This window comes from Candidatus Aeolococcus gillhamiae (genome assembly GCF_016464765.1).
In the GTDB taxonomy this organism is placed as follows: domain Bacteria; phylum Chloroflexota; class Dormibacteria; order Aeolococcales; family Aeolococcaceae; genus Aeolococcus; species Aeolococcus gillhamiae.
Genome location: NZ_JAEKNS010000053.1, coordinates 1 through 43,296 on the forward strand (window position 1 = coordinate 1; position 43,296 = coordinate 43,296).

The 43,296-nt window shown below is 68.8% G+C and carries 46 protein-coding genes and 1 pseudogene; 13 read left to right on the forward strand and 34 right to left on the reverse strand.

The features are described 5' to 3' along the window. Positions 1 to 169: 169 nt before the first annotated feature. Positions 170 to 652, reverse strand: coding sequence for a hypothetical protein (locus JF886_RS04545; protein ID WP_337310037.1), 483 nt, complete (start codon positions 650 to 652; stop codon positions 170 to 172). A gap of 93 nt (positions 653 to 745) precedes the next feature. On the opposite strand from JF886_RS04545, the gene JF886_RS04550 reads away from it, so the two are divergent. Genes JF886_RS04550 through galK form a run of 4 tightly spaced genes read left to right on the forward strand, consistent with a single transcriptional unit; the run spans position 746 to position 4,438 of the window. After that, on the forward strand, positions 746 to 1,774 hold the full coding sequence (locus tag JF886_RS04550; protein ID WP_337310039.1) for an ATP-binding cassette domain-containing protein: 1,029 nt from the start codon (positions 746 to 748) through the stop codon (positions 1,772 to 1,774). Then, complete coding sequence (locus JF886_RS04555; RefSeq protein WP_337310041.1) at positions 1,771 to 2,595, forward strand: ABC transporter permease; 825 nt, start codon at positions 1,771 to 1,773, stop codon at positions 2,593 to 2,595. Before JF886_RS04550 ends, JF886_RS04555 begins: the two co-directional genes overlap by 4 nt. Before the next feature lie 27 nt (positions 2,596 to 2,622). After that, complete coding sequence (locus tag JF886_RS04560; RefSeq protein WP_337310043.1) at positions 2,623 to 3,429, forward strand: hypothetical protein; 807 nt, start codon at positions 2,623 to 2,625, stop codon at positions 3,427 to 3,429. Then, the gene (gene galK, locus JF886_RS04565; protein WP_337310045.1) at positions 3,419 to 4,438 is read left to right on the forward strand and encodes a galactokinase; all 1,020 of its coding nucleotides are present in this window, start codon (positions 3,419 to 3,421) and stop codon (positions 4,436 to 4,438) included. The genes JF886_RS04560 and galK overlap by 11 nt, the downstream gene beginning before the upstream one ends. On the opposite strand, the gene JF886_RS04570 is transcribed toward galK, so the two are convergent. The 6 genes from JF886_RS04570 to JF886_RS04595 form a co-directional block, all read right to left on the reverse strand. Beyond that, a complete protein-coding gene (locus JF886_RS04570; RefSeq protein ID WP_337310047.1) occupies positions 4,435 to 4,842 on the reverse strand; it encodes an OsmC family protein in 408 nt (135 codons plus the stop codon). The two genes, galK and JF886_RS04570, sit on opposite strands and share 4 nt — an antisense overlap. 44 nt (positions 4,843 to 4,886) lie before the next feature. Next, positions 4,887 to 5,234: a TfoX/Sxy family protein gene (locus JF886_RS04575; protein WP_337310049.1), complete on the reverse strand. Its 348-nt coding sequence runs from the start codon at positions 5,232 to 5,234 to the stop codon at positions 4,887 to 4,889. Then, positions 5,234 to 5,623 carry a nuclear transport factor 2 family protein gene (locus JF886_RS04580; RefSeq protein ID WP_337310051.1) on the reverse strand — a complete coding sequence of 130 codons (390 nt, stop codon included), beginning with the start codon at positions 5,621 to 5,623 and terminating at the stop codon, positions 5,234 to 5,236. Before JF886_RS04580 ends, JF886_RS04575 begins: the two co-directional genes overlap by 1 nt. Before the next feature lie 16 nt (positions 5,624 to 5,639). Next, on the reverse strand, positions 5,640 to 7,637 hold the full coding sequence (gene ftsH / locus JF886_RS04585) for an ATP-dependent zinc metalloprotease FtsH (protein ID WP_337310054.1): 1,998 nt from the start codon (positions 7,635 to 7,637) through the stop codon (positions 5,640 to 5,642). A 121-nt stretch (positions 7,638 to 7,758) separates the two neighbouring features. Next, the gene (locus JF886_RS04590; protein ID WP_337310056.1) at positions 7,759 to 8,769 is read right to left on the reverse strand and encodes a pirin family protein; all 1,011 of its coding nucleotides are present in this window, start codon (positions 8,767 to 8,769) and stop codon (positions 7,759 to 7,761) included. A 56-nt stretch (positions 8,770 to 8,825) separates the two neighbouring features. Beyond that, positions 8,826 to 9,209, reverse strand: a complete 384-nt coding sequence (locus JF886_RS04595; RefSeq protein ID WP_337310058.1) for a hypothetical protein — start codon at positions 9,207 to 9,209, stop codon at positions 8,826 to 8,828. Between the two features lie 293 nt (positions 9,210 to 9,502). On the opposite strand from JF886_RS04595, the gene lon reads away from it, so the two are divergent. Continuing rightward, entirely contained in the window at positions 9,503 to 11,836 is a 2,334-nt protein-coding gene (lon, locus tag JF886_RS04600; RefSeq protein ID WP_337310060.1) for an endopeptidase La, read from the forward strand. Positions 11,837 to 11,857: 21 nt separating this feature from the next. Here lon and JF886_RS04605 read toward each other — a convergent pair whose 3' ends face one another. Further along, on the reverse strand, positions 11,858 to 12,067 hold the full coding sequence (locus JF886_RS04605) for a hypothetical protein (protein WP_337310062.1): 210 nt from the start codon (positions 12,065 to 12,067) through the stop codon (positions 11,858 to 11,860). A gap of 80 nt (positions 12,068 to 12,147) precedes the next feature. On the opposite strand from JF886_RS04605, the gene JF886_RS04610 reads away from it, so the two are divergent. Both JF886_RS04610 and JF886_RS04615 read left to right on the forward strand, forming a co-directional pair. Further along, positions 12,148 to 12,657, forward strand: coding sequence for a hemerythrin domain-containing protein (locus tag JF886_RS04610; RefSeq protein WP_337310064.1), 510 nt, complete (start codon positions 12,148 to 12,150; stop codon positions 12,655 to 12,657). Between the two features lie 278 nt (positions 12,658 to 12,935). Next, the gene (locus JF886_RS04615; protein ID WP_337310065.1) at positions 12,936 to 15,179 is read left to right on the forward strand and encodes an alkaline phosphatase family protein; all 2,244 of its coding nucleotides are present in this window, start codon (positions 12,936 to 12,938) and stop codon (positions 15,177 to 15,179) included. Positions 15,180 to 15,241: 62 nt separating this feature from the next. Here JF886_RS04615 and JF886_RS04620 read toward each other — a convergent pair whose 3' ends face one another. After that, positions 15,242 to 16,177 carry an SdiA-regulated domain-containing protein gene (locus JF886_RS04620; protein WP_337310067.1) on the reverse strand — a complete coding sequence of 312 codons (936 nt, stop codon included), beginning with the start codon at positions 16,175 to 16,177 and terminating at the stop codon, positions 15,242 to 15,244. Positions 16,178 to 16,346: 169 nt separating this feature from the next. Between JF886_RS04620 and JF886_RS04625 the strand changes: the two genes are divergently transcribed. Further along, positions 16,347 to 16,718, forward strand: a complete 372-nt coding sequence (locus JF886_RS04625) for a metallopeptidase family protein (RefSeq protein WP_337310069.1) — start codon at positions 16,347 to 16,349, stop codon at positions 16,716 to 16,718. A 30-nt stretch (positions 16,719 to 16,748) separates the two neighbouring features. Here JF886_RS04625 and JF886_RS04630 read toward each other — a convergent pair whose 3' ends face one another. Beyond that, positions 16,749 to 17,783 carry a zinc-dependent alcohol dehydrogenase family protein gene (locus JF886_RS04630; protein WP_337310071.1) on the reverse strand — a complete coding sequence of 345 codons (1,035 nt, stop codon included), beginning with the start codon at positions 17,781 to 17,783 and terminating at the stop codon, positions 16,749 to 16,751. A gap of 29 nt (positions 17,784 to 17,812) precedes the next feature. After that, on the reverse strand, positions 17,813 to 18,067 hold the full coding sequence (locus tag JF886_RS04635; RefSeq protein WP_337310073.1) for a response regulator transcription factor: 255 nt from the start codon (positions 18,065 to 18,067) through the stop codon (positions 17,813 to 17,815). 580 nt (positions 18,068 to 18,647) lie between these two features. Here JF886_RS04635 and JF886_RS16765 point away from each other — a divergent pair. The 3 genes and pseudogenes from JF886_RS16765 to JF886_RS04650 all read left to right on the forward strand — a co-directional run. Next, positions 18,648 to 18,866: pseudogene (locus JF886_RS16765) on the forward strand (diguanylate cyclase); the annotation flags it as partial. After that, the gene (locus tag JF886_RS04645) at positions 18,823 to 20,007 is read left to right on the forward strand and encodes a putative bifunctional diguanylate cyclase/phosphodiesterase (RefSeq protein ID WP_337310117.1); all 1,185 of its coding nucleotides are present in this window, start codon (positions 18,823 to 18,825) and stop codon (positions 20,005 to 20,007) included. The pseudogene JF886_RS16765 and the gene JF886_RS04645, both read left to right, overlap by 44 nt. Positions 20,008 to 20,101: 94 nt before the next feature. Continuing rightward, positions 20,102 to 20,347 carry a nickel-binding protein gene (locus JF886_RS04650; protein ID WP_337310077.1) on the forward strand — a complete coding sequence of 82 codons (246 nt, stop codon included), beginning with the start codon at positions 20,102 to 20,104 and terminating at the stop codon, positions 20,345 to 20,347. Here JF886_RS04650 and JF886_RS04655 read toward each other — a convergent pair. Then, on the reverse strand, positions 20,340 to 21,842 hold the full coding sequence (locus JF886_RS04655) for an amidohydrolase (RefSeq protein ID WP_337310079.1): 1,503 nt from the start codon (positions 21,840 to 21,842) through the stop codon (positions 20,340 to 20,342). The two genes, JF886_RS04650 and JF886_RS04655, sit on opposite strands and share 8 nt — an antisense overlap. Positions 21,843 to 21,933: 91 nt before the next feature. After that, positions 21,934 to 22,302, reverse strand: coding sequence for a hypothetical protein (locus JF886_RS04660; RefSeq protein WP_337310081.1), 369 nt, complete (start codon positions 22,300 to 22,302; stop codon positions 21,934 to 21,936). A gap of 420 nt (positions 22,303 to 22,722) precedes the next feature. Here JF886_RS04660 and JF886_RS04665 point away from each other — a divergent pair, with 420 nt between their 5' ends. Then, positions 22,723 to 23,433 carry a phosphoadenylyl-sulfate reductase gene (locus tag JF886_RS04665; RefSeq protein WP_337310084.1) on the forward strand — a complete coding sequence of 237 codons (711 nt, stop codon included), beginning with the start codon at positions 22,723 to 22,725 and terminating at the stop codon, positions 23,431 to 23,433. Between the two features lie 153 nt (positions 23,434 to 23,586). Here the strand turns inward: JF886_RS04665 and JF886_RS04670 are convergent, their stop codons facing one another. The 4 genes from JF886_RS04670 to JF886_RS04685 form a co-directional block, all read right to left on the reverse strand. Further along, entirely contained in the window at positions 23,587 to 23,955 is a 369-nt protein-coding gene (locus JF886_RS04670; protein ID WP_337310086.1) for a cupin domain-containing protein, read from the reverse strand. A 93-nt stretch (positions 23,956 to 24,048) separates the two neighbouring features. Further along, positions 24,049 to 25,950 (reverse strand): hypothetical protein, encoded by a 1,902-nt coding sequence (locus JF886_RS04675; RefSeq protein ID WP_337310088.1) that lies wholly within the window; start codon positions 25,948 to 25,950, stop codon positions 24,049 to 24,051. Positions 25,951 to 25,954: 4 nt separating this feature from the next. After that, a complete protein-coding gene (locus tag JF886_RS04680; protein WP_337310090.1) occupies positions 25,955 to 27,319 on the reverse strand; it encodes a glycosyltransferase family 39 protein in 1,365 nt (454 codons plus the stop codon). Between the two features lie 561 nt (positions 27,320 to 27,880). Beyond that, positions 27,881 to 28,537, reverse strand: coding sequence for a hypothetical protein (locus JF886_RS04685; protein ID WP_337310092.1), 657 nt, complete (start codon positions 28,535 to 28,537; stop codon positions 27,881 to 27,883). A gap of 322 nt (positions 28,538 to 28,859) precedes the next feature. Here JF886_RS04685 and JF886_RS04690 point away from each other — a divergent pair, with 322 nt between their 5' ends. Next, positions 28,860 to 29,507, forward strand: coding sequence for a Crp/Fnr family transcriptional regulator (locus tag JF886_RS04690; protein WP_337310094.1), 648 nt, complete (start codon positions 28,860 to 28,862; stop codon positions 29,505 to 29,507). Between the two features lie 340 nt (positions 29,508 to 29,847). Here the strand turns inward: JF886_RS04690 and hypE are convergent, their stop codons facing one another. From hypE to JF886_RS04770, 17 genes are all read right to left on the reverse strand, one after another. Continuing rightward, complete coding sequence (gene hypE, locus JF886_RS04695; protein ID WP_337310096.1) at positions 29,848 to 30,996, reverse strand: hydrogenase expression/formation protein HypE; 1,149 nt, start codon at positions 30,994 to 30,996, stop codon at positions 29,848 to 29,850. Beyond that, positions 30,993 to 32,159, reverse strand: a complete 1,167-nt coding sequence (hypD, locus tag JF886_RS04700; RefSeq protein WP_337310097.1) for a hydrogenase formation protein HypD — start codon at positions 32,157 to 32,159, stop codon at positions 30,993 to 30,995. Before hypD ends, hypE begins: the two co-directional genes overlap by 4 nt. Continuing rightward, positions 32,156 to 32,479: a HypC/HybG/HupF family hydrogenase formation chaperone gene (locus JF886_RS04705; RefSeq protein WP_337310098.1), complete on the reverse strand. Its 324-nt coding sequence runs from the start codon at positions 32,477 to 32,479 to the stop codon at positions 32,156 to 32,158. The genes hypD and JF886_RS04705 overlap by 4 nt, the downstream gene beginning before the upstream one ends. Further along, complete coding sequence (locus tag JF886_RS04710) at positions 32,470 to 33,144, reverse strand: D-sedoheptulose-7-phosphate isomerase (protein ID WP_337310099.1); 675 nt, start codon at positions 33,142 to 33,144, stop codon at positions 32,470 to 32,472. Before JF886_RS04710 ends, JF886_RS04705 begins: the two co-directional genes overlap by 10 nt. Beyond that, positions 33,141 to 33,368, reverse strand: a complete 228-nt coding sequence (locus tag JF886_RS04715) for a HypC/HybG/HupF family hydrogenase formation chaperone (RefSeq protein ID WP_337310100.1) — start codon at positions 33,366 to 33,368, stop codon at positions 33,141 to 33,143. Before JF886_RS04715 ends, JF886_RS04710 begins: the two co-directional genes overlap by 4 nt. Further along, positions 33,365 to 33,988, reverse strand: coding sequence for a D-sedoheptulose-7-phosphate isomerase (locus tag JF886_RS04720; RefSeq protein WP_337310101.1), 624 nt, complete (start codon positions 33,986 to 33,988; stop codon positions 33,365 to 33,367). Before JF886_RS04720 ends, JF886_RS04715 begins: the two co-directional genes overlap by 4 nt. Before the next feature lie 8 nt (positions 33,989 to 33,996). After that, positions 33,997 to 36,375 carry a carbamoyltransferase HypF gene (hypF, locus tag JF886_RS04725; protein ID WP_337310102.1) on the reverse strand — a complete coding sequence of 793 codons (2,379 nt, stop codon included), beginning with the start codon at positions 36,373 to 36,375 and terminating at the stop codon, positions 33,997 to 33,999. A gap of 158 nt (positions 36,376 to 36,533) precedes the next feature. Then, complete coding sequence (locus JF886_RS04730) at positions 36,534 to 36,872, reverse strand: hydrogenase maturation nickel metallochaperone HypA/HybF (protein WP_337310104.1); 339 nt, start codon at positions 36,870 to 36,872, stop codon at positions 36,534 to 36,536. Between the two features lie 6 nt (positions 36,873 to 36,878). After that, complete coding sequence (locus JF886_RS16910; RefSeq protein WP_502711396.1) at positions 36,879 to 36,986, reverse strand: DUF6893 family small protein; 108 nt, start codon at positions 36,984 to 36,986, stop codon at positions 36,879 to 36,881. Beyond that, positions 36,983 to 37,555, reverse strand: coding sequence for a hydrogenase maturation protease (locus JF886_RS04735; RefSeq protein ID WP_337310106.1), 573 nt, complete (start codon positions 37,553 to 37,555; stop codon positions 36,983 to 36,985). Before JF886_RS04735 ends, JF886_RS16910 begins: the two co-directional genes overlap by 4 nt. Next, positions 37,552 to 37,884: a hypothetical protein gene (locus JF886_RS04740; RefSeq protein ID WP_337310107.1), complete on the reverse strand. Its 333-nt coding sequence runs from the start codon at positions 37,882 to 37,884 to the stop codon at positions 37,552 to 37,554. The genes JF886_RS04735 and JF886_RS04740 overlap by 4 nt, the downstream gene beginning before the upstream one ends. Continuing rightward, on the reverse strand, positions 37,881 to 38,942 hold the full coding sequence (locus JF886_RS04745) for a hypothetical protein (protein WP_337310108.1): 1,062 nt from the start codon (positions 38,940 to 38,942) through the stop codon (positions 37,881 to 37,883). The genes JF886_RS04740 and JF886_RS04745 overlap by 4 nt, the downstream gene beginning before the upstream one ends. Continuing rightward, the gene (locus JF886_RS04750) at positions 38,939 to 39,586 is read right to left on the reverse strand and encodes a DUF6084 family protein (protein WP_337310110.1); all 648 of its coding nucleotides are present in this window, start codon (positions 39,584 to 39,586) and stop codon (positions 38,939 to 38,941) included. The genes JF886_RS04745 and JF886_RS04750 overlap by 4 nt, the downstream gene beginning before the upstream one ends. Further along, on the reverse strand, positions 39,579 to 40,223 hold the full coding sequence (locus JF886_RS04755; protein ID WP_337310112.1) for a DUF5947 family protein: 645 nt from the start codon (positions 40,221 to 40,223) through the stop codon (positions 39,579 to 39,581). The genes JF886_RS04750 and JF886_RS04755 overlap by 8 nt, the downstream gene beginning before the upstream one ends. Positions 40,224 to 40,229: 6 nt before the next feature. Next, entirely contained in the window at positions 40,230 to 40,778 is a 549-nt protein-coding gene (locus JF886_RS04760) for a NifU family protein (RefSeq protein ID WP_337310114.1), read from the reverse strand. A 56-nt stretch (positions 40,779 to 40,834) separates the two neighbouring features. Beyond that, positions 40,835 to 42,619, reverse strand: coding sequence for a nickel-dependent hydrogenase large subunit (locus tag JF886_RS04765; RefSeq protein WP_337310116.1), 1,785 nt, complete (start codon positions 42,617 to 42,619; stop codon positions 40,835 to 40,837). A gap of 20 nt (positions 42,620 to 42,639) precedes the next feature. Next, positions 42,640 to 43,296, reverse strand: a 657-nt coding sequence (locus JF886_RS04770) for an NADH-quinone oxidoreductase subunit B family protein (protein ID WP_502711397.1), incomplete at its 5' end; no start/stop codon positions are given.

Consider the following 43,296-nt stretch of genomic DNA (forward strand, 5'->3'; position numbering starts at 1 on the left):
TCCTGGCCCACAACCTGGACCGGTTGGTGGCACTCAGCTGAGATGGCAGATACGAGTCTCGGGAATACCCGGAAACCTCAGCATTCCCAGCGAGGTTCGCGCCTACTCAGCTCCCAAAACCGGGTTTTTCGGGACGAAGTAACTAAGACGCCCCAACTGACGGGGCGGGTCAGCCTGCATGCAGTTCCCAGCTGGCCGCTGTGATGGCGCGACGAAGCTCGTCGCGCGCTTCTTTCTGGCGCCGTGTGTGGAGTCGCTGCGCCTCCTTGAGATTGCGCTGCGTCTGCGCCATCTCGTCGCGCAGCCGGCTTCGCTCGATCTGCCACTGCTCTTCGAGCTGACGGATCCGGGCGATGCCCGCGTCCTTGATCGCGCTGATGCGTTCACGGCGACTTGGCTGTGCCATCCGGAGCTGTCCTCCTTCATCCAGGGCGCGGTGAAACCGCGCCCACGCGGCCTGTCTGGTCGTACCCAATGCTTCGCCGATGTCCTCCCAGCTGGCGCCGTCCGCGAGCGCCTCGCGCACCAGGTCGAGCTGCCACTGCGCCAGACCCTGGTGCAGAGATCGGCTGGAGGCCACGGCGGCCAGCGCAGATGCGTCGATGGTCTGCTGCCAGGCCGCCGCCACGTCATCAGGGACTGAACGGCTCATGTCAAGGGAACTATGACAGCGGTTCATACCGTGGTCAAGGCATGTCAACCACGACTTGACGGCAGCCAAGTCCCGCGGGCACAATGTCGCTGGATGAACGCCCTCGCCTCCGACAACCACGCGATCCGCGTTGAAGGCCTCCACAAGGCGTTCGGCAAGGTCCAGGCGTTGCGCGGCATCGATTTCGCTGTGCCGCGCGGATCGGTCCTCGGGGTGCTCGGTCCCAACGGCGCCGGCAAGACCACCGCGGTCCGGATCCTGTCGACACTCCTCCGTCCCGACTCCGGAACCGCGTCCATCGAGGGCCACGACGTGGTGCGTGATGCGGCCGCGGTGCGCCGCGTCATCGCGCTGGCCGGCCAGGCGACCGCCATCCAGGTCGAGCTCACCGGCAGAGAGAACCTCGACATCATGGGGCGGCTGCGTCACCTGGAGCGGAATGACGTCCGCGCCCGCACCGCGGACCTGCTCGAGAGGTTCGACCTCGTCGACGCCGCCGACCGTCCTGCCAAGACGTACTCGGGCGGCATGAAGCGCCGCCTCGACCTGGCCGCCAGCCTCATGGGCGACCCAGCTGTTCTGTTCCTCGACGAGCCGACGACCGGTCTCGATCCGTACGGGCGGCTCGGCATGTGGGACGTGATCCGCCAGCTTGCAGCGCAGGGAACCACGATCCTGCTCACCACGCAGTACCTCGACGAGGCCGATGAGCTCGCTGACGACATCATCGTCATCGAGCGGGGCCAGGTGATCGCGCAGGGCACCTCCGATCAGCTGAAGGACCGCGTCGGCGGAGACGTGCTCGAGTTCACCGTGGTCGACCGAGACCTCGTGGCGCGGGCGGTGGAGGCGGTCGCAGGGCTGACCGATACCGAGCCGCGCGTCAACGCGGAGTCGCGCCGCGTCGCTTTGCAAGTGGGGAGCCGTGGTTCGCACGCCATCGTCGACGCGGTGCGCCGTCTCGATGCCGCCGGAGTCGAGACCGATGGACTGGCGCTGCATCGGCCGTCGCTCGACGACGTATTCCTCGCCGTCACCGGCCACGCGGCCGAGAGCGAGGACGGTGCCGTTCGAGGACGTGGTCGCCGCCCCGCGGCGCAAAAGGAGGCGGCTGAGCGATGACAACGGCCACAACGACAGCACCGCCATCGCGTCCCAGCGTGGCGCAGCTGGCGCGCTGGGCGGTCAGCGACTCGCTGGTGATGACTCGGCGCAACCTTCTCGTGTGGCTGCGGGTGCCGGCGTACATCGTGTTCACCGTGGTCCAGCCGGTGATCTTCGTGCTCCTCTTCCGCTACGTGTTCGGCGGCGCCATTCCGGTGAACAACGCCGGCGGCTACGTCAATTTCCTGATGCCGGGGATCATCGGCCAGACGGCGGCGTTCGCCACCTTCGCAACCGCGATCGCGCTGGCCCAGGAAGCGAAGGCGGGCATCATCGACCGCTTGCGCTCGCTGCCCATGGCGCGATCGGCCGTTCTGGCCGGACGGTTGATGGCAGACGCCATCCGCATGCTGGTCACCATCCTCGTCATCGTCGGCGTGGGGTACGCGGTGGGATTCCGATTCCAGAATGGCGCGCTCAATGCGGTGGCGATGATCCTGCTCGCCGAGCTGTTCGGGGTCACCATCTGCTGCGTGTCGGCCTTCATCGGCCTGGCGATCAAGGACGAGGAGTCGGTGCAGGCCTTCGGCCTGATCTGGCTGTTCCCCCTGACGTTCGTCAGCTCGGCATTCGTCCCCATCGCCACCATGCCGGGATGGATGCAGGCGTTCGCCAACCATCAACCGGTGACGCTGGTCATCAACTCGATGCGGTCGCTCGCCCTCGGCGGCCCGCAGTTTCCGCTCTTTCCGTCACTCTGGGAGGCGCTGGCCTGGCTGGCAGGGATTCTCGTGGTGTTTGCGCCGCTCGCCGTACGCGCCTATCGCCGCGCGTCCTGACACCCGGCGCGCGACTACGCTCGGTCTGTGGACGCCGCAGTGACTGAGCTCTATCACGGGCCGCTGGAGGACTTCATTGGCCAGCGCGCCGCCATCGCCAGATCGCTCCGCACGCATGATGCTGTGGCGTCCGTCGCCGTCGGCAAGCTCCGCAAGCCGTCAGTGACCGCATGGGCGATCGACCAGGTCGCCTTCGACGAGCCGACGCTGATCACCGGGCTCCTGGCCGCGGGTGCCGACGCGCGCGACATGCAGCAGGCGGCCGGCGACGGTGAGGTGAGCGGCGAGCTGCTCCGCGCAGCGTCGGAGCGCGTGCGCCGATCGGTCGACGCCGTGGCAGCCGCTGCGGGGTCGGTGCTCGAACGCGCCGATCATCCCACCGGTGCGGAGGCACTGCGACGAATCCGGACGACGCTGCAGGCTGCGGCGACAGGCGGTGCCAGCGAGCGGGTCGCGCTCTGGCGGGGAACCCTCGACAGGGACCTCGAACCAGCGGGGTTCCTCGGCACTGACGATGTCGGTGACGATCCACCCGAGCTGGTGGAGGCCCTGGCGTCTCTCAGGAGCGAGCGAGCGCCGGTTGGCGTCAAGCGGAAGGCGTCGCCGCCGCAGGAGATCCGCCAGGCTGCCGGCGACCGCGCGGCCAAGCGAAGGGCTGCCGAGCTGGGCGAGGCCTCCCGCCGCGCCCGCGCTCTTGCGGAGGCCAAGCGGGATCGCGCCGATCACCTCGCCGAGGCCGCCCGGCTCGCCGAGGAGGAGGCGATCAGCGCGGCTGGGGCGGCCGAGGCCGCAGAAGAGGCGGCGAGGGCTTTCCAGTGGTCGAATGATCATTGAGGCCTACTCCCCGGGGCGGGTCAATCTGATCGGCGACCACACCGACTACAGCGGCGGTCTCGTCCTTCCCATGGCTCTCGACACGGGCACGACCGTCCGGTTCTCGCCCCTGCCGACCACGACGGTGACACTTCGCTCGGACGCTGATCCCGCACCGGCCGCCATCGAGACGGATGTCGTCGATCCCACGACGATTCAGCCGGCGTGGGCGCGATACGTCGCCGGTGTTGTCGTCGAGCTGCGGTCGGCCGGCTACGACATCAGCGGTGGCACGGGATCCATCACCACAACGCTCCCACTCGGAGCCGGACTCTCGTCGAGTGCCGCGCTGGAAGTGGCCACCGCCCTCGCCCTTGGGGCCCTGGGTAGCGCGCTGGAAGTGGCACAGCTGTGTCGCCGCGCGGAGCAGCTCGCCAGCGGCGTGCCCTGCGGGATCATGGATCAGCTGGCCGCTACCGCAGGCGTCCAGGGTTGCGCGCTGCTGATCGACTGTCGGTTGCTGACCGTGGATCCGGTCCGCATCCCCGACGGGCTCGAGGTGGTCGTCATCGACTCCGGCGAGCACCGCGCACTCGTGGGCTCACCGTATGTAGAGCGGCGCGCCGACTGCGAGCGCGCGGCGGACGTGATCGGGCCGCTGCGCGACGCGGCTCGAGGCGATGTCGAGCGCATCCCGGATGATCGTCTGCGCCGCCGGGCGCGCCACGTCGTCAGCGAGAATGAGCGCGTGGCCGAGGCCGCTGACGCGCTGCGCACCGCTGATCTCCAGCGTTTCGGGCGGCTGCTGCGCGAGAGCCACCGTAGTCTGCGCGACGACTTCGAGGTGTCGACGCCGGCCCTCGACGCACTGGTCGACGAGCTCAACTGCACCACGGGGGTGTTCGGGGCACGGCTGACCGGCGCGGGCTTCGGCGGCTGTGCAGTCGCCGTGGTGGAACGGGGGACGGTGATCGCCGGCCGGCGCGTCCACGCTTCAGCGGGCGCGCGTGTGCGGGAGCTGAAGGGCTAATGCACCTTGGCGCTGCGCAGCTTGACCGCAGTGCCACGGCGTAGGGAGTTGGGGATCTCGGCGATCTCATCAACGTGGCGCACGAGAGCGTCGAGGTCCTCGGTCGACGCGTCGCCCTCGACATCCACCTGATAGGTGATGCCTGTCGAGACCGGCGGGTCGCCCTCGAAGTCACCATCCACGATGACCACCACGCGAGACAGCGTTATCCCAGAACGCGCGGCCTCGCGGAACAGGTCATTGGAGACGCAGCCCGCAACCGCCAGATGGAGCAGCTGGCCGCCGTTGAACCCTCGCCCGCCGCCACCTGCCTCGATGGGACGGTCCACGATCACGGAGTGAGGACCGGCTCCGCCGACCGCCGTCGTCTGACCGTCGAGCGTGCGCGTCTCCACCCGGAACATCAGGGCAAGGATACGTCGGTCAAGCGTTCAGGACCGCGGCGGACTCAGTGAGCTGACTGCTTCTTCGGCGGCAGGGTGCGAGCGTACGCCACGCCTGTGCTCACCCATTTTCCCAGCTGAGGTTTGGTCCGCACGCCGTCGGCATCGACACGCAACCAGCCATCCATCTCGCGTCCACGCATCACCGCGACCTCCGCGTGCGGCCTGCTGCTGAGAGCGCGCGTCTGGCCTGGATCGACACGGAGCAGCAATCCGCCCTGACCGCTGGCGCTGACCGCCATGTTGCCGTTGATCAGAAACGCCAGCCCACCGAACATGCGCTTCTCGGTCACCCCGACCTCGGTTCGCACAAGCTCGCGCACGCGCGCGGCGAGATGCTCGTCAACGCTCATCAGGCTGACGGCGGCGCGACGGGGCGCTGCAGGTGCTGCATGACCTCCGGCCAGCGTCCCTTGTCGAAGAGAAGGTAGGACGACGCCACCTTGCCGTCCTCAATGGTCAGCCATTCGGCGGAGAGGACGCCTCCGACCGGGGTTCGCGTGACGAAGTCGTAGAGGACGACGGCGCGATCGCCGTCGGTGATGACGCTGCGGATCTCGTTGCGCTCGATGATCGGCTTGAGAGCGTCGAACGCGGCCAGGAAGGCGGTGGCGCCTTCGTGGCGTCCCCCACCGGCGATCTCGAAGGTTGCATCGGGCGTCAGCAGCGCCGCGACCTCGTCCCACCGCCCGGCTCCGACGGCATCGATGTACGCGGTGGCGACGGCGGCGGTGTCGGTCATGGCATCTCCTGTCTGGTTACGCGGTCGCCGCCACCACGGGTTGGCGTATGTCGGCGACACGCAGGATCTCCGCGGCGTACAGCGTGTCGTGCTCCAACAGCGCGCGGGCAAGCGCATCGAGCCTGCCACGATTGGCCTTGAGCAGCGCGACTGCCTGCGCAAGGCATTCATCCGAGATGCGCTTGACCTCGCTGTCGATCAGCTCCGCGGTGGCGTCACTGTACGGGCGCTGCGTGCCGAAGGCGATGGCAGCGCTCCCCTCTTCTGAGTAGTTCAGCGCCCCGACCTTCGGGCTCATCCCCCATCGCACGACCATCTCGCGCGCGATGCCGGTCACCATCCTCAGGTCCGCCTCGGCCCCCGTGCTGACCACCCCGTAGATGAGCTCCTCGGCCGCCCTCCCGCCGAGGGCGCCGGTGATCCGGCCGCGCAGGTAATCCTCTCCATAGTTGAACCGGTCGTCGACCGGCGTCTGTGTCGTCGCTCCCAGCGACTGGCCGCGCGGGATGATCGAGACGCGGCTGACCGGATCGGCACCGGGGAGCAGGAGGCCGAGCAGCGCGTGGCCGGACTCGTGATAGGCGATGCGCTCGCGATCCTCAGGGGTGAGCATCAGCTTGCGCTCGGAGCCCAACTCCACCTTCTCGATGGCGACGGTGAAGTCCTCGAGGGTTACCAGCGCGGCGCCGCGTCGCGCCGCCGACAACGCTGCCTCGTTGGCGAGGCTGCGCAGATCCGCGCCCACCATGCCGGCAGTCTGCGAGGCGATCTCGTTGAGGTCGACATCAGGAGCGAGCGGGATGTTGCGGGTGTGAATGCGCAGGATCGCTGAGCGGCCGGCGCGGTCGGGAGCATGGACCTGGACGCGGCGGTCGAAGCGGCCGGGACGGAGCAACGCCGGGTCGAGCACGTCGCCGCGATTGGTGGCCGCCAGCACGATGACACCTTCATGCGGGTCGAACCCGTCCATCTCGGTGAGGATCTGGTTGAGCGTCTGCTCCTGCTCGTCGTTGCCACCGATGCGCAGGGCGGCGCTGCGCGACCGCCCCACCGCGTCCATCTCGTCGATGAAAATGATCGCGGGCGCCGCAGCCCGCGCCTTCTCGAAGAGGTCACGCACACGTGACGCGCCAACGCCCACGATCGCCTCGATGAACTCCGACGCGGAGATCGAGAAGAAGGGGACACCTGCCTCCCCGGCAACCGCGCGAGCCAGCAGAGTCTTGCCGGTGCCGGGCGCGCCGATGAGCAGCACTCCCTTCGGCACCGTCCCTCCCAGGCGCTCATATTTGGCCGGCTCCTTGAGGAAATCGACGATCTCGAGCAGCTCCGCCTTGACCTCGTCGATGCCGGCGACGTCGGCGAACGTGGTCGGCGGGTGCTCCGCGTTGTACAGTCGCGCACCGCTCTGGCCGAACCGCCCCAGGATGCCTCCCGCGCCACTGCGCAGCGACGCCATCCGCCGGCTGACATAGACGAACAACAGGACCAGCAGCAACACCGGGCCGAAGCTGAGCAGCAGCGTCTGCCACAGCGGCGTTGGCGGGTTCGGGTTGAGAGCATCGATGGTGACCTTGTGCTGTTGCAGCACGCCGAGCAGGTCATCGGTGGCGAACGACGGCCGCTGCGTGGAGAAGTTGGTGGCGCTGCCCTGCCCGGATCCCGCGGTCACCGGCTTCTTGGTGCTGCCGACGATCGCCTCCGACGTGCTGGTGACACTGGTGACATTGTCCGACTTCACCTGCTGCACGAAGACGTCGTACGGGATGACCACCGTCTTGGGCTGCGCGGGGGCAAAGAAGACGTTCGTGAACAGGATATTGATGGCGAACAGCACGGCCAGAGTGGTCCAGAAGGTGCGCGAGCGGAATCCGGTCGGCGCCCGCGCTGGCGGTCGCGGGGTCCCCGGCCGCGGGAGGTTGGAGCCGCCGGGCCGAGGCGGCGGCGCCGGCCGCCAGCGCCCCAGCGACAAACGCGGCGGCCTGGGCTGCCTTTTGGTCGGCTGGTCAGGCATGGATCTAGCCTAGCGCCGAACCGGCAGGGCCGGCCGTGGGGCGATCCGGTTGCCGTCCGACTACTTCGTCAGCCGGGGGCTCCGGCGGCGCGGATAGCGCTGCCGCGGCGGCGTTGACCGCTCAGATGCCGGTGTGCTCGGCGCGGACGGGGTTCGGGTCCGGCACGTGGGGCATCAGCGCGTTGGCCGGGATGGTCCCGAGACGGCCCGCCTGGAAATCCTCCAGCGCCTGCGCGATCTCGTCGCGCGTATTCATGACGAACGGGCCGTAGTGCTCGACGTGCTCGCGGATGGGCTGGCCGCCCAGCAGCAGAACCTCGAGCGTGGCGCTGCGTGAATCCTGGCGATCGTCGGCGCGCACGGTGAGCCAGTCACCAGCGCCGAAGACAGCCAGCTGCCCGCTCTGCACCGGCCGAGCCTCTGCCCCGGCGCGGCCGGACCCGGCAAGGACGTAGAGCAGGGCGTTGTACGACGGGTTCCAGGGCAGCTGCAGCTGCGAGCCCGGGGCCACGGTCGCGTGGACCAGCGCCATCGGCGTATGCGTCGACCCCGGACCGCTATGGCCGGCGAACTCGCCGGCGATCACCCGCACCAGGGACCCGCCGTCCGCGGAGGCGACCAGGGTCACGTCACCCGCCTCGATCCCCTGGTACGCCGGCGGGATCATCTTGTCCCGGGCGGGCAGGTTGACCCAGAGCTGAATGCCGTGGAAGAGACCGCCGGACATCACCAGTGCCTCGGGTGGTGTCTCGATGTGCAGGATCCCGCCTCCCGCGGTCATCCACTGAGTCGCACCGTTGGTGATGAGGCCACCACCACCGTGCGAGTCCTGGTGCTCGAAGGTGCCGTCGATCATGTAGGTGACCGTCTCGAAGCCGCGGTGCGGATGCCACGGGGTGCCCTTCGGCTCGCCGGGCGCGTACTCCACCTCGCCCATCTGGTCCATGTGGACGAACGGATCGAGGTCGGCCAGCTGCACGCCCGCGAACGCCCGGCGCACCGGGAAGCCCTCGCCCTCGAAACCCTTCGGGGCAGTGGTGACCGACGTCACCGGACGTTCCATCGCAGTGGCGACGCGGGCGTTGGGGACGCGAGGAAGGGTCAGAAGGTTGTCGACGGTCACTGCGGGCATGACGACTCTCCGGTGGCTGGCTGCGAAGGATCGGGGTTCATGTGTGGCATCCGCGGCTACGCGCGACCCTCACTGCTGATGTGCATCGCAGCTCCCTCAGCCGGCTCGATGTCGGCTGCTTCGAGCTCGCCCTGGTCTGGCTCGGCGCGCTCGGCGACGAGGTCGTCGCTGCCCGCCTCGGGCGCGACCAAGTCGCCGACCTCGTCGGCCTGGGCGTGGAGGGGGCGGTCCGGTTCTTCCTCCGCCAACCGCTCCTCGAGCGTGTCGCGGTGCTCAGGGTCGCTGACGCCGCGGTGGGAGATGTCGACCTCCTCCCCTGCATCACCGACGACCTCGGCGGGATCAGGCTCAGCGCTGCCGATCACGACGTCGCTGTCGGCGGGTTCGTCGTTCCAGGGCAGGTCCTCGGGGTGAGGAGTCTGCGGATCACGGTTGGCCATCGATGGGTCTCCTTTCGCGGCGGGTGCCGCTCAGCGCATTGAACATCAAGCCCGTCAGCCGGCAGCGTGCCGGCCGGCGCTCGGCGAGAGGGTTCGAGCATCTTCGAGGAGGCGGTCGACGTCGGTCTGGTCGGCGCGAGGTCCGGGGCCCTCGATGTCCTGGCTCATGTCACGTCCTCATCCGGTGCAGACGGAGGTCGCGCCTCCGTGGCCTGGGGCTAGCTTGTCACAGGCCGCGTGACGTCCCTCGGTGCGGTTCGAAACCGGCTGGCACGGGTACATCAGATCTTGAAATGGCTGAACTGACCTCCGAACTGCTGCCGATCCTGCAACTCGACGACGTCGTCGTCCTTCCCGGCATGACCGTGACCCTCGCCATCGAGGGCGACACCCAGCGGGCCGCGGTGGCCGCCGCCCAGAAGGGCAACCGGCTCCTCCTGCTGGTGCCGCACGTCGGCGGGGCCTTCTCGTCCATCGGCACCGTCGCCCAGGTGGTCGAGTCCGGCCAGCTGCCCACCGGCGCCGACGTCTCTATCTTCAAGGGCCTCCATCGCGCACGCCTCGGTGGCGGTCAGTCCGACATCGGCGGCGCACTGTGGGTGCAGGTCGAGCCCCTCGCCGACGGCGAGCCGACCGATGCCGCTCGCGAGCTGGCGCGCGAGTATCGCGCGCTGATCGAGAACCTCCTCGAGTCGCGTGGCGCCGGCCGGGTCATCGAGGCGGTGCGTTCCGTCCGCCATCCCGGCCATCTCGCCGACCTGGCGGGCTACTCGCCCGACCTCAGCGTCGAGCAGCGCGTCGAGGTGCTCGAGACGATCGACATCGAGGCCCGCCTCACCCGGCTCATCGCGTGGACCAAGGACATCCTGGCCGACGCGTCGGTGCGCGAGAAGATCCGCACCGAGGTCAACGAGGGCATGGAGAAGACGCAGCGCGATTACCTGCTGCGCCAGCAGCTTGAGGCGATCAAGAAGCAGCTCGGCGAGGGCGGTGACGACGTCGCCGCCGGCTACCGCGAACGGCTCGAGAACGCGGGCATGCCTGACGACGTGCGCAAGGAGGTCGAACGCGAGGTGGACCGCTTCGAGCGGACCAGCGAGCAGAACCCCGAGCACGGCTGGATCCGGACGTACCTCGACTGGATGTTCGAGATTCCCTGGAACGTGCGCTCGGAGGACAACTTCGACCTAGCCGAGGCGCGTCGCATCCTCGATGCCGACCATACCGGCCTCGACGACGTGAAGCAGCGCATCATCGAGTTCCTTGCCGTCCGCAAGCTGCGTCATGAGCGCGGCCTCACCGTGCTCGGCGGTCGTGGTTCGGGCGCGATCATCACCCTAGTCGGGCCGCCCGGCGTCGGCAAGACGTCGCTCGGCGAGTCGGTCGCCCGTGCGCTGGGACGGAAGTTCGCGCGCGTGTCGCTGGGCGGCATCCATGACGAAGCCGACATCCGCGGCCACCGTCGCACCTACGTCGGCGCGCTTCCCGGTCGCATCGTGCGCGCCCTCAAAGAGGCCGGCACCAAGAACCCGGTGATCATGCTCGACGAGATCGACAAGGTCGGCAGCGACTGGCGCGGCGACCCGTCGTCGGCGCTGCTCGAGGTGCTCGATCCTGCTCAGAACAACACCTTCCGTGATCACTACCTCGAGGTCGACCTCGACCTCTCCGAGGTTCTCTTCATCCCGACCGCCAACGTCTGGGAGACCATCCCCGCGCCGCTGCTCGACCGCATGGAGCTGATCCGCCTGGACGGCTATACCGAGAACGAGAAGGTGGCCATCGCGCGCGACCACCTGCTGCGCCGCCAGGTCACCCAGGCGGGCCTCGAGCCGGAGGAGGTCAGCGTCACCGACCCGGCGATCCTCGCGGTGATCACCGACCACACGCGCGAGGCGGGCGTCCGCAACCTCGAACGCGAGCTGGGCAAGATGACCCGCAAGGTGGCGACGAAGATCGCGACCGGCGAGCTCACGCCGCCATTCGCGATCACGCCCGCAGAGGTCCGTGAGCTGCTCGGCAAGCCGAAGTTCGACAACGAGGTCGTCGAGCGCACGTCGGTCGCCGGCGTGGCCACCGGGCTGGCCGTCACCGGGACCGGTGGCGATGTGCTCTTCATCGAGGCGGCCACCAGCGAGGGCGACGGCAAGCTGACGCTGACCGGCCAGCTCGGTGACGTGATGAAGGAGTCCGCGCAGATCGCTCTGTCGTACGTCCGCGCCCACGCCGTCGAGCTCGGCATCGACCCGGACGCGGCGCAGAAGAGCGTCCACGTCCACGTGCCGGCGGGCGCTGTGCCCAAGGACGGCCCGTCAGCCGGGGTGGCGATGACCACCGCGCTGGTGAGTCTGCTCACCGGCCGGCCGATGCGCAACACCGTGGCCATGACCGGCGAGGTGACCCTGCAGGGACTGGTGCTGCCCATCGGGGGCGTCAAGCAGAAGGTGCTGGCCGCCCACCGCATGGGGCTCACCGAGGTGATCCTGCCGCGCCGCAACGAGAAGGACATCGACGACGTGCCCGAGAGTGTCCGTGAGGCGATGACCTTTCACCTGGCGAGCCGGGTGGAGGAGGCGATCGCTGTCGCGCTGGCGCCCCGCGCCACGGAAGCGGCGGCTGCAGCGTAGCCGCCGCCCTCGCAGAGCAGCTCAGGCGACGTCGAGGTGCTGCAGCAGCTCCACGACGGCGTGGCCAACGCGCGTGGCGCGGGCGTCGTCGACGGGACCGAGACCAGGCGCGAATCGCGCAACTCCGGCCGGGTCTTCATCCGTGAGCCAGCGGATCAGCGCGTGGCCAACCTCAGCTGCCGTGGTGTCGTCGACCTCCTCGGGCATGGCATCCTCACCTGCATCTGTCATTTGATCGCCGTAGGGTACGCGGTCGTCAACGCGGCAGGCATAGACTGGCCCCAGCAGGCAACCGCTTCCTCCGAGGTGCCATGGACATCACCGAACTCATCCTGCACGACCACCACGAGCAGCGGCGGATGTTCGCGTTCCTCGAGGACATCGGCGGCTCCAACACCGAGGGGCTGGGCGCCGTCTGGACGCGCCTGCGCATCCTCCTCGAGGTGCACGCCGAGGCTGAGGAGCAGCTGTTCTATCCCCATCTGCTCAAGATCGGAACCGGGGTCGGAGGCGAGAGCGTCGTCGAAGAGGTGACCGACGTCATCAAGGATCACAACGACATCCGTGACGCCACCAGGGAGGCCGGTGAGCACGAGGTTGGCAGCGACGATTGGTGGAAGGCCGTGACCGCCGCGAACAAGGCGAACAGCGACCACATGGCCGAGGAAGAACGCGAGGACCTCACCGACTTCCGCCACCACGCCTCGTTGCAGCTGCGCCACGACATCGCCGTGGCATTCGCCATGTTCGAGGCCGAACATGCAGCGGGCATCGAGGCGAAGGACAAGGACCCCAAGCGCTACATCGAACAGAACAGCTGACTACGGAGCGTCCGCAAAACCCCGCAAGACAACGTCGACGACGCGCTCGGCGAAGTCATAGTCGAGGACTCCCCCGAACATCAGGCGGAGTTCACCGGGCCGGCATCGTTGGCGTCCCTGCGAAGCGGAGCATCCGGCGGCAATTGCGCCAACCGGGTCGTGAAAAGAGCTCTGTCGAGGTGGTCCTGAAACAACAGTGGGCGCTCGCATCTCGATCGGCGTAGCATTTGGCTGGCACTGGGCTGCCACAACGAAGCCTGGGCCACAGAGGTTCGAGGATGCGGCGGAGGCGGCTCGGGCTGGTCTCGCGAGCGCAGGCTGTCGGCGCGCTGGCCCGTGGGTCTGGCGGTGCCCGCGCCTTCCGACTCCGGGTGGCGGCGCTGGTCGTTGCCGTCGCCGCCATCTCTGTGGGCGGCACCGTCGCGCTCACCCTGCACCCGACGTCCGCGCCGCTCGGCGTGGTGCGGAGCTTCAGCGCAGCCCTCACCACACAGGGATCACAGCTCAGCGCCACACCGGGCGCTGACACTACCAGAGGCGATCTGCTCGCCGCGGTCGTGAAGGTGCGCAACGTCAGCGGCACCGCCGCGGTCACCGTCGTCAGCGACAGTGCCGGGAATACGTGGGCGCGGGCCACGGCCGTCGCGGCGGGGAAGCAGTCCGACCAGGAGATGTGGTACGCGGCCAACGCCACGACCGTCGCTGCCACCGGGAGCGTCACGGTGACGACGACTGCGGCGTCGGCGGTCGCCATGACCGTCATCGAGCTGTCGGGCGTCGCCACCATCGCCCCGCTCGATGTCACCGCGGCGAAGTCGGGGACGGGCCCTGCAGCGTCCACCGGACCCACGCCGACTTCCAAGCCCAATGAGATTGCCGTTGCCAGCGTCGGCTGGAACTCCGCGGTCACCCCGAGCAAGCAGACTACCGGTTATGCGTTCGTCGCGCCGGTGCAGTCGCGGGTGAGTGGGGCCAACACCGGGGAGCAGTTAGCCACGCAAGTGCTGAGCGCAGCCGGACCGCAGAGTTATGCGTCCACCCTGTCGTCGTCCGTGTCGTGGACGGCGGTAATCGCGACCTTCCAGGCTGCCTCGAGTTCGCCGACACCGACCCCGACGGACACATCGACGCCCACTCCGTCCGTCACCGCCACCCCGACAGCGACCCCCACCGCCACAGCAACTCCAACGACAAGTCCGTCACCGTCGCCCTCCGGCCGCCCGATCAAGCACGTCGTCGTCCTCTACCAGGAGAACCACAGCTTCGACAACGTGCTCGGCTCCTGGTGCGCGCACAACGCTCACTGTCTCGGGCTGCCACCTACGGTGACGCTGAAGGGCGGCGTGGTGGTCACGCCGACACAGGCGACCGACCTGGTTCCGTCCATGGGCCACTCGGTCGCTGATCAGGTGGCTGCGATCGACGGTGGCAACATGGACGGCTGGGCAGGCGTTGGGTCGTGCGCGGCCAAGAGCTCCCCGCCATACCCGTGCGTCTCCTACTACAGCGCCGCCCAGGTGCCGAACATCACGTCACTGGCCGGTGCGTTCGCCATGGACGACCACACCTTCAGCATGGCGGACAGTCCATCGTTCGGCGGACACCTCTACGCCGCTGCTGCCAGCATCGATGGGTTCAACGGCAACAACCCGCAACCTCACGCCGGCGTGACCCCGGGGCAGGGATGGGGATGCGACAGCAACCTCGACGCCCAATGGAGCCCCTCCCTTGGTGGGGCTCTCCAGCAGGTGCCGAGCTGCGTCCCGGATCCGAGCCTCAGTCCCAGCATCTACCCGTTTGGGGGCGCCTATCGCGCCACCCCGGTCCAGTACGTGCCGACGATCATGGGACGCCTCGACGCGGCCGGCCTTCCGTGGCGCCTCTACACGAGCGGTGTGACGACTGCGGGAGGGGCCGGTTCCGGCGGCCAGTACAGCTGGGCCGTGTGCCCTTCCTTCGCGGAGTGCCTGGACAGCAGCGAGCGGAAGAACATGGTCCCTGTGACCAACTTCGTCAACGACGCCAACAACGGCACGCTCCCCAGCTTTTCGATCGTCCTCCCCCAGGGCAGCGGCACGGGGCCGACGTCGCAGCACAACGGGACGTCGATGGCCACGGGTGACAACTGGATCGGCCAGGTGGCCACAGCTCTCGAGCACGGACCGGAGTGGCAGTCGACCGCGCTCTTCATCACCTACGACGATTGCGGCTGCTTCTATGACCAGGTGGCACCGGGGGTGAATCCGGACGGCACCCCGCAAGGGATCAGGGTGCCACTTGTGATCGTCTCGCCCTATGCGAAAGCCGGCTTCAACGACACGACGCCTGCGACCTTTGCATCCATTCTCGCCTTCACCGAGCAAACATTCGGGCTACCTGCCCTCGGCGTCAATGACGCCGGCGCCTACGCATTCGCAAACAGCTTCGACTACACCCAGGCGCCGCTGCCCGGAGCGGCGATGGTCCAGCAACCCGTCGCCCCGGCAGCGGCTGTCGTCCAGGATCCGAACGACCCGACGTGAGGTCTGCTCGCCTCAGCCGGCGAGCATGCGGCCCGTGCCTGTGCCCCGCGCGGTCGTCGGCCTCATCGACATGGCCTGAGGGTCGTGATGGTGCGGGCTGCCTCGTCGACGAGCAGCAGTGTCCCGGCGGCGGTGGCGGCAAGGCCCTGCGGCTCGGGAGCTGCTGTCACCAATGTTGTCGTTCGTCCGCTTGCTGGGTCGACAGCGGCCACTGTACCGGCGAGGTCGGCGACGTAGAGAAGCCCGTTGAGGTACACGACCTCGTCCACCTGTCTGAATGAGCTCAGCGACCGCGTGGCTCCGTTCGGCGCGACCATGAGCACTCCGGGAGCATTCTCCATCCCGATGTACGTGTTGCCCGCGGGGTCGGTGGTGGCGGCGACGGGACGGCCCAGCCCGTGCACGAGCGCCGTCGTGGCACCGCCGACCGCGTACGCCAGGAGCGTGCCGTTGGGACTGTCCGGTACCAGCAATCGCTGCGCAACGGTGTCGTAGTAGATGCCGTCAACGCCGAGGTTGGACGAGTGGTTGGACAGCGTGAGCAGCCGAGTGGGTGCCCTGACGCCGGCCGCGAAGGTGCTCAGCGCATTGGTCTCCTGGTCGGCGACGACAAAGCGGCCATCCGGGAGCTCGACGATCCCCTCCGGACCACCGGGATCGCTGAGCGTGGCGATCACGGTGCCGCTCGCGGTGAGCTCGGTGATGCGGTGCGCGGCGAGCGCGGTGACCCAGATATGACCGGCGCGATCAACGGTGAGGTCATCGGGTGATCCGGCAAGGTGGGCAAGGACCGGCAGCGCGGCCTCCGGCTGCGCGGGCGGGCACCCACTCAGGCTGGCGGGCGTGGCTGCAGTGCCGCTCGCCGGTCCGGAGCCCGTCGACACCTCCGCCGGACTGACGCTGGACGACGCCACCGACGCGCAGCCGGCCATGGCCAACGCCATCGACGCTGCCAGCGCGCCTGCGCGATGCCTCCTGACCACATTGCTTGATACCACGCGCTCCTCTGCGGGTGGCGTGGACGATCGGCACGGAACGGCGCAGAATCCGTTTCGCGCATCGGAGGGTGGTGGCGGTGGCTGCATCGCTGGCCCTGTTCGCACTCGGCGCCTGCGGGAGCGCCGCGGGCCGGGTCGCGTGGGCTGCCGGTTGATGCATGCTCGAGCGGTGCCGTACCACGTGTCCGCCGACGACTTCGAGCGCATCGCCGTTGCGGCCCTCGACAGCATCCCGGCAGACCTTCGGGCCCGGCTGGATGCCGACAACCTGATGATCACCATCCAGAGCGGTTCGAGCGAGGACGACCGCGACCACGACATCGATGAGCACGTGCTCGGCTTCTATGAGGGCGACGCCGACTCGGCGTTCAGCATCTCGCCGTACCCCAAGCGGATCGTGCTGCTGCAACGGCACATCGAGGCGTACTGCACGAGCCACAGGGAGCTGGTCGACCAGGTCACCGACACAGTGCTCCATGAGGTCGCCCACTACTTCGGCCTCGACCACGCCGACATCCGCGACACCCGGCTGGATCACTGATGCACGGCGTCCACCGCCGGTCCGCGGGTCCTACATCGCGACGACGGTGATCCCATCTGCGCCGGGCGCATCCATCGCCATCAGGGCATCGGGAGTGCCGTTGAGGTCGATGACCGACCCGACCAGGCGCCGCGGCTGCAGCGCACCGGACTCGACGAGCTCGAGCATCGCCGGGTAGTCCCGCGCGGCCATGCCGTGCGACCCGTACAGCTCCAGCTCGAAAGCGATCACCCGGTCCATGGCCAGGGCGGGTGTGGCGTCGGCGCCGTGCAGCAGTCCGACCTGCACGTGGCGGCCGCGGCGGCGCAACGAGCGCACCGACGCGATGGCGGTTGCCGCGCTGCCGGCGGCGTCCATCGACACGTGCGCTCCGCCGTCGGTCGCGGCGATCACCGCGCCGGCGGTGTCGGGCTCCCTACCCGCCTCCACGGTCGCCACCGCGCCGATGGCGGTGGCACGCTCCAGCGCCCCCGCGAACGCGTCCACTGCCACCACCTGCGCGCCCAACGCCGTCGCGATCATCACTGCTGACAGACCGACGCCGCCGCACCCGAAGACTGCCACCCATTGTCCGGTTCCGACCCTCGCGTGCGCCGTCAGCGCCCGGAACGCCGTGGCAAAGCGGCACCCCAGCGATGCCGCGGTGACAAAGTCGAGCCCCGCAGGGAGCGCGACCAGGTTGAAGTCGGCGCGCTCGACGGCAACCCGTTCGGCGAACGAGCCAGGCCCGCTGAAGCCAGGTTGTCGTTGGTCTGTACAGACCTGCGCGGCACCCGCCCGGCACTGCTCGCAGATTCCGCACCCGAGGACGAACGGTGCCGTGACGCGCTCCCCCACCGTCCACGAACGCACCCGCTCACCAACGGCTGCGATCACCCCGGCGAACTCGTGTCCCGGGATGTGCGGCAGCGCCACCGTCTCGTGGCCGCGCCAGGCGTGCCAGTCCGACCGGCACAGACCAGTCGCGCCGACCTCGATCACCACGCCGTCCGGCGGGCAGCGCGGCTCGGCCACGTCGACCACCCTCGGCGGGCTGCCGTAGGCCTCGAACTGGACCGCCTTCACGGCAGGCGATCTTCGCTCACCGGCTCAGGTCAGGGACGCTGCTTCGGCGCCCACCGGCTGCGGAAGGCGAGCGACGTGGCCTCTCGCTGCGAATGGACCCCGAGCTTGGCCAGCACTCCCCGTATCTGGGTGCGCACGGTCGCCACCGTCGTGCCGAGAGTCTCGGCAATCTCATCCGCGCCGAGCCCGGCCATCATCCAGGTCAACACCTGCTGCTCGCGACTCGAGAGCGAGTCCCAGGCAGGCGGTGGCGGGTTGCCCGTTTTCTCGGAAGGGTCACTCACACGGCAAAGGGATTTCCTCATACTTCTTATACGCGCTCGTACCCAAAAACGCCCTCTTCCCTGTACAGGAGCGCTTCCGTCAGCGCGGTCCGCACGTCGGGACCTGCGTCACATCGATTTCGCAAGGTTGACGACGGCTCATCGATCGTGATGGTCCGAGCGCCAAACAACAATGTTCGCCGCGCCTTCGAGCGCTCATCAATTGTGATGAACCACGCGCACATCAACGGTTTCGTTGTGGTGTGGGGGTCACGAATCGGTGCCGATAAATGGAAGTCGTACGGCTGCGTACAGACCGTTTTGTGCCGTCCCAGAAATCATTGCGCCCTCCGGTGGGTCATGCACCGACCGCACACCGGCGGTTCTCACCCTGGACGGTGCAGCAGCAGGTCATCCAATGGCCGTCAGATCAGCTCCCAAGACGCCGGGAGCCACTGTGGCCTCCGGCGTCGACAGCGAGCTGGTCGGTCACCCAACCTCGCGCGCGATTCGCAAGAACCCGGGGTACGCCAAGCTCGAGAACAAGAGCAAGGCGATCCATGATTCGCTGAGCGGCGTCGTGGCTGAAACCCAGGCGTTGATGCGTGAGATCGGTCAGCTCAAAGACGCCCAGGCAACCATCGAGCGCCTTGCGCTGACGGACTCGCTGACCGGGCTCGCCAACCGCACCCTCCTCACCGACCGCATGAACCAGGCGCTGCGGGGCCTCCGCCGCAGCCAGGGGTTCATCGGGGTGCTCATGCTCGATCTCGACCATTTCAAGGTCATCAACGACACGCTCGGCCACCAGGTCGGCGACGCGGTGCTCATCGAAGCGGCGCGACGGCTGCAACACCTGGGCCGCCCGGACGACACGGTCGCGGCGCTTCGGTGGCGACGAGTTCGTCCTCCTCGTTCAGGGGCTCGCCAACGCCGGCGACCTGACGGCGTTCGCCGACCGCATCGTGACCGGCCTGCGCGTGCCGTACTCGGTCGGCACCGAAGAGGTCGTCGCCACAGTGAGCGTGGGCGTGGCCCTCACCTCCGAATCCGACTCCGTCCCGACCGATCTCCTCCGCGAGGCGGACATGGCCATGTACCGCGCCAAGGACCGCGGGCGCAACCGTCACGAGGTGTACGGCGCCACGCTCCAGGTCCGAGCCATCGAGCGCCTGGGCACCGAACGCGTCCTACGCCGCGCGCTGGCGGATGACCGCCTTGTCGTCGAGTACCAGCCGATCGTGGACCTCGCCACCGGCCTCACGGTGCAGGCCGAGGCGCTGCTGCGCATTGATGACGCGGAGCACGGCCAGCTGGTTCCGGAGCACTTCCTCGCGGTGGCCGCCGAGACCGGCCTTCTCCCGGTCATGGACGATTGGGTGCGCGCCAGCGCGATGCGTGACCTGTTGCGCTGGCGCGATGCTTCCAGGTCCGCCGGCGTCCAGCGCATGTGCGTCAACCTCACCGCGCGAGAGCTGGCCAGCCCGGACTTTACCTCGCGACTCGTCGGAGGCCTGCAGGCCGCCGGGCTGGAGGGCGGCGACCTCAGCATCGAGGTCACCGAGCATGTGCTGATGCAGACCTCGCACTCGGCGGTGTCATCGCTCGGCGAGCTGCGGGCGCTCGGCATCCACGTCGGGCTCGACGACTTCGGCACGGGGTTCTCAGCCCTCTCCTACCTCAAGGACTTCCCGCTCGACTTCCTGAAGATCGACCGCTCGTTCGTGGAGAGGATCGACATCGACGAAAGAAGCTCCTCGATCGTGGCCGCGATCATCGGCCTGGCCCACGCCCTGGGCCTGTCGGTTGTCGCCGAGGGCGTGGAAACCGCCCAGCAGCTGGCCCGGTTGCGCCACTTCAGTTGCGACCTGGCGCAGGGATTTCTCTTCGCGCCGTCCATCTCCTCATGTGACTTCATGCGCCTGCTCGCAGCGGAGGAGGCGACGCCGCAGGCCTGCTGAGCATCGGGGTCGAGCTTCCCTGCCGCGCTCCCCACAACGGCTGTCGCCGCGCCGTAGGATCGCTCCCTCGACCGTCCATCAAAGGAGAGAGTGGATGCCTCAGTTCATGGATTTCCACGACGACATGAAGCTGCCCGAGGACGCGGTGAGGCAGATCACGGACGAAGCCAAGGCGGGCAAGTCCGACCAGTTCGGAGTCCGCCAGGTCGAGCTGTTCCACAACCCCGAGGGCAAGGTCTACTGCCTGCTCGACGCCCCCGACGAGGAGGCGGTGCGCCAGCACCACGCCGCCCTGGGCGTGCCGTGCGGCGATGTCCATCCCGTCACCGGCATCATGTAGAGAGGCTGCTCCAGGCGACGTGCCCGTCCACGATCGTGGCCGTGACAGCGTTGTCCTCGATCAAGGTGAGGTCGCAGAGCATCCCGGCGCGCAGCGCGCCAAGATCCGCCTCCATGCCGGCCGCGTAGGCCACTCCGCGGGAGTAGGCGCGGAGTGCCGAGGCGCGGGTCAGCGCCAGTTCGGGGTGCCAGTCGGCACGGGAGCGCCAGGTGGTGGCGGCCTCGATGCCGAGCAGCGGCGACGGATCCTCGACCGGGGCGTCCGAACCGAACGCGAGCCTGGCGCCTGACCGCTCCAGGGCGCCCCAGGCGTAGGCGGAGGTGGTGCGGCCCGGCCATTCGACGTCCGCGACGGCCCGGTCGGCGATTGCATGGGCGGGCTGCATCGAGGCGATGACACCGATGGAAGCGAACCGCGGGATGTCGGCCGGGTCGACGCATTGCGCATGCTCCACCCGCGGGCGCCAGAGCCTCCACGCGCCGCGCAAGGGTTCGAGGGCGTCCAGCGCGCGCCGCACGGCTCCATCGCCGATGGCGTGAAGGCAGACGTTGAGGTGTCCCGCGGCGCAACGTCGCACGATGTCGACGAGGTCCTCCTGGGGGGTCACGACGACCCCGCTGCCGTCCAGCATCTCGGCGGTCCTGCTCCCCAGGGAACCGTCGAGGAACGCCTTGACGCCCCAGACCCGCAGCCAGTCGTCGCCCAGCCCCGAAGTCACGCCGAGGGCTTCGGCCGCGGCCAGCTCCGCAACGGGAAGGTTCCAGACCACGCGAAGCGGGAGGCCGCGCGCCTGGTGCAGGCGCTGCAGGCTGCGGAAGAGCCCGGGCTGGTCCATGGCATGCACCGCGGTGAGCCCTGCCTGTGTCAGCCGCTGCAATACCGTCAGCAGCGCGGTGTCGAGGTCGGCGTCGCCGGGCGGCGGAACCGCACGCTGGGCCAGGTTGCACGCCTCCTCGCGCACCATCCCGGTGGGCTCGCCCGCGCTATCGCGGTCGACCACCCCGCCGGGCAGGTCGGGCGTCTCGCGCGTGATCGGGACCGCGGCCAGAGCCGCGGAGCTCAAGCATGCGGAGTGACCGTCCTTGCGCGTGAGCAGCACCGGTCGGCCGCCGGCCATTCCGTCGAGCTCGCCGCGGGTCAGGGCGCCCGCGTCGTCGCTCCAGTCGTCGTTGCACCAGCCACTGCCGGTGATCCATGGCGCCTGGGGCCGCCGGCGGCCGAAGTCGCTGACGCGCGCCAGCGCCTCACGGCGGGTGCCGGCGCCGGTGAGGTCCGCGCCCAGGGCTGAGCGCGCCAGCCATTCCAGGTGGAGATGCGCGTCGCCGAGCCCCGGGTGCGCGCGGCCCCGCAGGGTGAGCACATCCGCGTCACGGCCGGCCGCTGCGCGCGCCGCCGGGCCGGTTGCAGCGATCCTGCCGTCAGCGCCGACCGCCACCTCGGGCACGCACCCCGCGAACAGGGTCGGGCGCCGCGCATCCTCTCGTCGTGGGGTCACCGTGCCCCCATTCTGAGCTGGCGGGCACGACGGCACCAGCCAGCGCTGAGGCGACCGCGCGGAGGCCCTGCACGAGCGGGGCCTCCGCTGCTCATTCGGGTTCCAGGTCCGGGAAGCGACGGCGTTCGGGGATGAGCTGGTCGACGACCGTCTCCATCCAGTCCAGAACGGCGCCATGCAGCCGCGCCGTGTTGCGCGCACGGAGCACCTGGCGCGGCAGCGGCACGTCGATCTCGGCCTCGAGCCGGCGCACCAGCTTCCGAACCCCGCGGTCGATCCTCCGTTCGCCCTCGAGGTTGCGCTCCTCCAGCACCTCGATCACCTCGTCGATGACGGCGATCTTCTGGCGGGTTCGCATGGTCGCGTAGTGCCGCCGCATCGCGGCCAGGCGGTTGTTGCAAAGCTGCACGTTCGGCTCGGCGTATCGGTACGGGAGCGTGGCGTCGGGATGGTTGAGCACGGTGCGGTCCTGGCCTCCTGAGCCTGCCGCGGTGTGCCCGCCGACAGCTTGTTGACCAGTACTACGCAGCCGAGCCGGCCCTGGATCATGGCGGGCCGCAGACGCGGCCCGCCCTCTGGGCGCGCTTGTATCACGCTGGTGCTGATCGTGGCATCGCCCTGCACCGGACCTGCTAAGGCGGTTCGGATTTGACGCCACGCCCGAAGCTCCCCTAGGATCGGCGCGATGAACCGGGAGGGCGATTCGCTGACACGCAGGCTGTGGCTCGACCACGGCCACTGCGTCACGGAGCTCTGTCGAGCGCACTGAGCGCAGTCGACCGGCTTTCCCGCATGACCGGGGTCGTGCCGTCGGCGTAGCCACCAGCATCGCGGTGCTGCGTGATTCCCTCCCCAAGCCGAAGGAGCGCGCGTCTGCGTCGTGCGGGCAGGTCGGGAGGAGCTGCTCCTCGAACGCGCGCGCCTCGACACCGCCTCGCCGAACGACGTCATCGAATGGGCGTTCTCGCGTTTCCCATCCGACCGCCGCGTCGTAGTCACGGGGCTGCAGGCGGACGGGGTCGCAGTGGCCGACATGGCGATCGCCGCGGATCCGTCGGTGCGCGTGCTCACGATCGACACCGGCCGCCTTCCCGAGGCCACCCACCGGTACCTCGACGCGCTGCGCGCGCATTGGGGGCGTGGCATCGAGGTGGTGCTCCCGGAGAGCGCCGAGGTGGAGAGCTTCGTTGGCGGGCATGGCAGCAACCCGTTCCGGCGTTCGGTGGCGCTACGGCTCGACTGCTGCCGCATCCGCAAGGTGGCGCCGCTCGAGCGGGTGCTCGCCGGCGTCGACTGCTGGATGACCGGCCTGCGCCGCGGTCAGTCGGAACGACGCGCCACGACCTCGGTCATCGACATCGACGAGCGCCATGGCGGCGTGGTCAAGGTGAACCCGGTGGCCACCTGGAGAGAGGACGCGGTGACCGAGTACCTCACCCAGCGGTCGGTGCCTTTGCATCCTCTCTACGACGCAGGCTACCGGAGCATCGGCTGCGCGCCGTGCACACGCGCCGTCGCTCCGATGAGGACGCCCGCGCGGGCCGCTGGTGGTGGGAGGACGGAGTCGACAAGGAGTGTGGGATGCACATGACCCCCGAGCGGACAGAGATGGTGACGGCGTCATGACCGACCGGCCCCGGCCACGCTGGTGATCGGGCACGCGGTCAACGTGTTCGCGCAGCCAGGGTCCTCAAGCGCCGTCCTCGCCGAGCAGCAGGCGTCGCCGGCCCGCTAGACGACGGGGCTAGGCGGGCGCCTTGGCGTAGCTGGCCGCACCCTGGAAGTCGACCTGGACGCAAGGCTCATCGCCGACCACCCAGGCGTCGTGGCCAGGCGCCGCCACGAACACGTCGCCGGGGCCGACGTTCGTCTCGGTGCCGTCGTCACTGCGGACGGTCATCCGTCCCGACGCCACGTAGGCGAGGTGGGCGACCTGGCAGCTGTCGGTACCCGCGATCGGCTTAACGTGCTCCGACCAGCGCCACCCGGGCTGGAACGTCGCCTTGCCGATCGGTCCGGCCTCGCTCTTGACGACCTCGAGCTTGCCCTTGCCGTCGGCGAACTGCCGGGTCTCGTCCGGCGAACCGAAGTCGAGCGTCTGTACTCCTGCCATGCCCATCTCCTCGTGCGTCTGCGTGCGCGTACCGGGTGCAGCGGAACGGATGGTAGCCCTCGGCCGGCGGCGTCAACAAGGGGGCCACGCGATCTACGCCCGTGCGTGGATTGTGAATTCATCGGCGTGGGTGACAGTCGCATAGACAGTGTGACCGTCCGCCGACGTCACGCTGACGTCGAGCGTGTACTTCCCCGCTGGGACGCCCTGCGTCCCCCACTCCACCGGCAGCATCTTGCGCTCGTGACTGCCGAAGCTGACGTGGTCGTAGAACACGCCCAGCACCGACCGTCCGCTGGCGTCGAAGATGGTGAACAGCACCCGGGTGGCCACCGCGCCGAGGTCACGGCCCTCGACCTGAGCCCACGGCCGCACCGAGGTGTGCCGGTCCGCCGTGACAACGCCGCTCACCCCGGTGTCGATGATGGTCACCCCGGCGCCGGCGTCGCCGAACCCGATAAAGCGACCGGCCGTGGTCAGGCCGACCTCCGACGGCACGTCGAGCGGGGTGCCGAGGCTCGCCACCAGGATGCCGAGCACCACACCCGCACCGGCGCCGACGCGGCGCGCGGTCCTGGCGGTGGTGGTCGTCGCCCACACCCCAACTCCTGTGCACACTCCCCCAAACCCCAGCACGAGCAGTGGCTGCGCGCCGTGAAGTCCCCAGCGCACCCACCCGGTCGTCTCGGTGAGCAGGCGCCCACGCAACATCGGCAGCCAGAGGTCGGTCAGCGGGTTGGCCACCCCCTCGAACGCGTTGGGCATGGTCACCGTCGCCACCGACGTCAGCGCGACCGACGGCACCATGAGCACAGCGGCCGCGTAGCGGAGGACCCGCGGGGCCAATCCCACCAGGACCGCGGCGAAGGGAAGCATGGGCATCAGGAAGCGGGGGCCCGGCGTGGCTCCACCGAACGGAAGGAAGTAGCCGCCGTTAAGCAGTAGGTACGCGCCGACCAGCGTCGCGCAGACCCCAACCTCCCAGCGCAGGCCACGGCCTCGGGCCGCCCAGAGCCCGGCGGGGGCGAGGGCGAGCCACGGCGAGTAGCGGAGCAACCCGCGGGTGCCGAAGAGGAGGTCCGCGATGGCGCCAGGACGTGGCAGCGTCACCCCGAGAATGCCCTTGCTCTGGCCGGCAGCGAAGCCGCCGTTGGCGAGGTGGGCGTAGCCGATGCTGAACGGGCCGCCGAACGAGACCCAGTTGTAGAGGAGCAGCAGCACGGCAAGAGGCGCCACCCCGGCGGCGAACAGCAACGGAGTGCGAAGTGCGGGCAGCAGCGGGCGCCGCAAATTGTTGAGGAGGGGACGCCGGAAGTTTGCCAGCACCGGTGGCCGGAAGAGCGGACGCACTGCGTAGGCCGCCATAGCCATGAGGCCGATGGCGGTCGAGACGTCGACGAGGACTGCCCAGCCGGCGCAAAAGCCTGCCAGCGCCGGCAACCAGCGACGCCCGGGGCTCTCGACGTGCCGCAAGAGGTAGAAGGCGGCGAACAGGAAGAAGGCAGCCGCCGCGTGGCCAAAGAACATCGTCGCGAACGGGAAGGCCATCGTGCCGAGCGCGTACGCGAGAGCCACGACAATAGCCCACCACTCCCCGACAAGAGGTCCGAGGAACCTGATCAGCAGGATCGCCAGCAGGGCCGTCGGGATGCCGCAGATGACGAACGCCAACACCTGGATGGTCACGCCCTCATCCGCCGCCGGCTGGTGGGTGACCAGTCGGATCAGCCGCATCACCCCGTACACCGGCGCCCCGAGGAACGCAGTGCCCGGCTCCTTGTCGGAGTAGTAGTGGCCCTTGTACACAGACTTGTCGCCAGTGTTGGCCTGGTTGCGGTCGATCTGGGTGGTGTGGTCGTCGACCAGCGCGACCACGAGGTCGTAGCGGCTGGGTTCGTTCCAGATCGGCGCCTGGTGAAAGTAGCCGAAGCAGAACACCAGGAACAGCCCGATGAGCAGCTGGCGGATGACCGCCGGCGTCAGGCGCGAAAGCATCGCGTCAGCTACCACTCCATGTCTGGAATGGGTACAGCGTCACGAACCAGTAGCCGAGGATGGCGACGTAGCCGAGCAGCGCCGCCCGCGGCAACCAGCGGCGTGAGAACAGCTCGGCCACCGCCAGGTACACCGCCGGCATGACGATGACCATGTAATAGAGGTACGAGGTGCGGTTCCCGTAGCTGCCGATCGGCGCGGCGGCGACGACGAAGGGAAGGAAGGTCGCCACGAACCAGGCCACGCAGAGGATCGAGAAGGAATCGCGGCGGCGCCACGCCTGCTCGGCGGCCAGGCACAGCGCGGGCACAGCGAGGAAGATGATCGCCGGGTTGATTTCCCCCCGGAACCACACCACCGGGTTGGTGGCGATCACCTTGCCGCCGGCCTCGACGTTGCTCACAACCTTGAAGTAGTCGATGGGCTGCAGGTCGAGCAGCCACTGCCATGGGTAGCTGGCGATCCCGGTGGGACCGCCGGGGTTGGTGAGCTTGCTCGCATAACAGAGCATGAAGCTGGTGTGCTGGACCGGGTTGTGAAAGCCGCTCGGCACCGTCGCGCAGCTCCCGGCGCCACCGATCGGGGAGACGAACAGGTCGAGCCCGAAGAGCACGGCCACGTACGTCACCAACCCGACGCCGGCGGTGGCGAGCGCTGGTAGAGCCCGTTCCCTGGCCACCTCGATGCGGCTGTGGCCGGCCTCCCCGAACAGGATGCGACCTGCCTCGAGCAGGACGATGATGAACACCGCGTCGCCCGCGACCAGCTTGGTGCACAGGCCGACGCCGACCACGATCCCGGCGAGCGCGGGGTTCCCGCGCAGGTAGAGCGCGAGAGCCACCAGCATGAACGTCACCACGAAGATGTCGAGGGTGGCGATCCGCCCGTGGACCAGCAGCAGGTTGTCGACCGCCATGAGGCTGGCGGCGCCCAGCGCGAGCCAGGAACCCCCACCGGCCTTTCTCACCAACCAGTACGTGGCCAGGATGGCGGCGCTGCCGAACAGGATCGGGAAGAGCCGCCAGCCCCAGGCGTTGTCGCCGAAGACCTTCATCGAGAGCGCGATGAGCAGTTTGGCCAGGGGCGGGTGCTCGGCATTGGGGTCGTGGCCGAGCAGCGCAGTCGCGTACGACGCGCCGGCCGGCGGGTGGATCCCGAGGATCACCCGGGCCGCGTTGACGTAGTAGGCCTCGTCGAAGATGAGCGAAGAGGTGTTGGTACTCGAGTCGACCGGGTTGGGCAGCTCCCAGAGCCGGCCGCCGAGTGAGAGGAGGCTGACCACGCCGAGCAGCCAGCGCGGCGCCACCGGGTGGCGGCGGTGGGCCAAGAACCAGCGCGCCGGGATCGTCGCCCTGCGGAAGGTGGTCACGACGCCTCGCTCTGACTGGGCTGACACTTGCCTGGGCCGCCCGCCGAGCCCGGGAGATCGTAAGCCCAATCGAGACGCTTGCGGTGTTCGGGTCGGAGTGTATAATGCGACTGGTTCACAAGACGGTTACAAATCGTCTGAAGCGTTTGCTACACTTGGGGGAATTCTGGTAGGGGCGCCAGCCGCGTTCGGTGCGAACGGGGCTGTGTTCTTGCCAGGAGTGTTTGATTGCCAATCCCGCCGCAGCGCGGGCAGGGTGCACGGGTAGAGGGACCGACTGATGCAGGTAGGGAATCTCCTCAAAAGAGGAGCAGGTAGAAGGGCTGTTGGCGCGACGATCGGCGCCGCCGGCCTGGTTTTCATCGGGCTCGGCACCGCTGGTGTCGGGACATTCAAGAGCACCTTGGCGACGGTGGTCGTCGCCGATCCCGGTTGCACACCCAGCACTGCCGGTCCGGGCACTGTCACCGTCTGCCTCAAGGAAGCGCACGAGGGCTTCACTGCCAGCTCGTTCACCGGCCACAGCTGCGACAACATCGACAATCGCGACCCGGCGCTCGACTACTTCGTCTTCGTGCTCCCCGCGGCCGGCGACCCGGGCAGGATCTTCACTGGCACTCCGAGCGTGACCTTCGACACCGGCGCGACCAGCGGCACGATCAACAGCAGCAACGCCAAGTTCTTCTTCGCCTCGGCTCCGCCGAGCGCGACGCTTCTCGAGGCTTCGTCCAGCGCCAACAATGGCACCGGAACCCCGACGGGCGGTGAGGCGCAGGTGTTCAACCTGACCCACACCTGCCCCGCCACAGCGACAACAACCACCACCACCAGCAGCACCACCACCAGCAGCCGCACGACCACGACCACGTCCAAAACAACCACGACCACCACGACGACCTCGCCGACAACCACCACCACTACCTCGAAGACCACCACCACGACGACGACGACGTCGCCGACCACAACCACAACCACGACCACGACCTCGCCGACGACCACCACCACGACCTCGAAGACCACCACTAGGACGACGACAACGTCGCCGACCACCACCACGAGGACGTCGCGGACTACCACCAGGACCACCAGGACCTCGCCGACGACCACCACGACATCGGGTGCCAGTGGGAACCTTTCCGCGACCACCACCAGCACCACCTCGTCCTCAGGCGCCGGTGGCGTCCTGGCGACCACCACACCGTCGACCGGTGCGGACACCGAGTTCGGAGCCGGTCTCGCCCTGCTCATCCTCGGTGGCGGCCTTGCCTTCAGCAGCACTCGCCTGCAGCGCAGGAAGCGGCAGTAAACCAACCTCAGATCCAGGCAGCCCGGGGGACGCGCTGAGCGTCCCCGGGCTTCTTTTTTGGCCGGATTTTGGTTGATCGAGCGTATACTTTCTGTTCGGAATCTCCCGCGTGGTGCCGGCCCCGATGGTCGGGATCCGTTCCTCGGGTTTCGGATGGTAGACAGACGACACGACGCAACTGACAACCGGCTTTTGGCGGCGTTGTCCGCCAGCAATCGCGATCGGGTCCTGGCCGTGGCCAAGCCCATCGACCTCGAGGTCAAGACGGTGCTGTTCGAGCCGGGGAAGCCCGTCGAGAACGTGTACTTCCCGCTGGACGGCGTGGTCTCGTTGGTCACTCCGCTCGAGGACGGCTCGATCGTCGAGGTGGCGACGGTCGGCAACGAGGGTGCGGTGGGCGTTCCACTCATCACCGGCGGCACGCTGGGCGTGCGAGCCATCTGCCAGGTGCGGGGAGATGGGCTGCTGCTCTCTGCGAGGGGTTTCCTGACCGAGCTGACTTCCAACGGCGGACTTCGTGAAGTGGTCGACAGGTATGTGCCGGCGCTGTTCGGACAGATCGCCCAGGCGGCGGCGTGCAACCGGCTACACACCAACGAGGAGCGCCTGAGCCGCTGGCTCCTCATGAGCCACGACAGGGTGGGCGTCGACGAGTTCTCCATCACCCACGAGTTCCTCGGACAGATGCTCGGCTCGCGCCGCGCCACCGTCACGCTGTCGGCTGGGATCCTCCAGGCAGCTGGGCTGATCCGCTACCACCGCGGGCGTCTCACCATCGTCGACCGCGAAGGTCTCGAGGAGGTGTCGTGCGAGTGCTACGCCGCCATCAAGCTCGAGCTCGACGGCGCGCTGACGGGCGCGGTGTTCACCAGCCCCAACTGAGGCTAGGCGACCAGCTGCGCGGGTCCCTACGCGACACGGTCCTGCGCGGCACATGCTTCCGCCGCCGCTCGGCGGCACCGCGTGACCTGAAAGGAACGACGATAAGGATGAGCACGAGGCTCGCGATCGGCACGAGCATTGCCGCGGTGGCGGCCCTGGCAGCCCACGGCGCGGACCAGGCCGTAGCCTCGAGCAGCGGCTGGGTATCCCGGTGGCTCGCGGACGGTGATCGCACACCCGGCTCGCGGTTCCGGTCAAGAGATTGGTGTTAGCGCGTCACCACCCTCAGCGCAGCGTGAACCTCAATCCACGGGTTACGGTTATCCGGAGCGTGCAACCGTCAGCAGATGCGCGGCAGCGGGTCCCCAATGAGCATGTCGACTACGCGGGTGCCGCCGAAGCCGGTGCGGATGAAAACCATGCCGTCCGGTTCGGCGCGGACTTCGCCGATGAGCGCCGCCTCCTGACCCTCGGGCCGCGAGCGCATCAGTGCCAGCGCACGCTGCGCGTCCTCGGCGGCCACCATCGCCACGAGCTTGCCCTCATTGGCGATGTACAGCGGGTCGATGCCGAGGATCTCGGCGACGCCGCGCACCACGTCGTGCACCGGCAGCGCGTCCTCGTCGATTGCCACGGCAAGTCCGGCCTGCTGGGCGATCTCGTTGAGCACCGTCGCCACTCCCCCACGGGTGGCGTCGCGCATGAAGTGCACGTCGATGCCGGCGTCGAGCAGCGCGCTGGTGAGTCCGTTGAGCGCCATGGTGTCGCTGGCCAGGGTGTCGGCCTCGAGGTCGACGTCGCCGCGGGCCAGCATGACCGTGGCACCGTGGTTGCCCATCGCTCCGCTGAGTAGCACCGCGTCACCGGCCTTCACGCGGTCGATGCCGAGACGGTCCGGCTCGGCGACGAGGCCGACCCCGGTGGTGGTGATGAACAGCTGGTCCGCCTTGCCACGAGGCACCACCTTGGTGTCGCCGGTGACCACGCTGACGCCCGCAGCGTCCGCGGCGCGGCGCATCGACTCCACGACGCGCCGAAGGACGGCGATGTCGAGGCCCTCCTCGAGTATGAATGCAGCGGACACGGCCAGCGGGATTGCTCCGCCGACGGCGAGGTCGTTGACCGTCCCGTTGATGGCCAGCTCGCCGATGTCACCACCCGGGAAGAAAAGCGGGCTCACCACGAAGCTGTCGGTGGTCATGGCCAGCCGCGCACCGTCGAGGCCGGGGACGCGGAGGATCGCCTGGTCGCCGAGCTGGGCAAGCACTGGGTTGTCGAGGATGTCCGCGAACACCGCGGCGGTGAGGGTGTGGCTCGCCTTGCCGCCGGCGCCGTGGCTCATGGTGATCGCGGTTTCGCGAAGCAACGGTCGGCGCTTGCGGATCTCCGCGATGCGCTCGAGGACGCGCTGCTCAGGGTCGGCGATGCGCGCGGCAGCCGCGCGAATGGCGGCTCCGCTGCCGGGGGCGGGCGCGGAGGTCTCGGTCATCCGGCTGCTCGCACCGGGATCGGGGTGAGCTCCTCGGCGTCGGCGAGCACGCGCTCACGGTCGCGGGCGCGCGAGTACCGGCCGAAGTTGTAGTAGGCGGCGCAGGCGCCCTCGGACGACACCATGCACGTGCCGATCGGCGTCTCCGGGGTGCACGCGGTGCCGAACACCTTGCATTCCCACGGCTTCAGCACGCCCTTGAGCACCTCACCGCACTGGCAGGACTTGGGGTCGGCGACGCGCAGGCCGGGGACGGTGAAGACGCGCTCGGCGTCGAACTCGGCGAAGTCGTCGTTGAGCTCGAGCGCGCTCTGGCTGATGAAGCCCAGCCCGCGCCATTCGAAGTGCGGGCGCAGCTTGAACACCCGGCCGAGCACCTCGAGTGCCTTGGGGTTGCCGTCGTCGTGGACGACGCGCTTGTACTGGTTCTCCACCTCGCAGCGGCCCTCGAGCACCTGGCGGATCACCATGTGCACGCCCTGGAGGATGTCGAGAGGCTCGAAGCCCACCACCACCACCGGCTTGCCGTACGTCGCGGTGACGAACTCGAAGGGTCGGATGCCCACCACCGTCGACACGTGGCCCGGGCCAAGGAAGCCGTCCAGGCGCAGGTCCGGCGAATCGAGGATCGCCTTCATCGGCGGGATGATCGTAACGTGGTTGCAGAACACGAAGAAGTTGCTGATCCCCTCGGCCTTGGCCCGGAGCAAGGTGAGGGCTGTCGAGGGTGCGGTGGTCTCGAACCCGATGGCGTAGAACACAACCTGCTTGTCCGGGTTCTCGCGCGCGATCTTCAGCGAGTCGAGCGGCGAGTACACCATGCGCACGTCGGCGCCGGCCGCCTTGGCGTCGAGCAGGCTGCCATCGCTGCCGGGGACGCGCATCAGGTCACCGAAGCACGTGAAGATGATGTCGTTGTCTCGCGCCAGGGCGATGCCGTCATCCAGCCGTCCCATCGGGATGACACAGACCGGACAGCCAGGGCCGTGCACCAGCTCCACGTTGCTGGGCAGCAGGTCCTCGATGCCGTACTTGAAGATGGTGTGAGTGTGCCCGCCGCACACCTCCATGATCTTCCAGTGCTTGTCGCCCGCCTCGTCGGCGATGCGCGCCGCCAGCGAGCGCGCCAGGTCGGCGTCGCGGAACTCGTCGGCGAACTTCATATCTCGGTCACCTGCTTGCGGTAGTCAGGCCCGACGAGCTCGAGCTCCATCGCCTCCGATTGGCGGATCTGCTGCAGCTCGTCGTCGTATGCGGGCCCCATCTCCTCCAGGATGCGCAGCGTCTCGTTGGCCTCGGCCTCGCTGATGGCGCTGAGCGCGAAGCCGACGTGGACGAGCACGTAGTCGCCGGGCTCGGCGGCGTCCTCACCGACCAGCAGCGAGGTGTTGACCTGGCGGCGAACCCCGCCCAGCTCGACCTTGCCGTAGTTGCGATCGGCGTCGACGTACTCCACCAGCTTGGCGGGAATCGCTAGGCACATGACGGGACCTCCGTGAGATGTCGCTGCACCAACTCGAAGAGGAGGTGGTACAGCGTCGTCTGCACCTCCTGGATGCGGTGGACGCTTGACGAGGGGACGGTGAAGAGGTGGTCGAGCGCGCCCTCGGCGCGCATGCGCCCGCCGTCATGGCCGGCGATGCCGACGGTGAGCATGCCCAGGCGCCTGCCCTCGCGGGCGGCGCGGACGAGGTTCTCGGAGTTGCCGCTGGTGGAGATCGCCAGGAGCACGTCGCCGGGCCGGCCGAGGGCGAGCAGCTGGCGCACGAACACGTCGTCAAAGCTGACGTCGTTGCCGATGGCGGTGACCACGGCGATGTCGGCGGTGAGGCAGAGCGCGCCGATGGGCGGGCGCGTCCCCGCGGGATGGAGGAGCTCAGCCACCATGTCGGCGGCGGACGTGGCGCTGCCGCCGTTCCCGCAGGCCAGCACCCGGCCCCCGGCCGCAACCGCGCTCGAGATGGCGCGCGCGCAGAGCGCGATGTCCTCGAGCGACGTGTCGAGCAGCCGGCGGCGCAACGCGTTGCTCTCCGCCGATTTCTGCAGCGGGGCACGGGCCAGCTCGGCGACCACCGCGGCGTCCACGGACGGCTGTTCGCTCAGCATCGGGTAGAGCAACTGCGAGAACGGGTCGTTTCGCTGCGTCACCGTGCCACCTCGAGCGTGCCCCGCTGCAGCGCGACCCCACCGTGCGCGAGGAGGTGGTCGCCCGGCATCACCCCGTCGAGCAGGTCGACGGCGACTTCGCAGGCGACGCCGTCATAGGTGGCCTGGGCGACGCTCGCGTCCGGGCTGACCGCCGTCACGACCACCTCGAGAAGCTGGTCGGAGCAGGTGATGCACACCTCGTCGTGGCACACGTTCTCACTCATCGGCGAACCTCCGCGATGCCGCGGTGGTTGAGCACGATGTGGGTCAGCTCCCAGAGCATGTGGTAGGTGGCGAGGTGAAGCTCCTGGGCCACCAGCGGATCCTCGCTGTCGACATGGAAGGTGTGCGTGGCGGCGACGCTGCTCACGCCTTCGGCGCCCGTGCTGAGCGCGATGGTGAGCATCGCCCCCTCCCCGGCAGCGCGGAGGCCGCGCACAGCGGCTGCGTCGTCGACGGAGGTGAGGAATGCGAGCGCGATGTCGCCGGGTCGGCCGAGGACGCGCAGTTGGTGCGCGTACACCTCGAGCGGAGCATTGCCGCCGAGGATGCCCGTCACCGTGCTGACGTCGTTGGTGAGCGACAGCGCCGGCAGGGCTCGGCAGCCCGGTAACACCGGGTGCACGTACTCGACCGAGTTGTGCTGCGCGTCCGTGGCGCCCGCTCCGGAGCCGAACACGAGCAGGGTGGCGCCGGCAAAGAAGCGGTCGGCCATGGCTGCGGCGCACTCGGCGAGCTCCTGCGCCACCGCGGCGAAGTACGCGTCGCCGGCCGTACACCGCGCGGCGACACCGTCGCGCAGGAACGCAAGGTCGACGTCGGTGGCGCTGCCGGCGCTGCTCATCACCGCCATCATGCCCATCCCTGGGGAGCCGCGTTGAACCGGGACGCGGCCACGAATGCCTGCCCCAGGCTGACCCCCCCGTCGTTGGCGGGCACGGCGTGGTTGGTGTACGCGGTGAGCGATCGCGCCCGCAGCAGCGCGGTGGTACGCGTCAGCAGGAGCGCGTTCTGGAAGACGCCTCCGCTGAGCGCCACCCGAGTGACGCCGCTGGCCTCGGCGAGGTCTGAGCACGCAGAGGCCGCGCCCGCAGCCAGGCTCTCGTGGAACGTCGCCGCCAGCTGGCCGACGTCACGGCCTGCCCTCTGCTGCGCGACGAGTTCGGCCACCAGGACATGCGTGTCCAGCACCATCGGGCTGCCGTGGTGCTGCACGGGGATGGCCGCCACCGAGCCGACCGGGACTGTGCGCGCCAGCGCCTCCAGGCGCATCGCCGCCGACGCCTCGAAGCTCGAGGTGTGGGCCACTCCGAGCAGGCTGGCGACGGCGTCGAAGAGCCGGCCGGCGCTGGTGCTGACCGGCGCGGTGGCCGTGTCGCCGGCGGCCGCGACGCGGCTCACCAGGCGCCAGCGGCGTTCGTCGGGAGCGCCCTCGCCGGGGGGGAACCAGGCAGGCACCTCGCTCTCGTCCAGGCCGGCGGCGCGCAGGTAGGCGATCGCCATCCGCCAGCCCTCGCGCGCGCAGCGGTCGCCACCGGGTTGGACGACGGGGGCGAGGTGGCCGACGCGGCGGTAGCCCGTCTCGTCGCAGAGCAGGAACTCGCCGCCCCAGATGGTGCCGTCCTCGCCGAAGCCGGTGCCGTCGAAGGCGACGCCGAGCACCGGGCCGCGCAGCTGGTGCTCGGCCATGACGCTGGCGATGTGGGCGTGGTGGTGCTGGACGCGTTCCGGGCGAGCCCCATCCTGCCACCAGCCTTCGGCGAGGTGCGTCGAGGCGTAGTCGGGATGCAGGTCGGCGGCGACCGCGCTGGGAACAGCGCGGAACAGACGCAGGTAGGTGGTGAGCGCCTCGCCCTGATGGGCCAGGCTCTGGGGGTGGTCAAGGTCACCGATGTGCGGCCCCATGAACGCGCGGCCGTCGCGCACGACGCAGAACGTGTTCTTCAGGTGCGCCCCCAGGGCCAGCACCGGTGGCGACGTCGTGTCCACCGCCAGCTCCACCGGCAGCGGGCAGTAGCCGCGGGCGCGCCGCACCACGTGCTCCTGGCCGTCGACGACGCGCACCACGGAGTCGTCGTAGCGCGCGTAGATCTCGCGGTCGTGCAGCAGAAAGGCGTCGGCGATGGATCCGAGCCTGGTGACGGCTTCGTCGTTGTCCTTGGCGATCGGTTCATCGCTGACGTTGCCGCTGGTCATCACCAGGGGGGCGCCGACCAGGTCGAGCAGGAGGTGGTGCAGCGGCGTGCTCGGAAGCATGACACCGACCTCGTGGAGGCCCGGCGCAACGGCGGCGGCGATGCCATCGCATTCAGGGGCGCGCCTGCGGCGCAGCAACACGATCGGGCGCGCGCTGCTCATCAGCGCCGCGGCCTCGGCGTCATCGACGACGGCGATGGCGCGAACCGCTTCGAGGTCCGCGGCCATGACCGCGAACGGCTTGTCGGGCCGATGCTTGCGCACCCGCAGCCGGCGCACCGCGGCGTCGTCGTTGGCCATCACGGACAGCTGGAATCCGCCCAAGCCCTTGACCGCGACTATCGATCCCGTCAGCACCGCATGAGCTGCCGCGGCCACACCGTCACCGGCGCGCTCGATCCCGCCGCGGTCGGCGAGCCAGGCGCGCGGCCCGCACTCGGGACAGGCGTTGGGCTGGGCGTGAAAACGACGGTTCGATGGATCCGCGTACTCCGCCGTGCAGGGCGCGCACATCTGGAAGTGGCGCATGGTGGTGAGCGCGCGGTCGTACGGGACGTCCTCGATGATCGTGAACCGCGGCCCGCAGTTGGTGCAGTTGATGAAGGGGTAGCGGTGCCGCCGGTCAGACGGGTCGAACAGCTCGGCTAGGCAGTCCGCGCAGGTAGCGGCGTCGGGAGAGATCGGCTGGTACGCCCCGTCGACCGCGCGGCTCTCGAGGATCACGAAGCCCTGCTCGCCGCGAGCGGTCATCGTGGTCGAACTCATCCGCTCGACGCGTGACAGTGGGGGGGCGAGGCTGATGAGCTCCGCCCCGAAGCTGTCGAGGCGCGCCCTGGTGCCCTCGACCTCGACGACCACCGCCCCGGACGTGTTGCACACCGAGCCGGCGAGCTGGTGGCGTTGGGCGAGCGTCCAGACGAACGGACGAAAGCCGACGCCCTGCACGACCCCGTGCACGGTGTACCGCCGACGCTCGCTCGTCCCCTCGAGCCGACGGGCGCGCGACTGGGGCGCGCTCGTCGCCATCGCCGTCATGGGCTGCCTCGCTCCATCCGACCCGATTACATGGTCCGCATGCGCAGGTAGCGCTTCAGATCCTTGCCGCCGAGCGCGGCTGCGCCGGCGACTGCCACCGCCACCAGGAGAAGTACCTTCTTCATCGCGTCACCTCCGTGTACTGGCTGCTGTTGGACTCACAACCATGCGGGATGCACTGGCAGCTCGCCCAGTTCATGGGAATGCTCATGAGGTGCCTCGACAACCTCGGCGTCCGCACGGCGGAGGACCTCCGGGTTGTCACCGCCGACCTCGACCTCGTCGACAAGAAGGCGTGCGCCGGGCACAGTGCGGACGTCCAGGACCGCCCCCGTCGCGTTGGTGCCGTCGGCGATCAGCTCGAAGCTGAAGCTCAGCGACTCTGCGCTCACCGCCTGCTGCTCGCCCGCGGATACGGCGACTCGCCGCACCCGACGATCGCCGGCGATATCCAGCGCTGTGTCGAGGATCGCCTGGGCAAGGCCCATCTCATGCATGGTCGATCACATCGTGCGCATCCGGATGTAGCGGCGCAGGTCACCGAGCGACAGCAACAGACCGAGCACGATCAGGACCCCGATGGCGATGAGGACCCATGTCCACCATGTCATGTCGACACCCCCTGTTCCCACTGATCCGATGCGGCGGCTGCCGCAGGGATTGCCATGGCTTGGAGCGAATCACGCACCACCCGCTCGACGGTGTCCACCGCCTGCGGGACCGCGGCCGCCACGACGGCGCTCAGCTCCATCTGCCCGATGTTCTCGGGCCCGAAGGTCTCGGGCTCACAGCCCACCACGAACACCTGGCCCATGGTGCCGCCCATGGTGCGCACCAGGTGAAAGACGGCCGCGGGCGTCATTAGGTGGCCCTGGAAGGCGCCTTGCCCGTGGTCCGGGTCGGCGTCGACATCCGGCAGGTTGGCATCGGGGTCTGCGTCGATGACGTAGACGGTGCCGGGCGCGTCGCCGCGCTGTGTGGCGTCGATGAGCACCACCGTCGTGTAGCCCTCAAGGATCTCGTAGGCGAGGTCGTACCCGCGGATGCCGTAGTCACCCACCTTGACGTCCTCGCCGGCGAGGGAGCCGCGGCGCAGCATCTCCTGCGCTACCTCGACGCCGAAGCCGTCGTCGCCGAGGAAGATGTTGCCGATGCCGGCGACGAGCACGCGTGCCGTCATCTCCCCTCCCCCGCTGCCACGGCCTCGACGTCATCGAGCGTGTAGAAGAAGCGGTGGCCCGGCTGGCGGAGCATGCCGAGGTCCGCGCCGGGGTCATCGTTGATGGTCACCGCCAGATACACGACATCCTCGTAGTCCTGCTCGATGGACTCGATGGTGGCGATGCGGCCGCGCAGCACGATGTCGAGCGCGTCGGCGTTGCGCTTGGGCGCCAGACGCACCTGGTCGCCGATGTGCAGCGTGCCCCCGTGCCAGCGCACTGACTCACGCGCCGGGCGCTCGGAGAACGGATCGTCACCCAACGCAGCCCAGGGATTGTGCTCGGTCATTCCGTACCACCGATCCGCGGTGCCGTTGAGCGCAGCGTGCCGTGCATGCGCATGAAGTCGTCCCCGGTGAGGGACTCGGTGCGCTCGAGGATGGCGCGGGCGCGCTCATCCGCACCGCGCATCTCCGCTTTCTCCGCGTCGGTGAGGGTGAGGATACGCAGCGAGAGGATCTCGTCGATCTCCGTGGAGTCGAACAGCTCACCGGCGGACTCGGGGGCCAGTTGCGGGTGATCCTCGAGGATGATCGGCGAGGCCAGCACGGTGTCGTCAGAGCCCGGTGCGCCGACGAGGATTGGCCACAGGCCGGTGTTGACGCAGTCGCGCGCCAGCTGCACCGCGTCCGCCGGCGGGTCGGCGAGCGACAGCCACGCACCGTTCTTGGTGCCGAGGACGACGTGGGTGGACAGCAGGGCGTGACGCAGTGCCGCCTCGCGATCGGCCACGTCGGCGGCGGTCACCGTGGTGACGTTGGTGATCGCCACGCGCAGCCTGGCGATGTCGGGGCTCACCCGCGTCGCGGAGATGTCGACCGCGACGGTCAGCGGCTGGTGGGCGCGCACCAGCGCGCCGGCGACGAGGCCGTCCTCGCCGCGCAACCATTCCACCTGCTCACCCGCGTCGACGCTCACGGTCAGACCGCGCGGCTCGGCCAGCAGCGAGCGGAGGGTGGATGTGCCGGCCTCCAGGCGCCGCTCGGCGGCCTCCTCCCAAGTGCGCTGGATCCGTCCGTCGAGCTCGAAGGCGTCGACGGGACGAAGGCTCGCCGCGTCAGCCGGAGCATCCGCCGCGGGGGGCTCGAGGCGCGCGGCGGTCCGCGCCACGGCGTGCAGAAAGCGCACGGTGACGTCGACGGTGGCGTCGTCGCCGCCGCGCAGCAGGCACTCGGTGGTGGCGGCCCACGGCTCGGCGCCCACGACAGCCTCGCTGTACTCGCGCGGGTACACCCCGCCGAACGTCCAGCGCACCTGGTTCTTCACCGAGCTCGGCCGGTATGGGTAGAGGAGGTAGCCCTCGTACAGGGTGGCGGCGACGATGCGGTCGACGAGCTCGCGGTTCACGGCACCGCCTCGGCGCTCGCCTTCTCGAGCAGCTCGTCGACGACCGTCTCCCAGGTGGGCACAGCGCGCCTGGCCTTGTAGCGGTACAGCCGGTCGAAGACGTCGCGGCGCAGGCACAGCCAGGCGCCGTCCGGGTAGTGGCGGTCCATGAGCTCGCTCCAGACCGACACGGGGAGGCGGAAGCGCGCCTCCTTGCTCCAGGAGATGCGCTCGGTCATGAGCGCGCCTGCACTGTCGCGGTAGAACACGGTGCCGCTGAACTGGAACGTGAGCGGCACGTCGCCGTTCTCGAGCGCGAAGAAGTATTTGGTGGGCGCCATGCTCAGGTCGAAGCTCGTCGGCACCGCGAGCTTCACCGTCGTCGTCCCCTCGAAGCCGGGGACGACCATGGCGGCGTGGGTCCAGAGCATCGTCTTCAAGGACGTGCCCCAGCGCTCCGGCGTACCGAAGAGGTCGAGCAGCGCCTCCTTCTCGCTGGCGGCGTAAGGACGCCGCACCGCCTCGATCATGATCTGGCAGCTCAGCGCGATCGTGTCGATGTCGCGACCGTCCGCCTCCTCGACGCGCAGCCCGAACTCCAGCAGCGGCGTCAGGGAACCGTCCACGGCGGTGACGTCCTCGATGGCGAAATCCAGGTCAGGCACGGACCAGCCCCTGGGCCGGCTTGGAGCGCGCCGCGCCGCGCAGCTCGTCGAAGAAACCGCCGACGCGCGCCCACACCTCAGTGCCGCCAGACAGCCCGCGCCAGTGCACACGCAGCAGCCCGACCAACTCGTAGCAGCGATCAATCGGCGCGATGAAGTAGTCGCGACGATCACCGACGCGGTTGATGAGCAGCGCCTCCACGTCGGGCAGCAGGGACGAGAGCGTGGAGTTGGCCTCGAGCAGCTCACCCCACCCTTCGAGCGTCAGCAGCGACTCGGTCGCTCCAGCCGGGCTTGGGTAGTACGCGTGCAGCTCACCGGACGGTGCACTGGTGAGCAGGAAGGCCATCTTGACCGGGATGGCCAGGGAATCCCACATCGAGTCGGTCATGACGAAGTCGGTGAGCGACCAGAGGCGGCGCGGCACGCGACGGAAGCGCTTCTGTGCCTCGACCGGGAAGAGCAGAGCGCACGCTGTGCAACTGCACATCAGCTGCCGTTCCTCCGGCTCGAGCAGGTGCTCATGGTACGGATGCGGCGCAATGCCCTCTGCGCAGAGCTCGCATCGCTCCGCCGGCTCGCGCTCCTTGACGAACCGCCGGAGAATCTCCAGCGACGGCTCAGCCTGCTGGCCCACCTCCGTTCACCGCGACCCGGCGGCGGCGCCTGCCTGCGGCGACGCCATCTGCAGCGGGACCAGGCATTCGATCGTGGGGGGGCCGGGTGGCGGCGGGCTCATCCCCTCCACCTCGATGCCGGCGAGCTCCGGCGCCGCTTCGTAGAGCGCCTTCTCGACGGCGGCCTTCATGGTGAGCTCGGAGGATGGACATCCCTCGCAGCTGCCTTTGAGTCGCAGCCGGACGACGTCGTCCTCGATGCCGAGCAGCTCGACGTCGCCCTTGTGGCCGTGCATGATCGGCCGCACCGACTCCAGCGCCTGCTCGACGCGCTCGGTGAGCGAGACGGGGTGGAGGTCGTGGACGAGCAGCACGCTGCGCACCAGCTCGTCTGCCGCGAAGTCACCAAACAGAGCAGCGCCGCCGTCAGGCTGCTCCGCGACCGCATCGAGGATGCGATGCAGCGCGTCGCCGTGCAGCTCGAGGACCGCGCCGATCAACTCCTCAACACGTGCGCGCGCTGCCGCGTCGGGGAGCTGCTGCAGCTCCCCGACCAGCTCGTCGATCCGCGCCATCCGTCCCGCGAACTCTCCATCAGGGCCGCCGGACGGCGGGCTGTACGCAGCGGCTGTCAGTGGGTGCCACCAAAGGTGGGCGAGTGCTTGCGCTCCAACACCTTGCCATCGCCGAGGTACATGTGCACCCCGCACGGGAGGCAGGGATCGAAGCTGCGCACGGCGCGCATGATGTCGATTCCCTTGAAGTTGTCGGGGCCGTTCTCCTCGAAGATCGGCGTGTTCTGCACCGAGTCTTCGTACGGTCCCGGCGTGCCGTAGCTGTCCCGTGGGGTCGCGTTCCACGGGGTCGGCGGGTAGGGGTGGTAGTTGGCGATCTTGCCCTCGCGGATGACCACGTGGTGCGACAGGACGCCGCGGACAGCCTCGTGGAAGCCGCAGCCGATGGCCTCGTCCGGCACCTCGAACGGGGTGAACGTGTCGGTGCGCCCGGCGTGCAGCTCCTCGAACGCCTTCTCGATGAAGTGCAGCGCCGCCGCCGCCGAGTACGCTTGGAAGTAGGTGCGCGCGCGGTCACGCTCGATGGCGTTGCTCCACTTGGGCACGTGCCACTCGAACTCCACCTCGGGCTTGGTCTGCGTCTTGGGCAGGTAGATCTTGGTGCTGTGGCCAGTCGCCTTGACGTAGCCGAAGTCCACGAGCCCGGCCAGGGAGGTGGCCAGCAGCCGCGCGAAGGCGCCGCCGCCGGTGTCCATAGCGAGGTGCTCGCCGTTGTGGAGCCAGCGCGGGCACATCACCCAGCTGTACTTGTCGTCGAAGTCGCGCTTCTGCGGCCGCGGCAACGTGGTCTGGTTCCACGGGTGACGCTGGTCGACGGGGTTGCCGAGCGGATCCTTGGTGACGAACGTCTCCGAGTTTGCCCAGTCGTCGTAGTACGAGTGGCCGAGCAGGATGCGGATGTTGAGGTTGATGTCCACCAGGTCCGTGGTGACCAGCTTGCCGTCGACCACGCACCCTGGGGTGACGAACATCGCCTTGCCCCACTCGCCCATGCGCTTGTAGGTGTAGTCGCACACCGCCGGGTCATTGAACGAGCCCCAGCAGACAGTGTCCATGCGGCGCCGCCCGACCTCCTCGTACCCGGGGAGCGCCTCGTAGAAGAAGTCGAAGATGTCGTCGTGCAGCGGCACGACCTTCTTCATGAACTCCACGTACTTCATCAGACGCACGAGGTAGTCGGTGAAGAGCTGCACCGTGGGGACCGTGCCGACGCCGCCCGGGTACAGGGTGGACGGATGGACGTGTCGTCCCTCCATCAGGCAGAACATCTCGCGCGTGTAGCGGCTGACGTGCAGCGTCTCGCGGTAGAACTCACCGGTGAAGGGGTTGAGCGCGCGCATGATGTCGGCGATGGTTCGGTAGCCGTGGTCACCGGCGTGAGGCGAGGGCGTGTTCTCGGCCTTGGCCAGGACGCTCGGGTTGGTCTCCTTCACCATCTGCTCGCAGAAGTCGACCATCAGCAGGTTGTCCTGGAAGATGTTGTGGTCGAACATGTACTCGGCCGCTTCACCGAGGTTCACGATCCACTCTGCGATGGCCGGGGGCTTGATGCCGAAGGCCATATTCTGCGCGTAGGTCGCGCAGGTGGCGTGGTTGTCGCCGCAGATGCCACAGATACGGCTGGTGATGAAGTGCGCGTCGCGCGGGTCCTTGCCCTTCATGAAGATGCTGTAGCCGCGGAAGATCGACGACGTGCTGCGACAGTCGGCGACAACGCGGTTGGCGAAGTCGATCTTGGTGAAGATGCCGAGGCTGCCGACGATGCGCGTGATCGGGTCCCAGGAGACCTCGGTCAATGTTCCAGATTTTGGGGTCCCCCCCTTCTGCATGACTGTCGCCATCGGTGGTTTTCTCCTAACTTCTACGAAGGACGGTTGAAGGACTTGGCGACGCCGCCGGTCTGCGGCTTGTAGCCGGTGGTCAGCTCAGGCCTGTTGTGGCGCCACTTCGGTTCCTTGTTGACCGTGTTGTTGGTCATGGTGCGCAGACCGCGGATCGTCTTTCCGTAGGTGGCGATGGCTTTCGATGAGATCTTGGCGCCGGGCGGCTCGTCCATGAACGGCATGAACTTGTCGGGGAAGCCCGGCATCGTGCAGCCGATGCAGATGCCGCCGACGTTCGGACAACCGCCGATGCCGGCCATCCAGCCGCGCTTGGTCACGTTGCAGTTGACGACCGGTCCCCAACAGCCGAGCTTCACGATACATTTCGGAGAGCCGTACTCGTGAGCGAAGTCGGCTTGCTCGTAGTAGCCGGCGCGGTCACAGCCCTCGTGGACAGTTTTGCCGAATAGCCACGTCGGCCGCAGCGCTTTGTCCAACGGAATCATCGGCGCCAGTCCTGCCACCTGGTAGAGCAGGTAGAGCAGCGTTTCCATGAAGTTGTCTGGCTGGACAGGGCAGCCCGGTACGTTGACGATGGGAATGCCGGCCTTGGAGCGCCAGTCCCAGCCAAGGTAGTCGGCCAGACCCATGCAGCCGGTCGGATTGCCGGCCATCGCATGAATGCCGCCGTAGGT

Excerpts from the sequence above, each read along its gene's own strand:
- JF886_RS04650 (WP_337310077.1), top strand. The coding sequence starts at position 20,102 with ATGCCTCAGTTCATGGATTTCCACGACGACATGAAGCTGCCCGAGGAC.
- JF886_RS04590 (WP_337310056.1), bottom strand. The coding sequence starts at position 8,769 with ATGCCCGCAGTGACCGTCGACAACCTTCTGACCCTTCCTCGCGTCCCC.
- JF886_RS04730 (WP_337310104.1), bottom strand. The coding sequence starts at position 36,872 with ATGCATGAGATGGGCCTTGCCCAGGCGATCCTCGACACAGCGCTGGAT.
- JF886_RS04735 (WP_337310106.1), bottom strand. The coding sequence starts at position 37,555 with ATGACGGCACGCGTGCTCGTCGCCGGCATCGGCAACATCTTCCTCGGC.
- lon (WP_337310060.1), top strand. The coding sequence starts at position 9,503 with ATGGCTGAACTGACCTCCGAACTGCTGCCGATCCTGCAACTCGACGAC.
- JF886_RS04760 (WP_337310114.1), bottom strand. The coding sequence starts at position 40,778 with ATGGCGCGGATCGACGAGCTGGTCGGGGAGCTGCAGCAGCTCCCCGAC.
- JF886_RS04720 (WP_337310101.1), bottom strand. The coding sequence starts at position 33,988 with ATGAGCAGCGCCGGCAGCGCCACCGACGTCGACCTTGCGTTCCTGCGC.
- hypE (WP_337310096.1), bottom strand. The coding sequence starts at position 30,996 with ATGACCGAGACCTCCGCGCCCGCCCCCGGCAGCGGAGCCGCCATTCGC.
- galK (WP_337310045.1), top strand. The coding sequence starts at position 3,419 with ATGATCATTGAGGCCTACTCCCCGGGGCGGGTCAATCTGATCGGCGAC.
- JF886_RS04545 (WP_337310037.1), bottom strand. The coding sequence starts at position 652 with ATGAGCCGTTCAGTCCCTGATGACGTGGCGGCGGCCTGGCAGCAGACC.
- JF886_RS04670 (WP_337310086.1), bottom strand. The coding sequence starts at position 23,955 with ATGGCAGGAGTACAGACGCTCGACTTCGGTTCGCCGGACGAGACCCGG.
- JF886_RS04575 (WP_337310049.1), bottom strand. The coding sequence starts at position 5,234 with ATGAGCGTTGACGAGCATCTCGCCGCGCGCGTGCGCGAGCTTGTGCGA.
- JF886_RS04675 (WP_337310088.1), bottom strand. The coding sequence starts at position 25,950 with ATGCTTTCGCGCCTGACGCCGGCGGTCATCCGCCAGCTGCTCATCGGG.
- JF886_RS04715 (WP_337310100.1), bottom strand. The coding sequence starts at position 33,368 with ATGAGTGAGAACGTGTGCCACGACGAGGTGTGCATCACCTGCTCCGAC.
- JF886_RS04570 (WP_337310047.1), bottom strand. The coding sequence starts at position 4,842 with ATGTTCCGGGTGGAGACGCGCACGCTCGACGGTCAGACGACGGCGGTC.
- JF886_RS04595 (WP_337310058.1), bottom strand. The coding sequence starts at position 9,209 with ATGGCCAACCGTGATCCGCAGACTCCTCACCCCGAGGACCTGCCCTGG.
- JF886_RS04615 (WP_337310065.1), top strand. The coding sequence starts at position 12,936 with ATGCGGCGGAGGCGGCTCGGGCTGGTCTCGCGAGCGCAGGCTGTCGGC.
- JF886_RS04765 (WP_337310116.1), bottom strand. The coding sequence starts at position 42,619 with ATGGCGACAGTCATGCAGAAGGGGGGGACCCCAAAATCTGGAACATTG.
- JF886_RS04550 (WP_337310039.1), top strand. The coding sequence starts at position 746 with ATGAACGCCCTCGCCTCCGACAACCACGCGATCCGCGTTGAAGGCCTC.
- JF886_RS04605 (WP_337310062.1), bottom strand. The coding sequence starts at position 12,067 with ATGACAGATGCAGGTGAGGATGCCATGCCCGAGGAGGTCGACGACACC.
- JF886_RS04555 (WP_337310041.1), top strand. The coding sequence starts at position 1,771 with ATGACAACGGCCACAACGACAGCACCGCCATCGCGTCCCAGCGTGGCG.
- JF886_RS04610 (WP_337310064.1), top strand. The coding sequence starts at position 12,148 with ATGGACATCACCGAACTCATCCTGCACGACCACCACGAGCAGCGGCGG.
- hypD (WP_337310097.1), bottom strand. The coding sequence starts at position 32,159 with ATGAAGTTCGCCGACGAGTTCCGCGACGCCGACCTGGCGCGCTCGCTG.
- JF886_RS04580 (WP_337310051.1), bottom strand. The coding sequence starts at position 5,623 with ATGACCGACACCGCCGCCGTCGCCACCGCGTACATCGATGCCGTCGGA.
- JF886_RS04740 (WP_337310107.1), bottom strand. The coding sequence starts at position 37,884 with ATGACCGAGCACAATCCCTGGGCTGCGTTGGGTGACGATCCGTTCTCC.
- ftsH (WP_337310054.1), bottom strand. The coding sequence starts at position 7,637 with ATGCCTGACCAGCCGACCAAAAGGCAGCCCAGGCCGCCGCGTTTGTCG.
- hypF (WP_337310102.1), bottom strand. The coding sequence starts at position 36,375 with ATGACGGCGATGGCGACGAGCGCGCCCCAGTCGCGCGCCCGTCGGCTC.
- JF886_RS04705 (WP_337310098.1), bottom strand. The coding sequence starts at position 32,479 with ATGTGCCTAGCGATTCCCGCCAAGCTGGTGGAGTACGTCGACGCCGAT.
- JF886_RS16910 (WP_502711396.1), bottom strand. The coding sequence starts at position 36,986 with ATGACATGGTGGACATGGGTCCTCATCGCCATCGGGGTCCTGATCGTG.